Raw genomic sequence first — 56,825 nt, forward strand, 5'->3', positions numbered from 1 at the left:
ATGTCGTTAGCGTCCGATGGAGGGCGCACGGGCCAGTTCGTCCTGCGTCTGGGTCTGCGTCGAAGCTTGCCCCTGCGCACGCTCATTCAGCGCCTCGACCTTGGCGAACGAGACGCTTTCCGGGGTGCGCGTGGCCTCTTCGGTCTTCATGTGCGCGCGAAGGTGGGCGGGGTCGTCCAGCCGCCCCTGCACGACGAAGACGTTCTCGCCGGCAGCCACCTGACCGGTGCGGGTGCTGAAGACCACGTGGTCGACGCGGGTCAAGCCGGCCTCCTTCGCCAGGGTTAGCAGGCTGGCGGTGAGGCGCTCGCTGGTTTGGTCCCATTGACGGCCGTGTTGCTGGTCCTGGTCACGTACATGGCCGGCGATTTGGGTGTATAGCGCGTGGTCGCGATGGCCTGGCTCGATGGGAGAACTTGGCGCGGCACCTTGTGGCTGCCGGCGTGAGGTGGGTTCGATTCGCTCTTCCGAAACAGGGTGCTTTACCAGCATGGCGAAGTCGCGCAGGTAGGCATCGCGCTGGGTCAGCACGCCGTCGCCGCTGAGGTCGGTCAGCGGCTCGCGCCGCGTGTAAGGGAAGTTGGGTATAGGTGCCGCCAGACGCGCAATCGCCGCATCGTCGTCGATCCGTCCGGATTTCCACTCCGAGTAGATACCGGCCGGCTCCAAACCACTGCCACGCCCGTAGCCAATCGCATCCCACTTGGCGCGGAACGCCGGGTCGCTTTTTTGCAGATCGTCGAAGATCGGGTAGGCGTTGAATACCGTCTTCGCTTCAAGCCGGCTTCGGTACTCGACGTACTCGTCTGCCGTCTTGCCGCGAAACGGCTCGGTGCCGGTATGGTGCTTGTCGTGCCCGATCTCGTGAGCCAGGGTGGCGAACAACCGCAGCTCGGTGTCGATCCGATTGGGGGCATCCGGCCCGGTGAGATCGGCATAGATCTTTGCACTGATGTAAATCTTCGGCGGCTCGGTGGCGTGGTAATACGGCAGGTCGACGTGCGGCGCCGGCTCGACACGGCCGCCCTTTTCGAAGAATCCGGCGAAATCGGCGGTGGCGTGGGGCGATTGCAGAATCCAGTCGCGCGTGCGCTGCGGCAACGCCTGGAAGCCCGGCTGCTCGGCCAAGCGCGATCCTTTAGGTTCAGTCATGGTTTTTGGTCCTTCAAAAACAACGGCGGTTACTTCACCCCAGCCCGCCGCTCGGTCTTCAAGTGCAGAAAACCGATGTCCTCGACGCAACGCGGGTCGCTGCGCGACTCGGTCAAGGTCAGCTCCATGTCGTTCCGGCGCGCGCTGACACTACGGCCCGGCGAGCCGGTGTCCGATCCCGGCGGGGGAAGTTCGATTCCGGCGACGGCCGCCGCCTGGGCCATCGGATAACAAGGCTGCCCGGCCACCGTGATCGCCACGACCGGGCGATACCAGTATTGGTTATCGATCTGGACGCCGGCGATGACGAAGTGGTCGGCCAAACGGATCGGGTTGCGCGCGTATACGTTCGGCGGGTCTTGGCTGGTGGCCTGGGCCCGGTAGAGCCGCATCAGCTCGGCGAGCGCTTGGTCGTAGCCCGACGGCCCCTGCAAGGCCCAGCGCACGAAATCGTCCATTCGGGTGGCGGATGCAGGCGTGGCGTGCTCCGGGGTGCTGCGCGCCGGGGCGGTCGAGCAAGCTGCTGGCATCAACAACGCCATGGCGACAGCCAGTGTCGCCAGATCTTTACCGAACACGCCTGCGCTACTCACAGTTTCGCTCTCCTTGAACGCCCGCTCCCGATCACGGGAACCAGCTTAGAGCAGCGACCGAGCGCGGGCAAAAGCACATCGCGTCGCGCGGATCGGGTGCGACTCGTGGGCCTTGCGGTTACGCCCTATCGGATGCCGTGCTGGCCTTCACCAAGCGGGCCTTAAGGTCGGCCACGGCCTTGCGCTGCTCGGGTTTGGACAACAGGCCCAAGGCCAGGATGGCCTCGGCCATAGTGTCGGTTTCGGCGTAGAGGAAGGCGAGCGGGACGCCCAAGGCCTCGGCGATGCGGCGCGCGGTCGCGAGGTCGGCGTCATGGACCGACTTCTCGTAGCGGTTGATCCGCACGGCCGCGGTTTCTTGCGGTAGACCTATGGTCATGCCCAGCTCCTTCTGAGTTAGCCCGGCATCTTCCCTGGCTTGCTTCAAGCGCTGGGCAAAGATGGAGCGAGCGTGTACTTCGGTCTGGGCCATGTGTAGAAGGATGGCTTCAAACCCCCGGAGCGTAAATTACGTTAAACGTAATTTCATGTCTAGCCCCGCCTCGGAAGCAGGTCAGCGAAAGTAGGCTTTGCCAATTCTGGGTTCAGCGCACGTCAAATGTATTACTAACCGTCGTAAGAACTGGCGCCAACATAAACCGTCACCGTAAGATCCGGTTGGAGAAAGCCACGACTATATGGGCGCGGCGAAACATCGTGATCCAAGTAGAGCTATTGCCGTCGCTCACTATCCATGGGGGAAATACAATGGACGTATTAAAGGACGTATTAGCAGCGTTAATCGCCGCCCTGATCATTTGGGGACTCGGAATTCCAAGGATCATATACAGAACAGGCGCATCCTTCGTAAAAGAATTTCGATTAAGAAAGCGCATTGCGTCCTCTCTTCTAGATCCTCAAGCTGTGAGAAATGCCACTCGTTTCTACGTGCGACCATTTTTCTCTAGCGTAGACCCCTCAAATGATTTGGAGCCCTCGCATTCATTAATAAATGCTCGATCAGATCTATTCACAATGATAGATCGCTTCCTGTCCGTCGAGCACTCTGAACAAAAGCACATGCTGCTATTTGCTGACTCTGGCATGGGAAAAACTTCGTTTCTACTTAACTACCTAAATCACAATTACAGAATATTTAACCTTCGAAAGAAAAAAATACTTTTTATTCCACTCAGCAAGAACAGTGCCGATGACGTAATACGCGCAGTCAGCATGACCGATCGCGCGGAGACAAACCTATTTCTCGATGCGCTTGATGAAGACCCTCGCGCGCAAGGAGATGTCATCGCACGAATGGAGCACCTTCTAATACTGGCAGAAAGCTTCCGAACTGTAATCATTACTTGCCGATCACAGTTCTTTAGAAGCGATGAGCAGATACCCAAGCAGACTGGGGTAGCAAAACCTGGACCGGTGCCGTTAGGCCAGACAAAACATTACAACTTTTTACGGGCCTACTTATCACCATTTGATGAGAATCAAGTGAAAGACTACTTGACCAGTAGATTCCCTGGGCTCATGAACATTCGCCGCCGTAGTCAGGCAAAAAAATTAGTACAAAAAATACCATCGCTCAGTGTTAGGCCAATGTTGCTGGCTCACATGCCGGATTTGCTCCAGAGCAATGCGGAAATACGCAACTCAGTCGATGTTTATACTGCGATGGTTTATGCATGGATTCATCGAGAATCTAACTGGGTAGATCCCCTAGCTCTTCTGAGCCTATCTGAACTGTTGGCTATTGATTTGCATGGGCGGCGCGCTCGAGGCGCAGACGAAACAATGAGCAAAGATGAGCTTAGCGCATTGGCCAACGCCTCAGGCGTACCTATATCGTCAGATCTCGTAGCATCTCGCTCACTCTTGAATAGAACCGGAGATGGACGGTATAAATTCGCACACAGATCTATAATGGAGTACTTCATTGCGAAGCATTTGATTGAATCAAAATTTCGAATAGAAACCAACCTAACTGACCAAACTGCAACGTTCTTATTAGAATTATTAGGCTGCTGGTCTGACGAAATAAGAAACTTAACGGCCAATTGCAATATCGCACTGAAGTTTGTTGAGCCAGATAAGCGCCTAGGGCTAAGCACCAGTCACGGCCTATATGTAACAGCCGCGACTGAATTTCCCGTCGAAAAACTCCTAAAGACTCGCTGCGCAACTACACATAGTAGTGTCTCGGCGTCTAATCTCGAAGAATTGATATCTGACATGGCCGAATCAGGACTTCGGGTGAATGTATCCGAAGTGCAGGATGTCAAAATTATCATCGGCCCACCTAGTGGACAGCTTGGCCGAACTATTAAAATCACCGTTTGGATGAATAGCTATTGCGTGATAGCCGAAGCGGAGCTTATACGCGTCAGCGAAGGGGCTCTAGATCTTCATGGAATTGAGCTTGGTGCCGTAATGCTGTCTGCATCTCCGTCCAAACAGAAAGGGGCCCTCAAGAACTGCAATTGGACCGTAAGCGCAAGAACCTCAGTGCCGGGGCTCGCGGTGGGAAGTCCGTACTTAGCTAATGAAGGCGTTGCATTAAATTATTATCAAGAAGACAACAAACTCGTTATTTCCGCCCTAGATCCGCCCGTCGACGACAATCCCCTGGCAGCGTTTGGGATATTTGGAGTACCCCAAGACCGAAGACCAGTAGCAGACCGTCCGTACGGATTACTAGCCGCTCACTTACGCAACTCCTGGCGCCCTAGCGATAAGGCATCACAGCGGTGACACATTAATGTACATGACCGAAAGAACCAGGCTCATTCGAGCAATGAGCCCGCCCCGCTGATTTAGCTGACCCGAATAGATAAATAAACTATCCGCGCATTCGCATGAACACAGAAAAGCTTCCCATTTTGGAATTTAAAAATCCGACATTCAATATAGGACAAAACACTACCGTCCGCAGGGGGGACAAATGGTACTCGGTTGCACAAGCTAGAATTCGCCTTCGCAATGGAAAACTATCGATGCCGCTTCCCTTGCAAACCGAGCTAAAGAGATTTAATTCATTGACATCGAAGGATATCGAATTTGAACATGACCCCAGATGCCGGGTCATTAATGGCTTACTTAAAGAAATGCAACGAAACTATCCTGGATTTACTACAGAGGAATTCGTCACACTCTGCCATTTCCGACTCGAGCCAAAAAATTCAATTTGAATAATTGCACACTGAAACTATCCATTTTTATCGAAAAGGGCAGCACGCTTTAAGCCAGATAACAGAAAGATTGCGGGGCTACTCCATTGGTCAGCACAGCACTCAGATCAAGCGGCTGCGCGTAACGTCTGACCCTCTTAACTTTAATAGCATGACCAGTCATGCGACCACGAAAGTACTCATTAAAAAAACTCTTTGTAATTCCAGAGAACTCAGAGGTTCTTGTCCACAAGGCACTCGGCTTTTCGGAAATAAAACTATCCACATCAAACTCACCAACCACCTTGCCAACAGGCTTAGTGGCGTAGATGACCACCGTAGTAACTCCACTGACCTTCGGAATCACCTTCCTGAACTCATAGCGCTTATCTCCACCGAGAATCTTTTCGGCATACTCAGGCTTGATGGACAATAAGACTCTCATCGATGCTTCCTCTTCTGGCGATATTGGTAAATTGTTGCGCCGTTAACGGCATAAAACCCCAGTAAGCCCCTTCACTGAGACCTACTTCATCAATCATCTCTCCGCGAGTGACGCGTCGATTAAGAGCGACATTATACGTAAAGCGAATTATATGAGGATAGCGACGATGCCGCCAGAACTCCCTTAATTCAGTCTCAGTGAATACACTATAGGGCAGGCAATATTTGATAAAATCATCAATAGAAACAAAAGAAGATATTGATCTATATTCTTCAACGACGCATATAGACGTTGCGACCGAACGAAACCTGGCTGACCCTTGATTATCGGAAGTACGATAAATAAGCAAGACATCGCCGCGTCGCAGATTTTGCATCCCATCCATGGCGGCCAAATAGACCTTATGGATACTATTTGTGTGGGACACATCCTGGACAACATCAGCGCTTTCGTTCCTCAGTATTGAATCCGGTAGCAAACGCGTATGCCATTGAGGTTGCAAAGAAAGTAGATAAGCCTCTCCAGCCCCGACGGGTATCAGCGGATAGCTGGCAACCACATCAGTGAACGGCACATGCAAAACGCGGACTAGCACAAGCTCCACACCGTTTTGAGTTGTCTTCTGAGCGCGCATTTCAAACCCATATCGCGCTAAAAGCCTGACCAAGCCGTCGTGATGCTGGAAGACAGTCACATATACTTCGCCAACGCCCTCATGGAGAGCGTGGTCAAATATTTTTTTTATAAAGCGCTCACCGAGCTTTGTGCCATGGGCATTTATCTTTAATGTACCCACTTTTATTCGCCGCGCAGGTGGAAGTTGCGGACTCACGTCCAACAAAGGCCCTTCCTCTAACTTCAGATATAAAAAACCACTTATGCGTCCCGCACCATCATCCGTTAGGACATATGCGTAGTCGTCCGCCTTACGTGCGAACCATTGCGGAAACTCTGCGTAGTCATTCTTCAATTAATCAAAAAATTCGTCACTAAGATCAATATCTCGAAATTGCCTGCGAGCAAACATCGCCTACCCTCCTTGATTAGCTAGTCGAAGACACTAGAAGCCACGTGACATTACTCGGCGATCCTATACCGTTTTTTCAGCAGAAACGCACTTAAAAAAAGGGCGGCCTTAGGCCGCCCTTTTGGTCTCAATAGCCGCTCAAACCCCCAACGGATTCGGCTTCTCCACATCAATCTTGTACTGCTTGATAGCCCTCGCCACATCCTTCCCAGTCATCTTGCCTTCCGCCGCCAGGGCCGCGATGGCGGCGTGGGCGATGTAGTAGCGGTCGACTTCGAAGTGGCGGCGCAGGTTGGCGCGGGTGTCGCTGCGGCCGAAGCCGTCGGTGCCCAGCACGGTGTAGCGCATCGGCACGAAGGCGCGGACTTGTTCCGGGTACATGCGGATGTAGTCGGTCGCGGCGATCGCCGGGCCTTGGCGGCCTTCCAGCAGCTCGGTGATGTAGGGCTTGCGCGGGGCCTTGGCTTCCGGGTTGAGGCGGTTGTGGCGCTCGGCGTCGGTGGCGTCGCGGGCGAGTTCGTTGAAGCTCGGGCAGGACCAGATGTCGGCGGTGACGCCGAAGTCCTTGTCGAGCAGTTCGGCCGCGGCGATGGCTTCGCGCAGGATGGTGCCGCTGCCGAGCAGCTGCACGCGCAGTTCGCCCTTCTTCGGCTTGCCGGCGTCCTTCAGCAGGTACATGCCCTTGATGATCCCCTCGGCACTGCCCTCGGGCATGTCCGGGTGGGTGTAGTTCTCGTTCATCAGGGTGAGGTACCAGTACTCGTCGCGCTGCTCGGTCAGCATGCGCTGCATGCCGTGCTGGAGCAGGGTCACCACCTCATAGCTGAAGGTCGGGTCGTAGCTGCGGCAGTTCGGGATCAGGCCGGCCTGGACCATGCTGTGGCCGTCTTCGTGCTGCAGGCCTTCGCCGTTGAGGGTGGTGCGGCCGGCGGTGGCGCCGAGCAGGAAGCCGCGCGCGCGCATGTCCGCCGCCTGCCAGGCGCTGTCGCCGATGCGCTGGAAGCCGAACATCGAGTAATAGATGTAGAACGGCAGCATCTGCAGGTCGTTGGTGCTGTAGCTGGTGGCTGCAGCAAGCCACGACGAGAACGCGCCGGCTTCGGTGATGCCTTCTTCCAGCACCTGGCCGGTGGTGTCTTCGCGGTAGTACATCAGCTGGTCGCGGTCGACCGGCTTGTACTTCTGGCCGTGCGGGGCATAGATGCCGAGCTGGCGGAACAGGCCTTCCATGCCGAAGGTGCGGGCTTCGTCGGCCACGATGGGCACGATGCGCGGGCCGACCTGCTTGTCGCGCAGGGCGATGTTGAGCGCCTGCACGAACGACATGGTGGTGCTGATTTCGCGCTCGCCGGTGCTCTTGAGCAGGCGGTCGTAGGTTTCGAGCTTGGGCACTTCGAGCGCGGTGCTGGCCTTGCGGCGGCGCTGCGGCAGGAAGCCGCCGAGGGCCTTGCGGCGCTCGAGCATGTATTCGACTTCCGGCGACTTCTCGCCAGGGTGGAAGAACGGCACGGCGCCGTCTTTCAGCTGCTCGTCGCTGACCGGGATGTTGAAGCGGTCGCGGAACAGGCGGACGGCTTCGTCGTCCATCTTCTTGGTGCCGTGGGTCGGGTTGAGCGATTCACCCGACGCGCCCATGCCGTAGCCCTTGACCGTCTTGGCCAGGATCACGGTGGGCATGCCCTTGGTGTTCACCGCCTCGTGATAGGCGGCGTAGACCTTGTGCGGGTCGTGGCCGCCGCGGTTGAGGCGCCAGATGTCGTCGTCGGACAGGTTGGCGACCAGCGCGGCGGTTTCCGGGTATTTGCCGAAGAAGTTGTCGCGGGTGTACTTGCCGCCGAAGGCCTTGCAGTTCTGGTATTCGCCGTCGACGGTTTCCATCATCAGCTGGCGCAGCTTGCCGGTGGTGTCGCGCGCGAGCAGCGGGTCCCAGTAGCTGCCCCAGACGGTCTTGATGACGTTCCAGCCGGCACCGCGGAACTGGCCTTCCAGCTCCTGGATGATTTTGCCGTTGCCGCGCACCGGGCCGTCGAGGCGCTGCAGGTTGCAGTTGATGACGAAGACCAGGTTGTCGAGGCCTTCGCGGCCGGCCACCGAGATGGCGCCGAGCGATTCGGGCTCGTCCGTCTCGCCGTCGCCGAGGAAGGCCCAGACCTTGCGGTCGGACTTCGGCATCAGGCCGCGGCCTTCCAGGTATTTCCAGTTGCGCGCCTGGTAGATGGCGCTGATGGGGCCCAGGCCCATCGACACCGTCGGCACCTGCCAGTAGTCCGGCATCAGCCAGGGGTGCGGGTAAGAGCTGACGCCGCGGCCGTCGACTTCCATGCGGAAGTTGTCGAGGTGCGATTCGCTCAGGCGGCCTTCGAGGAAGGAGCGCGCGTAGATGCCGGGCGAGCTGTGGCCCTGGATGCCGATGAGGTCGCCGGGGTGGTCGCCTTCGGGGCCGCGCCAGAAATGGTTGAAGCCGACGTCGTACAAGGTGGCCGCCGAGGCGAAGCTGGCGATGTGGCCGCCGAGGTCGCCGGGCTTGCGGTTGGCGCGCACGACCATGGCCATGGCGTTCCAGCGGATCAGCGAGCGGATCCGCCATTCCATCGCGGCGTCGCCGGGGCTCTTGGCCTCCAGGTGCGGCGGGATGGTGTTGATGTATTCGGTGGTGGGCTGGAACGGCAGGTGCGCGCCGGCGCGGCGCGTGACTTCGACCATGCCTTCGAGCAGCTGATGCGCGCGCTCGGCACCGTCGCGGGCGATGACGGCCTGTACGGACTCGACCCACTCCTGGGTTTCGGTCGGATCGGGGTCGTTCTGGAGCAGGTCGTGCAGAGAGCTGGCAAGCGGCTGATTCATCGATCTCGCGGCCCCGTGGCCGCGCCTCAAAGGTGGGGGACGGATTAGAGCACCGAGTCTAACAAACGGTGACGGGGTTACGGCTTGCGGTTGCGGGTGTAAGGGGTGGAATAGTCCGTTTTGGCTAGGGGTGTGCTTGGGTTGGCGGGTAGGTTGGCGGGTGGCGGGGGATACGCGGGCGTGTGGTTTGGGGGTTGGGCTCTTAGGGTAGGAGCGACGCGAGCCGCGACCGCGGGGTTGCCCGTTGCGGCGATGGCTTGGGTGGCGATTGTTCTTCATCGGCTGGCCGGGCTATCGCTTATTGGCGGGTTTCGCCGGTTTATGGTGAGCCGCGACCGCGGGATGCGGGCGGCGGCGAAGGCCTGGGATGGCAACGGCTCCGACGGCCGGCACGTCGGATTTGGCGGGTTTCGTCGGCTTATGCGATGACGCGGTCGCGACTTGCGTCGCTCCTACCCTTTGCGGCTCGGGGCACGACACGGGGGCGGGACGAAACCCCACACACAGCGTGCTCGTTTCCCGATGGGCCTGCTTGCGGCGCGGGACCAACCTGCCTGCATGCTCGATCAATCTCTCGTGAAAGCCCCCGGTCACGCCGCGTTGCGGCGGGGACGGGTGTCGGAAGCACATCACGTGTATCTGGTGACGTTCACGACGGAGCAGCGTCGTGCCTTGTTCGCCGACGCGGCGCTGGCGCGGTGCGCGATCGCGGCGTTGCTGGATCGGCGTTCGTGGGAACGCTCGACCTTGTTGGCCTGGGTGTTGATGCCGGACCACTGGCATGGCCTGGTCGAGCTGGGGCCGCGGGATTCGTTGCCGGCTTTGGTTCGCCAATTGAAATGCTGCGCGTCGCGACGGGTGCGGGCGGCGATGTACGGGTTACCGGTGTTGGACGCGGTATGGGCGCGGGCGTATCACGACCATGCCTTACAGCGGGAGGAGTCGCTGATCGACGCGGCGCGGTATGTGGTGATGAATCCGGTTCGGGCAGGGTTGGTGGATGACGTGCGGCAATACCCGCATTGGGGCGCGGTGTGGGCAGGGGAATCGGTGGGTGATGCAGGGAAGGAGTCTAGGGATTTCTGGGCGGAAGGAGGTTTCTGATATCGACGCGGTTTGCCGGGGTCGTGGTTGCGTTGGTTCGGGCGCAGATTTTCTGATCGGGTCGCGGTGGTTGCGGATTCGTGGTCGCGGCTTGCGCCGCTCCTACCCAAGTAGCCGTTGTGGACTGACGGAATGCGGGCTTCTGATCGGGTCGCGGTGGTTGCGGATTCGCGGTCGCGGCTTGCGCCGCTCCTACCCTTTGCTACGTCGCTTTGGGGTAGGAGCGGCGCGAGCCGCGACCGCCATGTTTCGCCTACTGCGCAAACTTCAGCATCGACAGATCATCCAGGGCGCCTCAACCCGGCGCACTACGCAACACCACGATGCCGGCGACGATCAATGCCACGCCGCCCAAACGCAGCGGGGTGATGGATTCGCCGAACAGGATCGAGCCGATGAGCACGGTGCCGGCGGCGCCGATGCCGGTCCACACGGCGTAGGCGCTGCCGACGGGCAAGGCGGTCAGGGCGCGACCCAGCAGCCAGACGAAGGCGATCAGGGCGACGATCGAGGCCGCGGTCCAGCCCGGCTTGGTGTAGCCCTGCGACAGTTTCATCGTCAGTGCCCAGGCCACATCGATCAGGCCGGCGGCGATCAGCATGATCCAGGCGACCGAGGGCTTGATCGCCTCGCCGATCATGGCGCTTTCTCGCGGCGCAGGGCTTCGGCGACGCTGTCGCGGGCGCGTACGCGTTCGAGGTAGGCGGCCAGGGCCGGATACGGGTCGAGCGCGATCTTCAGCGGGCGCACCCAGTCGACGATGGTGAACAGATACGCATCGGCGATGCTGAAACGCTCGCCCAGTAGGTAGTCGCGATCGGCGAGGTGGCGCTCGACCACGGCCAGGCGCTTGGCCAGGCGTTCGCGCGCCACATTCGCGGCCTGCTCGCCGTACTCGGGGTGGAACAGCCAGGGGCTGAAGGTCTTGTGCAGTTCCGAGCTGACGAAGTTCAACCAGCGATGCAGTTCGTCGCGCTCGGGCGTGCCGACGGCGGGGGCGAGGCCGGCCTCGGGTTTCAGGTCGGCCAAGTGCAGCAGCATCGCCACGCCTTCGGTCAGCACGCGGCCGTCGTCGAGTTCGAGCACCGGCACGTAGCCGAGCGGGTTGATCTCGCGGAAATCGCGGTCTTCGGCGACGACCAAGGGTTCGGCGCCGAGGCGCACGCGGCGCAGTTCGGCGTCGAGGCCGAGTTCGCGGATGGCGATGTGCGGGGCGAACGAGCAGGTGCCGGGGGTGTAGTAGAGCTTCATGGCGTACTCCAGTAAGGAAGCCGATACTTTCCGCGCACCCCGATGCCGCGCCAACACGGCGAACCGACAAGGATTGCTTGCAGATGCGACACGAACGATTGAGCCTGGACGACCTGGAGCTGGTGCGCGCGATCGGCGCGCACGGCAGCCTGACCGGCGCGGCCAAGGCCTTGGCGCTGGACCATTCGAGTGCGTTCCGGCGCTTGGCCGCGGTCGAGGCGCGGGTCGGCGCGGCGCTGTTCCGGCGCAGTCGGCGCGGTTATACGCCGACCGATGCCGGCGAGCTGACCATTGCCAGCGCGCAACGCGTGCTGGTCGAGACCGAGCGCTTGCAGCGCGAGTTGGCCGGGCGCGATGCGCGCACCGAGGGGCGGATTCGTATCACGCTGCCCGACACTTTGGCGCCGGTCGCGGCGCGGATGTGCGCCGCGTTTCGTGCCGAGCAGCCGGGGCTGCGTTGCGATTTGGTCGTGGCCAATGCGTTCTTGACTCTGCAGCAGCAGGACGCCGATGTGGCGCTACGTGCGAGCGTGTTGCCGCCGGAAGGTTTGTCGTCGCGCAAGGTCGCGGCGATTTCGATCGCGGCGTATGTAGCTGCGGGGCGCGACAGCGGGCGTGGTGGTGGCCGTGGTAAGACGCTCGATGAAGCGGCCTTGGCGCAGGGCGATTGGGTTGCGCTCGACGAAAGCCTGGCGCATCTGTCGTCGGCGCAATGGTTGAGCGACCGGGTGTCGGCCGAACGCATCGCGATGCGGGTCAATACCTTGCCGGCGGCGTTGGCGGCCTGCGAGGCAGGATTGGGACGGGCCTTGTTGCCATGTTATCTGGCCGATGCGTCGCCGGGTGTGCGGCGGATTTCGGCGCCGTTGCCGCAGGTGCGCGCGGATCTGTGGTTCGCGACGCATCCGGATCTGCGGCGGTCGGCGAAGGTGAAGTTGTTGCGGGAGTTTGCGTTGAAGTGGTTGCCGGGTGAGGTGGCGTTGGAGTGAGGTGGTTTATCGGCGCTCGGCCCTCACCCGCCTCCCGTTCACGGGAGAGGGGCTTTGATTCGATGTAATCGGGTTGGGTGCGGGCGCGGGTGCTGTCGCGAGGCTACGCGGGCGTTGAATGTTGCGCCGCTAGCGTCCGGCATCGTGGTCGCGGCTTGCGCCGCTCCTACCCTTTGCTGGCGCGGCTTTGGGGTAGGAGCGGCGCAAGCCGCGACCGCGCAAATCAATCGCCGGTGCGAACGAAGCGCAGAAGCAAATCCCCCCGCCCCCCTCTCCAAAGGGGGGAACGGCATGAGGATGCGAGGGGAATTTTTTGCGCGACGGCGCGGCGTTGCGCCCTGTAGGAGCGCCGTGAGTCGCGATCACGACCTGGCAATGACGACGCAAACTGCGATGTCGCAGCGCCGGCTGCGCCATCGACGCAGCCGGCTACCGCCGTGAATCAGCGGCTCAGGTGCCGCCGACTTCGCCCAGGCCTTTGCGCTCGGATTCGCGCGAGGCGCGGATCTGGGCGTCGACGGCGGCGATCGCGGTCATGTTGACGACGCGACGCGGGGTCGAGGCCGGGGTCAGGATGTGCGCCGGCTTGTCCAGGCCCATCAGGATCGGGCCGATGGCGACGCCGTCGGTCATCACCCGCACCATGTTGTAGGTGATGTTGGCGGCGTCGAGGTTCGGCAGCACGAACAGGTTGGCGCGGCCGTGCAGGGTCGCGTTCGGGAAGATGCGCTTGCGCAGTGCATCGTCCCAGGCGGTGTCGGCCTGCATTTCGCCGTCCATCTCGAGCTTGGGCTGGCGCTGCTTGATGATCTGGCGGACCTTGCGCATCTTCGCCGCCGACGGGTTGTCGTGGCTGCCGTAGTTGGAGTGCGACAGCAACGCGACCTTGGGCTCGATGCCGAACAGCTTGAGGCGGTAGGTCGCCTGCAAGGTCGCTTCGGCGATCTGCTCGGCGGTCGGGTCGACCTGCACATGGGTGTCGAGGAAGAACCAGGCGCCCTGGTCGTTGATCACGCCGGTCATCGCCGAGGTGCCGGAAACGCCCGGGTCGAAGTCGAAGATGCTGCGCATGTAGCCGAGCTTCTTGTGGAAGCGGCCGACCAAGCCGGAGATCATCGCGTCGGCTTCGCCGCGCTCGACCATCAGCGCCGCGATCAAGGTGGGACGCGAACGCAGCAGGTTCTTCGCCGCCGCTGGGCTGACGCCGCGGCGCTCGGTCAGGGCGTGGTACTGCTGCCAGTAGTCGTTGAAGCGCGGGTCGTCGTTGATGTTGGTCAACTCGAAATCCACGCCTTCGCGCATGCGCAGGCCGAGGCGCTGGATACGGGTCTCGATGACGTCGGGGCGGCCGATCAGGATCGGGTGCGCCAGTTCTTCGTCGATCACTGTCTGCACTGCGCGAAGCACGGTCTCTTCCTCGCCTTCGGCATAGACCACGCGCTTGCGGTCGGCGCGGGCGCGGTCGTAGACCGGCTTCATCAGCAGGCCGGTGCGGTAGATGTATTGGCTGAGCCGTTCTTCGTACTCGTCCATGTCGACGATCGGACGCGCGGCCACGCCGGAGTCCATCGCCGCCTTGGCCACGGCCGGGGCCAGCATGACCAGCAGGCGCGGGTCGAACGGACGCGGGATCAGGTACTCGGCGCCGAAAGTCGGCACGTCGCCGCCGTAGGCACTGCCGAGGTCGGACGATTCCATGCGCGCCAGCTGGGCGATCGCGCGCACGCAGGCCAGCTTCATTTCTTCGTTGATGACGGTCGCGCCGACGTCGAGCGCGCCGCGGAAGATGTACGGGAAGCACAGCGCGTTGTTGACCTGGTTCGGGTAATCCGAACGGCCGGTCGCGATGATGCAGTCCGGACGCACGGCCTTGGCGTCTTCGGGCAGGATTTCCGGATACGGGTTGGCCAGCGCCAGGATGATCGGCTTGGCGGCCATGGTCGCGACCATCTCGGCCTTGAGCACGCCGCCGGCCGACAGGCCGAGGAACACGTCGGCACCGGCGACGATGTCGGCCAGGGTGCGCTTGTCGGTGTCGCGGGCGTAGCGGGCCTTGTCCGGGTCCAGATTGGGGCGGCCGGTGTAGAGCACGCCGTCGCGGTCGACCGCGAGGATGTTCTCCGGCTTCATGCCCAGGGCGACCAGCATGTCGAGGCAAGCGATGCCGGCCGCGCCGGCGCCGCTGGTGGCGAGCTTGACGTCCTCGATCTTCTTGCCGACCACTTCCAGCGCATTGAACACCGCGGCGCCGACGATGATCGCGGTGCCGTGCTGGTCGTCGTGGAACACCGGGATCTTCATGCGCTCGCGCAGCTTGCGCTCGACGATGAAGCACTCCGGGGCCTTGATGTCTTCGAGGTTGATGCCGCCGAAGGTCGGTTCCAGCGAGGCGATGATGTCGACCAGCTTGTCGGGGTCGCGCTCGTCGATTTCGATGTCGAACACGTCGATGCCGGCGAACTTCTGGAACAGCACGCCCTTGCCTTCCATGACCGGCTTGCCGGCCAGCGGGCCGATGTCGCCCAGGCCGAGCACGGCGGTGCCGTTGCTGATCACCGCGACGAGGTTGCCGCGGGCGGTGAGCTCGCTGGCGGCGTTGGGGTCTTCGACGATGGCCTCGCAGGCGTAGGCCACGCCCGGCGAGTAGGCCAGGGCGAGGTCGCGCTGGGTCACCATCGGCTTGGTCGCGGTGACCTTGATCTTGCCCGGCGGGCTGAGGCGGTGGTAGTCGAGCGCGGCGGTTTTCAGATCGTTGTCGGACATCAGGGAATGGCTGCCGTGGCAAGGGCGCGAGGAAAGGTGGACTTGCAGTCTAAAGGATCGCCGACGCGGATTCGCGCGACCGCGGTGGCGAAAGCCTTAGTACTTTGGAGTTGTACCCGCACGACGGCGCGGGCGCTTTGCCGAACCCGGCGCGGGCCGGCCGCGGCGATCGGACGCGGCAGCGAACCGACGCCGGCGTATGGGCGGGCCGGGCCGGAGCACCGCGGCTCAGGGTGCATCGGCGGCCGCCTTGGGTCCGGGCTGGACCGTGCTGCGCCAGGCATCGAGGAATTGACGCCGCTTGAGCGCGTCCAGATAGACCAGCAGGCCCGGCCCCAGCGGGATCGGGCGCAGGGCGCGCACCCGCGCGCCGTCGCGCGCATGCGGCGACAGCGGCGCGCCGTCGGCGGCGCGGATCGGCTGCAGGCCGACCTGCTGGGCCAGCATGGCCTGGCCGCGCGGCGACAGCAGGTAATCGAGGAAACGCCCGGCCTCGGTCGCGTTCGGCGCGGTGCGCGGGATCAGCGCGGTGCGCAGCAGGACCAGGGTGTAGTCCTCGGGCAGGACGATGCCGAGCGGCGCGCCGGCGTCGATGCGGGCCTGGGCGTAGGAGCCGAGCACGTTGTAGGCCAGGGCGAGTTCGCCGCTTGTCACGCGGTCGAGCAAGGCGCCGGTGCGCTCTTCCAGGCGCACGCGGTTGTCGCCGAGCGCGGCTTGCAGGGCGCCGGCCATGCTGCCGAGCTGATGGTCCTGAGTCGCGAGCAGGTAGCCGACGCTGCTGCGGGCGACGTCGTAGGTGCCGACCCGGCCGGCCAGCGGCGCGGCCGGGTCGCGCAACAGCGCCAGCAGTTGCCGGCGCGTATGCGGCACCCGCGCCGCCGGCAGCAGGCGCTTGTTGTAGACGATGACGATGGGTTCGTAGCTGATGCCGAAGGCTTCGTGGCGCCAATGCGACCACGCCGGCAGGCCGACCGTGGCCGGCGAGCGGTGGGCCAGCGCGTGGCCGTCGTTGGCCAGCTTGGTCTGCAGGTCCATGCCGCTGCTGATCAGCAGGTCGGCGACAGGCCCGCGGCCGGCGGCGATATGGCGGGTATAGATGTCCTGGGCGACGAGGTCGGAGTATTCGACTTCGGTGCCCGGATGCAGGCGCTGGTAGTCGGCGATGACCGCGGCGAAGTTCTCGATGTCGGTCGAGCCGTGGATGCGCAGTTGCGCGCTGCGCGCTTGAGGCGCCTTGAACAGGCGCACGTCGCCGGGCGCGGCGTGGGTTGGAGCGAAGAACGAGTTGAGAAGAATGAGGAACGAGTAAAGGCAAAAGCAGCGCGCGGCGCTGTAACGCTTTTTCTCGTTTCTCACTGTTCTGCACTCGTTCCTCAATTTTCCGCACTCGGTATTCAAACCGCGCTCCTCGGCAGGCTGAGGGTGACGATCAGGCCGCCGCCGACGCGGTTGGACAGATCGATACGGCCGCCGTGGCTGTCGACGATGCGTTTGACGATCGCCAGGCCGAGCCCGGCGCCGCCGGCGGCGGCATCGTGGCCACGGGCGAAGCGCTCGAATACGGTCTGCGCGTCGGCCGGGGCGATGCCGGGGCCGTGGTCGGCCACGGTCAACACTGCGGTCGAGGCGCCCTCGCCTTCGGCCACGGTCAGGGCGATCTGCAGCGGCCCGCCTTCGCTGCCGGGCCGCGGCTGGCCGTGCCTGAGCGCGTTGTCGATCAGGTTCTTGATCGCCTCGCGCAGCAACAGCGCATCGCCGCGCACCAATACCGGGCCCTGGGTCGCGGCCAGGCGCACGTCGGGGCGCGGGCCGGATTGCGGGATCGATTCGTACAGCGCCTGGTGCAGCAACTCGGCCAGGTCGACGGTCTCGAACTGCTGCAGATGCGAGCGATGGATCGCACTGGCATCGCTGAGCAACTGGTTGAGCAAACGGCTCATGTGGCTGGCGTTGCGTTCGATGGTGACCAGGCTGCGGCGCTGCTCGGCGGGGTCGTCCTCGTCGAGGGCGAGCTGGGCCTGGGCGCGCAAGGCCGCCAGCGGCGTGCGCATCTGGTGCGCGGCATCGGCCATGAACGCGCGCAGGGTCTCGTTGCTCGCCGACAGCCGCGCCATGAAGCGGTTCAAGGCGCCGACCAATTGATCGAGTTCCAGCGGCACCTCACCGGCGACCGGCTTAAGGTCCGAAGGTTCGCGCAGCGACAGGTCGCGTTCGAGTTTCTGCAAGGGCCGCAACGCGCGATGCACGCCGATCCAGACCAAGGCCAGGGCCGCGAACGACAGCACCACGATGGCGACGATGGCGCGCAGCACCACGTCGTCGGCCAGGGCTTCACGCGCGATGCGGGTCTGGCCGACCTGGACGATGGCCTGCCCCTGCGTGGCCGGCCCGGCGACCCAGCGCGAGACCGCGACGAAGCGCGTGGGTTCGCCGCGATACAGCGCATCGAACAGCCGCGGCTGGCCGTCGAGCGGCGGCGATGGCGGCGACGGCAGGTCGTCGTAGCCAGTGATGGTCGCGCCTTCGCGGCTGGCGACGCGGTAGAACACCCGGTCCTCGGGCGCCATCGCCAGCAGATCGAGCGCCGCGTACGGCAGGTCTACCTGCCATTGGCCGTCGACCAGGGCCACGCTGTCGGCGATCGACAGCGCCGAGGCGATCAGCAGGTGATCGTAGGAACGGTCGGCGGCGGCGCGGCCGTAGCTGCGCGCGGCGACGAACAGCAGCACCGCGCCGATCAGCGACAAGGCGCCGAGATAAACCAGCAGGGTGCGGCGGATCGAACCGTGCCTCGCCGGCGAACTGCGCGCAGGCTCAGCCATCGGGCAGCTCCGCAACGGCCCGCTCCGGCGTTGGCGCCGCTTCGAGCATGTAACCGACGCCGCGCACGGTGAGAATGCGCAACGGTGCGGCAGCTAAACGCTTGCGCAAACGCCCGACGTACAACTCGATCGCGTTCGGCCCGGCCTCGTCGTCGAAACCGAACAAGCCGTTGCCGATCTCGTCCTTGCTGACCACCTGGCCAAGTTTCCCGATCAGGATCTCCAGCAGGCGGAACTCGCGGTTCGGCACTTCGATGACTTCGCCGTCGAGACTGACGCGATGTGCGGCGGCGTCGAAGGCGAGCGTACCGACCTGGATCACGCCCGCGGCGCGACCCTGGTTGCGTCGCAGCAACACCCGGCAGCGGGCTTCGAACTCGCGGAAATCGAAAGGCTTGCCGAGGTAGTCGTCGGCGCCGACGTCGAGCGCCTTGACCCGGTCCTCGATGCCATCGCGCGCGGTCAGCATCAGCACCGGCGTGGTGTCGCCGCGTTCGCGCAAGCCGGCCAGCAGGCTGAGGCCGTTGAGCCGCGGCAAGCCGATGTCGAGCACGATCAGGTCGAAGGATTGATAACGAAGCACACTGGCCGCGGCGATGCCGTCGGACTGCCAGTCGACCGCGTGGCCGTCGCGACGCATCCGCCTGACGATGGCGTCGGCCAGATCCGCGTTGTCCTCGACCAACAGAATACGCATTGGATGGGAGCCCTCGCAGTTGCCGAAGTCAGGTATCGCCGGGCCGATCTCGTCGGCGATGACAGGTCCAATGACAGGTCAATGACAGCTTCGCCCGCCTAGCCTGCGCTGGAGGGGTTGCGGCTGGCCGTCCTGGCCTAAGCAACTATAAGCGCACGAACACGCGCCTGTCGTCGAAAAAACGGCAGAAAAATAGGGAAACGAGATGCCTACGATGGTGCTTTTCCGTCACGCCGCCGCGTGCGCCGCGTTGTGCCTGTTCGCCGCGCCGTGCCTGGCCGAGGAAGGCCCGGTCACCGCCGAACTCGGCGGCCGCCTGCACTGGGACTTCGCCGATTTCGACAACGATGCGCGCGGCCTGCGCAACGGCGACGACACCGAGGTGCGCCGCTTGTGGCTCGATGTCTCCGGCAAGTTCTACGGCTGGGGCTACAAGATCGAAGGCGACTTCGCCGGCCTGCAGGACGATTTTTCCAGGGACAGCATCGAAGCCAAGGACGTCTACGTCACCCGCGATTTCAAGGCCGGCAAGCTGACCCTGGGCCAGTTCAAGCAGCACTTCACCCTCGACGACCGCATCAGCTCGAACTACGGCGTGTTCATGGAGCGCAGCATGTTCGCCAGCTCGGTCGCGCCGCTGTATCGGCTCGGCGCGGCCTGGATCACCGCGGGCGACGGCTACACCGTCGCCGGCAGCGTCTACAGCCTGGAAAGCATCGACGTGTGGCAGGTCAAGGGCCGCGCCGCCGGTGCACGCGGCACCTGGACGCCGCTGCGCGACGAGCAGCGCACCCTGCATCTGGGCCTGTCGCTGGCGCGCGAGGCCTACGACCACCCTGGCCGCGACGGCGCCAACGCATTACGCATCGCTCCGCGCCCGGCCGGTCATCTTTCGGACAACAGCCGCGCGACCTTGATCAACTTCAATCGCGGGCTCGACACCGACGTCGACAAATACTCGCTGGAATTCGGCCTGTCTCACGGACCGCTGTATGTGCAGTCCGAACTCGGCAGCGCCAACTTCGACGACGGCGTGCAGCGCGGCGAACTGCGTTCGGCTTACGGCCTGGTCGGCTGGTTCCTGACCGGCGAGTCGATGCCCTACGACGCCAAGACCGGCCGTTTCGCCCGGGTCAAGCCGGCGCGCAGCAGCGGCGCCTGGCAGCTGGCGCTGCGCTACGACACGATCCGCGGCAAGCAGCACCTCGACGGCAGCGCGAACTTTAGCGACGTGTCGATGGAGCAGGCGAGCGTCGGCGTCAACTGGCACCTGCGCTCGAATCTGCGCTTCATGCTCGACTGGATCGAGAGCCGCAACCGCGACCGACTGGCCGATCGCACGCTGGATCGGACCCGGGCCTTGACCGGGCGGTTTCAGTACGACTTTTGAGGCAGGAGTGAGTAGCAAGAAATGAGGAGTGAGTAACCGCACTTCGCTCTCGCTTTCGCCTTCTCTCACTCCTCACTCTTCTCATCTCACTTCCCGCCCCCACCGGAGTCCCTCATGTTGACCGCGCTCGGCTTCGGCATGGTCCTGACCTTCATGTACCTGATCATGAGCAAGCGGATGTCGCCGCTCGTGGCTCTGATCGTGATCCCGATCCTGTTCGCCCTGGTCGGCGGTTTCAGGAGCGACATCGGCGAGATGATGATCGAGGGCATCAAGAAGATCGCGCCGACCGGCGTGATGCTGATGTTCGCGATCCTCTACTTCGGGGTGATGATCGACGCCGGCCTGTTCGACCCGGTGGTCAAGCGCATCCTCAAGCTGGTCAAGGGCGACCCGGTCAAGATCGTGGTCGGCACCGCGGTGCTGGCGATGCTGATCTCGCTCGACGGCGACGGCTCGACCACCTACATGATCACCGTCTCGGCGATGCTGCCGCTGTTCCAGCGCCTGCGCATGAACGCGCTCAACCTGACCTGCGTGACCATCCTCGCCGGTGGGGTGATGAACCTGACGCCGTGGGGCGGCCCGACCGCGCGCGCCGCGACCGCCTTGCACGTCGACCCCAGCGACGTGTTCGTGCCGCTGGTGCCGGCGATGGCGGTGTCGTTGGTCGGCATTCTGCTGCTGGCCTGGTACCTCGGCCTGCGCGAACGCAAGCGCCTCGGCATCGTCACCCTGGACGGCCACGCCGCCGACTGGAACCCCGACCTCGACACGGCCAGCGACAACCTGCCGACCCTGGCCGACAGCGAAGACACCAAGCGGCCGAAGCTGTTGTGGATCAACGCCGCGCTGACGCTCGCGCTGATGACCGCGCTGGTGCTCGGCGTGCTGCCGCTGCCGGTGTTGTTCATGATCGGATTCGCCCTGGCGCTGGTGATCAACTACCCCGACCTCGCCGAACAGCGCCGCCGCATCGGCAACCATGCCGGCAACGTGCTCGCAGTGGTGTCGCTGATCTTCGCCGCCGGCATCTTCACCGGCATTTTGTCCAACACCGGCATGGTCGAGGCGATGTCGCGCAGCTTCTTGGCGGTGATTCCGGATGCGTGGGGGCCGTACCTGGCGGTGATCACCGCGATCGCGAGCATGCCCTTCACCTTCTTCATGTCCAACGACGCCTTTTATTTCGGCGTGCTGCCGATTTTGTCGGAGGCTGCCGGCCATTACGGCATCACCCCGGTCGAGATGGCGCGCGCCTCGCTCGCCGGCCAGCCGGTGCATCTGCTGAGCCCGCTGGTGCCGTCGACCTATCTGCTGGTCGGCATGGCCAACGTCGATTTCGCCGACCACCAGCGCTTCACCCTGAAATGGGCGGTGTTGATCTCGCTGGTGTTGATGTTCGCTTCGCTGGCGCTGGCGCTGTATCCGCTGGCTTCGTAACGCATCGATCCGTTCGCATCGTCCATCACTAGGAACCGCGCCATGACACTCCGCATCGCCTACGTCACCAGCGGCATGGGCAGCCTGGGCACCGCGATCTGCCAGAAACTCGCCCACGGCGGCCACACCGTGGTCGCCGGCTGCGGGCCGAACTCGCCGCGCAAGGCCGCCTGGCTGCGCGAACAGCGCGAGCTGGGTTTCGACTTCATCGCTTCCGAAGGCAATGCCGCCGACTGGGACTCGACCGTGGCCGCATTCGCCAAGGTCAAGGCCGAGGTCGGCGAGATCGACGTGCTGGTCAACAACGCCGGCGGCACCCGCGACGTGCTGTTCCGGCAGATGACGCGCGAGGACTGGAACGCGGTGATGGCCGGCAACCTGCACAGCCTGTTCAACATCACCAAGCAGGTCATCGACGGCATGTCGGCGCGCGGCTGGGGCCGGATCATCAACATCGCCTCGGTCAGTGCGCAGAAGGGCCAGATCGGCCAGGTCAACTACGCCACCGCGAAATCGGCGATGCATGGTTTCACCCGCGCCCTGGCCCAGGAGTTCGCCGCGCGCGGCGTCACCGTCAACACGGTCTCGCCCGGCTATGTGGCCAGCGCCGCGATCAGCGCGTTTCCACCGGACGTGCTGGACCGCCTCGCCGCGTCGGTGCCGGTGCGGCGCCTGGGCAAACCGGACGAAGTCGCCAGCCTGTGCGCGTGGTTGGCCTCGGACGACGCCGCCTTCGTCACCGGCGCGGATTACGCGGTCAACGGCGGCTTGCACATGAATTGAGTTTTCCGGCTTCCGGGGGGGGCGTCACCCCTCCCCCCACGTCGCCCGGAAGCCGTTTTTGTCGCAAGAGCGCGCAGGGTAGGAGCGGCGCAAGCCGCGACCAACCGAAGAGGTGCACGCAAGCGCTTTATCCGGAGTCCGGACATCTCAACCTGCTTGTGCTCGTTTCGGCCGATTGTCTGGTCTTCGGACGAGACTCTTGCGTACGTAACTTCGGTTGTTCGCGGCTTGCGCCGCTCCTACCCCTTGAAGCAAAGCGATCAACCGATTTCGCTGAAATCGCCCTCCGCCATCTGGTCGAGGCGGATGCGGTTGGCGAACAGCGAGAACGCCAGCATCCCGGCCAGGCCGTTGGCGCGGGTGATCCACGGCGGCATCCAGCGCGCCGGCGCCAGCACGCCGCTGTCGAACAAGGGCTCGAACCGCTGCACATCGCCCAGGGTCATCTTGCCGGCGAACAACCAGCGGCACAGGTGCAGCTTCTGTTGGCGCAAGGCCCAGCGGAAGAAGGTGTGCACGCCGACCAGGCCGCGCAGATAGACCGCGTCCTTGGTGAAGGCCGAACCGCCGCTGGTGGGCACGCCGCGGAACACGCGCTGGGCCGAGGCGAAGCTGTCGGCCGGCGATTGGCCGGCGTCGATGAAATAACGGAACACCTGGATGAAGTCGGCGCCGTCCAGCGCCATCGCCACCGCGTCGATGCGCAGGCTCAGGCGCTTCATGCGGCCGATGTCGATGCTGCCGGTGATCTGTTCGGCGAAGGTCGCCAGGCCTTCCTGGGTGGCGGTGGTGCGCGGCGACGACAGCGCCAGGCTCGGCAGCACCGGCTGTTCGCGGCCGTTGAGCGCGGTCAGCGAATGCACGAAGGCTTCGTGCTGGAGCAACTGATGCCGGTCGTAGTCGCTGAACGCCGCGCTGCTGCGCAGGCGGATGCGGGTCGCGCCGGCCGCGGCCTTGGCGATCAGGTCCGGGTCGAGCACGACCTCGATCACGCGGGCGTCGAAGTAGTCGTCGAGGTCGCGCTGCAGTTGCAGGCTCAGCGCGGTGGCCGAGATCTCGACGGTTTCGGCCGGCGACATCAGCTCGCGGTCGAGCTCGTTGGCGATCGAGATGAAATGGTTGGCGGCCTCGCGCGTGCTCGGCCCCCGCCCGGGCAGCGGCGCGTCGGGTTTGCCGAACAATTGCACCGAGTAGGCGGTGACCTCGGTCGAGCCCAGCGATTCCAGCAACTGCGCGGCGACGCCCCAGGAGTGCGCCGATTCGATCAGGTACTCGCCGAGCGGATGATCCGGGTCGGCTTCGGCGGCGACCGCTTCGAGTTCGCGCCGTGTTTCGCTGAAGTCGTACTTCGGATACTCGATGACCGGCAGTTGCGCGGTGCCGCGCGCGTAATCCGCGAGAAACTGCACTTCCAGGCCGGACGGCCAGCTCGCCATGGTCAGCAACTTGATCCCGCGCGCGACCCGCACCATGCGCGCATCGAGCGCAGCGTGGTGCTGGATTTCGCTGTGCAGGCTGGGGCTGAGCAGGCTCATGCGGCGGGGCCTTGGGGGTGTTTCGCGGTGTGGAGCAAGAGCAGGAGCAAATCCCCCCTGCCCCCCTTTTGCAAAGGGGGGAGGCGTCTGGTGGGGTCGGTCGTTTGCGGGTGTCTTACGTAGTCGATACCTGTCGCGCAGCAGACAAGCGCGGCAGTCGCTGCACCACCCTTCGCATACCCCTGCCGTCCCCCCATTTGCAACAGGGGGGCAGGGGGGATTTGCTTTGGCATTTGCTCCGGCGCCCGCGCAAGCGACCCGCGCGCGCCGCGCGATACGACGAAACCCGAGCGCTCAGCGGCGCCCATGCTTGTCGTCCGGCCGCTTGCTGGGCGCCTTGCCGACCGGTTTCACGTCGGCTTTCTGCGCGCGCCGGTTGGCCAGTTTGGTCGCCGCGCCGGCGACTTCGTCGCGCAGTTTCAGGTAGCTGGCGAAACGCTGCGGGTCGAGCCGGCCGGCTTCGATGGCATCGCGCACGGCGCAGCCGGGTTCGCGGTCATGCGAGCAATCGCGGAACTTGCACTGCTCGGCCAGGGCCTCGACATCGCTGAAATTCTCGGCGACGTCTTCTTCGCCGGTCGGCTTGAGTTCGCGCATGCCCGGGGTGTCGATCAGGCAGGCGCCCGACGGCAACGGAATCAATGCGCGATGGGTGGTGGTGTGGCGGCCGCGCGCGTCGCTTTCGCGCACCGCGCCGGTCTTCATGCGCTCGATGCCGAGCAGGCTGTTGGTCAGGGTCGACTTGCCGGCGCCGGAGGAGCCCACCAGCACCACGGTGCGGCCCGGCTGCAGCCACGGCGCCATCGCCGCGACGCTGCCGTCGCGGTCGCGGGCGTTGACCGCGCGGATCGCCACGCCCTGGGCCAGTTCGATCAGCGCGCCGGTGGCATCGGCGACCGCGTTCTCGTCGGCGGCGGTGGCTTCGTCGGCCTTGGTCAGCACCACCACCGGCTCGGCGCCGCCGCGGACCAACAGCAGATAGCGCTCGATCCGGCGCGGATTGAAGTCCGCGTCCAGCCCGCAAACGATGAACACGGTGTCGATGTTGGCCGCGATCAGCTGCTGCTTGTAGTGCTCGCCGGCGGCGCCGCGCTTGATCGCGCTGTGCCGGGGCAGCAGGGCCACGACCTTAGCGCGTGCCTCATCGCCTTCGATCAGCAGCCAGTCGCCGACCCCGGGGCGCTGCTCGGGCGCGACCGAGCCTTTTTTGTAGTTCGCCGGGCGTTGCCATTCAGGCATGGATTCGACCCGATAGCCGTTGTCGGGCCCTTCGGACACGACATAGCCGCTGCGGTGCTGTTCGATGACCCGCGCCGGACGGGCCCGGGGGTGGTCGAACAGCGCCTGGCGCCAGACGGGGTCGGCCGGCAACGGCTCGTCGGCCGAGATCGGCCAACCGATCGCCTGCAAGGCAGCGAGTTCAGGAGTCAAAGGCGCGGAGAGCGATGGGGCATGGCGCGATTCTACATAGGCCGGACGCGGGTTTTGCCTTCTCCGGCGGGGCCGGGGCGGCCGGCAGGCCGGGATCGGGGCGGCCCGCCCGGCCAATCCGTGCGCGCCGGCGCAGATCGCAGGCGCCTGGAATCGCCGCCCCCGGCTGATTCGCCGGACCGATTCAGCTAGTCTGGGGGTCTCTCTTTCGACCCAGCCCTGCCCCGATGTCATTGCCGCCCCTGAAAACCCGCGAACGCCTGTCCGAAGTCCGTTACGAAATCCGCGGTGAACTGGCCCGGCGAGCCCGTGAGTTGGAGGCCCAGGGACGCAAGCAGATCAAGCTCAACATCGGCAACCCCGGCGCCTTCGGCTTCCGCGCGCCCGAACACCTGCAGCGCGCGATCGCCGACCACATCGCCAACACCGATCCCTACACTCATCAGCAAGGCCTGCCGGCCGCGCGCGAAGCCATCGCCGCGTTCCACAAGCGCCGCGGCACGCCCAATGCCTCGCCCGAACGCGTGTTCGTCGGCAACGGCGTCAGCGAGCTGATCGACCTGTCGCTGCGCGCCCTGCTCAACCCCGGCGACGAAGTGCTGCTGCCCTCGCCCGACTACCCGCTGTGGTCGGCCGCGACCATCCTCAACGACGGCCGCCCGGTGTATTACCGCTGCCAACCCGAGAACGGCTTCCTGCCCGACCCGGACGAGATCGAGCAACTGATCTCCAGCCGCACCCGCGCGATCGTGCTGATCAACCCGAACAACCCGACCGGCGCGGCCTATCCGCGCGAGCTGATCGAGCGCATCGTCGCGATCGCCGCGCGCCACAAGCTGCTGCTGATGTGCGACGAGATCTACGACTCGATCCTGTACGACGGCGCCCAGTTCACCCCGGTCGCGCCGATCGCCGGCGACCTGCCCTGCCTGAGCTTCGGCGGCCTGTCCAAGGTGCACCGCGCCTGCGGCTGGCGCGTGGGCTGGGCGGTGCTGTCGGGCGACCCGGTCGCCAGCGGCGACTTCCACCACGCCATGGACCTGCTCGGCGCGCTGCGCCTGTGCGCCAACGTGCCGGGCCAGTTCGCCATCGAGGCCGCGCTCAACGGCGAAGACACCATCACCCCGCTGTGCGAGCCGGGCGGACGCCTGTACGAAGCGCGCCGCGCGGTGATCGAGTCGGTCGAAGCCAGCCAGCATCTGGAGCTGGTCGCTCCGGCCGGCGCGCTGTACGCGTTCCCGGCCGTGGTCGGCGCCGCCGCGCAAGGGTTCGACGACCACAAGTTCGCGCTGGAACTGCTGGAAACCGAAGACGTGCTGGTGGTGCCGGGTTCGAGCTTCAACGTGCCCTATCGCAACCACTTCCGCGTGACCCTGCTGCCGCAGCCGGCCGAGGTGCGCGAGGTGTTCCAGCGCATCGAACGCGTGCTCGACCGTTACGCCGACCGCGGCGCCCAGGTCGAGGCCCAGCGCGCCGCGGTGGCTTGAAGCAACCATGACGCTGTCCTATCTCGCGCTCGGCGACAGCTACACCATCGGCGAAGCCGTGCCCGAAGCCGGGCGCTGGCCGCTGCAGATGGCCGGCGCCCTGCGCGGGCTCGGCATCGGCCTGGCCGACCCGCGCATCATCGCGACCACCGGCTGGACCACCGACGAGCTCGCGCTCGCACTGGACCTGGCCGAGCCGCTGGGGCAGTGGGATTTCGTCAGCCTGCTGATCGGCGTCAACAACCAATACCGCGGCCGCAGCGCGCCGCAGTACGCCGGCGAGTTTCGCGAATTGCTCGAACGCGCGATCCGCTATGCGCACGGCCGCGCCGATCGGGTGCTGGTGCTGTCGGTCCCCGATTGGGGCGCGACCCCGTTCGGCGCCAGCGACAAACGCGGCCCGGCCACGATCGGCGCCGAGCTCGACGTCTTCAACCGGACCGCGCGCGAGATCTGCGCGCGGCATGAGGTCGCCTTCGTCGACATCACCCCGGTCTCGCGCGCACGCGGCAGCGAAGCGGCGATGGTCGCCGAGGACGGTCTGCATCCGTCGGCAGCGATGTACGCGCAGTGGGCCGAGCTTGCCGTGCCGGTGGCGCGGCGACTGTTGCAAGCGCAGACGGGCTGAAGCGGCGCAAGCGCTGCGGCGGCCGGTTCGTGCTCGCCGCACTCGCGTCGCATGGTGTGCCTTGCGGCGACCGCCGAGCGCAGGGCGCGCCGGGATGCCAAACTGCCGCCGGCGGCACGACCGCGAACGGAGCCCGGACTCAGCAATGAACGAAGCGGCACAAGCCATGGCCCACGGACAGGCGGACCGCATCGCGCGCGCCTATCTGCCCGAGCATCCGCTCGGCAATCGCTGGGACTATTACTACAGCCGCGCCAAGCTCGGCAGCGACCCGCTCTACCCAGGGGTCAGCGCGGCCCTGCGCGGCACGCGCGCGCCGCTGCTCGACCTGGGCTGCGGGCTCGGCCTGCTCGCCCACACCTTGCAGGCCGACGGCATCCGCCTGCCCTACCGCGGCGTCGACAGCGATGCGGCCAAGATCCGCCGCGCCACCCGCGCCGCCGCACGCGTCGGTCTCGACCATGCCGTGTTCGACACCGTCGATCTCGCCCAGGTCGTGCCCGAGCATCGCGGCAGCGTGGTGATTCTCGACGTGCTGCAGTTCATCCCCTATCCGGCGCAGGCGCGTGCCATCGACGCGATGATCGCGATGCTGACCCCGGGCGCACGCCTGGTGATCCGCACCGGCCTCGACGACGGCACCGGCCGCGCGCGCATCACCCGCGCAGTCGATGTGTTCTCGCGCGCGCTGGGCTGGATGAATGCGATGCCGCGTTATTACCCCAACGGCGAGGCCTTGCGCGCGCGCTTGCGCGAAGCCGGGCTCGAGGTCGAGTTCACTCCGTTGTTCGGACGCACGCCGTTCAACAACTGGCGGATCGTGGCGGCGCGTCCGCAGTGAGGGTTGCGCGGTAGCGTGATAGATCGCGGTCGCGGCTTGCGCCGCTCTTATCCTTGGAACGGCTTTGGGGTAGGAGCGGCGCAAGCCGCGACCGCGAACCTTCCGATCTAAGCGCTTACCGATCGGCCCGCGCCACACCTCATTCGACCACCGGCACCACGCAGCGATAATCCAGCTCGCGCAAACGCCGCAACAACACCGCCATCGTCTCGACGTTGCGGCCATGGCGCGCCCCCTCGTGCATCAGCACGATCGCGCCCGGCGCGAGATCTTTTTCGATCCGCGCCACCACCGTGGCCGGATCGGCGGCGACGGCGTCGAAGCCGCGCGCACTCCAGGCCACCCGGATCAAACCGTGCGCGCTCATCGGCTGCGCAGTGAAGGGATTGGCCATGCCGACCACGGCACGGAACCAGCGCAGGCGCAGCCCCGGCACCAGCGCCTGCAAGCGCGCCTGGGCGCCGCCGATCTCGGCCGCCATCGCCGCCGGCCCGAGCATCCAGAACCGCGCCGAAGGATGACTGGCGCTGTGGTTGCCCAGGTCGTGGCCGCGGCCGACGATCTCGCGCAGCAGGTCGGCGCGCTGTTCGGCGCGTTGCGCGACCACGAAGAAGGTCGCCTTGGCCTGGTGGGCGTCGAGCAGATCGAGCAGGGCCAGGGTGTCGTCGGAGGGGCCGTCGTCGATGGTCAGCCAGACCGCGCGCTGGTCGGTCGGCAGCCGCGACAGCACCGGGCTGAACAAAGGCGAGCGCGGCCACAAGGTGCCCCAGACCATCGCCCCGTGGCTCAGCAGCAAGGCCGGCAGGCCGACGGTCCATCCGTAGCGCACCCACAGGGCGACCATCAGCAGCTGCGAGCCGAGGAACAGCCATAACCAGAGGCCAGGACGGCGCGGCGGACGGTGGGCGACGAGGATGGCGTTCATGCGCGGCGGGCGGTTCCGACGGTCGGGAGGGGCTCCGCGGCAGCCCGAGACGCCGGCGGATGCCGCATCCTACCTTGCGGCGTAGACTGCCCGCCCCCACCTTGCCTTTATTCCCGTCCGGCTGACCTCCATGTCCCTCGACCCCGCCCTGCGTTCGCGCATCGAAACCCTGCTCCAGTCCAACCGCGTCGTTCTGTTCATGAAGGGCGGTCCCACCGCGCCGCAATGCGGCTTCTCGGCCAAGGCCTCCGGTGCGCTCAACGCGCTGCTGCCGCAGGGCTATGCCCATGTCGACGTGCTGGCCGATCCGGAGATCCGCGAGGGCATCAAGCAATACGGCGAGTGGCCGACGATCCCTCAGCTGTATGTCGACGCACAACTGGTCGGCGGCAGCGACATCATCGAACAGATGGCCGGCAGCGGCGAACTGCACGAGCTGCTCGGCCTGCCGACGCCGGACCGCAGCCCGCCCAAGCTCACGATCACCCCGGCCGCCGCGCAGATGCTGCGCGACGCCGTCGCCAACGCCGGCGACAACTACGCGGTGCAGCTCGACGTCGACGCGCGCCACAACGTGCGCCTGCAGCTGGCCCCGGCCGACCCCAACGCCGTCGCGGTCGAATCCGAAGGCGTGCGCGTGCAGACCGACTGGATCAACGCCCGCCGCGCCGACGGCGTCAGCATCGACTGGGCCGACGACGAACGCGGCCGCGGCCTGGTCATCACCAACCCGAACGCCCCGCCGGCGGTGCAGCCGATCGCGCCGCAACAGGCGCTCGCCCGCGCCGGCGAAGGCACGTTGCGCCTGGTCGACGTGCGCCCCGCCGACGAACGCGCTATCGCCCGCATCGGCATCGCCTTCGATAGCTTCGACGGCGGCACCGACGCGCTCGAAGCCCTGCCGAAGGACACCCCGCTGGCGTTCCTGTGCCACCACGGCGGCCGCAGCGCCCAGGCCGCCGAGCACTTCCGCCAGCTCGGTTTCCGCGAGGTCTACAACATCGAAGGCGGCATCGACGCCTGGGCCGACCTGGATGCTTCGATTCCGAAGTACTGATCGAGCGGCGAGCTCTTGAGGAACGGCCGCGGCGCCTTGCGTCGCGGCTGTTTTGTTTTGCGGGTTCGGGTCGGTGCGTGGTCGCGACTTGCGTCGCTCCTACCCCAGGGCCGGAGCCACGGCGTCGCTTTTGGGTAGGAGCGGCGCGAGCCGCGACCGCGGGCTGGCGGATCGCGGCGCGGGTTCGGGTGGTTGCGCAGTCGCGACTTGCGTCGCTCCTACCCCAAAGCGCGGCGTCGCTGACCTTGTAGGAGCGGCGCAAGCCGCGACCGCCGGCTAACGGATCGCGGCGCCGGTTCGGGTGGTTGCGGTCGCGACTTGCGTCGCTCCTACCCTAAAAGCGCAGCGTCGCTGCCCCTGTAGGAGCGGCGCGAGCCGCGACTGCGGGCTGGCGGATCGCGGCGCGGGTTCGGGTGGTTGCGCAGTCGCGACTTGCGTCGCTCCTACCCTAAAAGCGCAGCGTCGCTGCCCCTGTAGGAGCGGCGCGAGCCGCGACCGCGGGCTGGCGGATCGCGGCGCGGGTTCGGATGGTTGCGCAGTCGCGACTCGCGTCGCTCCTACCCTAAAAGCGCAGCGTCGCTGCCCCTGTAGGAGCGGCGCGAGCCGCGACTGCGGACTGGCGGATCGCGGCGCGGGTTCGGGTGGTTGCGGTCGCGACTTGCGTCGCTCCTACCCTAAAAGCGCAGCGTCGCTATGGCTCAGCCCTTGAACCCGCCGTCATCCAGATAGGCCTGCTCTTCGGCGGTACTCTCGCGTCCCAGCGCGGCGTTGCGGTGCGGGAAGCGACCAAAGCGCTCGATGATTTCGAGATGGGTCACGGCCCACTGCGCGGCGTCGCTGCCGTCCTGGTTCGGCGGCAGGCCGCGGTGCAGTTCGACCGAGCGGCGCTGATCGTCGAGTTGTTCGGAATGCTCGAACGGCAGATAGAAGAAGGCGCGCAGCGACGGCTCGATGCTTCGGTCGTGACCGAGTGCGAGCGCACGTCGGGCGTAGTGCCGCGCAAGCGGATCGGTCGCGTAGGAATGCGCGCTGCCGCGAAACACGTTGCGCGGAATCTGGTCGAGCAGGATCAACAGGGCCAGCGCGGATTCTGCATCGCGCTCGACCCAATCGTCGTGTTCGCGCCGCGCTGCGGCGTGGTGCGCGTCGAGGAAGCCGCTGCGGCACTGATGGTCGAAACTGTCGTTGCGATCGAACCAACGGGCGGGGCCGGCATTGCGCCAGAAATCGACGACGTCTTTCGCGGTGACGGACATGCGCGTTCTCGCTGAGGATCAGGGGCGAACCCTAGCAAACCGCGCGCGAAGCTGTCGCGTTCTCCGCCGGCACCGACAAGACCGCACCGCCGCCGGGCGCCGACATCGTCGACCTATTCATCCCTGCGAGGACGACCAGTGCCGCATCGTGACCGGCACAAATGCAACGATGCCACCCGAGCGATTCACCCGATTGAATCGCAAGCAACCCGATGGCATGGGTGCGATGCCGTGCCATCGGGCGCCGTCCCGATGCGCATCAAGCCGCCTGATCCTCGCCGAGCTGCGTTTCCAGCTCGTTGATCCACGCCACGGTGATGCTTTCCATCGTCACCGCATGGATCAGCGGACGGATCGGGCCGGCCGAATACGACTGCGAGACGAAACGCGCATGGCATTCGCGAAAAGTCAGCCAAGCCTCGTGCGCCCGTTCGAACGCCGCCAGGCCGTCGCCATCGAGCTGCTTGCGCAGGTGCGCGACCAGGCCCTGCAGCCGCACTTCCTCGCGACTGAGTTCGGCGATCGCCTGCTGGCTCATGTCGGCCTCGCTGACCCGCGCGTCCTCGTTGTCGCGCGCGACCGCGGCGGCCTTGCTGAAATAACTGTCGGCGATGCGCGCCGCGGTTTCGGCCTTGCCGACCAGCCGGCTTTCGAAACGGCGCAGTTCCTCGACGCTGGTGTGAGCGCCGTCGAGCTCCTGCTTGAGCGCCAGCAATTGCTTGCCGCGCTCGATCGCGTCGACCGTGCCGCGACGTTCGGCGAAACGCTGGATGAAGTAGAACGCCCAAGTGAGCAAGGCGCCGATGATGGTGAAGATGAGCTGTTCCATGACCTGTCCTCCGGCCTCGGAATACAGTGTCGGCGCGCGAGGTCTCAGGCCATGCGATGTCGTGTGCTTGGCGTCGCAGAACCCCTATAAAAACAGGGTTATCCGCTCGTTCATCGCTAAACGGTTCAGGGCCGCACGGCGGATCTGCGATGGCGGGCACGGCGCGCTCGTGGAGCCGTTGTGGCCCTCACCCCAACCCCTCTCCCGCAGGCGGGAGAGGGGCTGCGTACGTTGGCGCTTGCAGATGATTACAGTGATGACGGCTCGCAGCACTCGAAGAGGCCACGGCGCCGCAGCCATCACTCGTCGAAGCGCAAGTGCCGCACCGACTTGCCGTGGCGGCGGATCAGTTTCAGCGCTTCGATGCCGACGCTGATGTGAGTGTCGACGAAGCTCGCGCTGACCTTGGCGTCGGAGGCTTCGGTCTTGACGCCTTCGGGGATCATCGGCTGGTCCGACACCAGCAGCAGCGCGCCGCAGGGGATGCGGTTGGCGAAGCCGGCGGCGAACACGGTCGCGGTCTCCATGTCGATGGCCATGCAGCGCATCTGGCGCAGGCGTTCCTTGAAGGCTTCGTCGTGCTCCCAGACGCGGCGGTTGGTGGTGTACACCGAGCCCGTCCAGTAATCGTGGCCGAGGTCGCGAATGGTGGTCGAGACCGCGCGCTGCAAGGCGAAGGCCGGCAGGGCCGGCACTTCCGGCAGCAGGTAATCGTTGGAGGTGCCTTCGCCGCGGATCGCCGCGATCGGCAGCACCAGGTCGCCGAGCTGGTTCTTGCGCTTGAGGCCGCCGCACTTGCCGAGGAACAACACCGCCTTGGGCATGATCGCCGACAACAGGTCCATCATGGTCGCGGCGTTCGGGCTGCCCATGCCGAAGTTGATCATGGTGATGCCGTCGAAGGTCGCGCTCGGCATCGGCCGGTCCAGGCCGACCACTTCGGCGCCGGTCAGGCGCGCGAAGGTGTGCAGATAGCCGCCGAAATTGGTCAGCAGGACGTGCTCGCCGAACTGGTCCAGGGGCACGCCGGTGTAGCGCGGCAGCCAGTTTTCGACGATTTGTTCTTTCTCTTTCATGGTCGGTGCCTGTTCTTGTTGTTGTTGTCCGGCCATTGTCGCACCGCCCATGACGATAGTCAGGGTTGGCAGAGGCGCGGGCGGCCGTTACGGTTCCGAGGTTGTCCGTCGCTCGCTCTGTCTTGGGGGAATCCATGTTTCGACCGTTACTGGCCGGCTGCGGCCTGGCGCTGCTCGCCGGCGCCGTGCAGGCCGCCACGCCCGCGCCGGCCTCGGCCTCTCGCTACACCCAGGATCCCTATCCGAGCACCTACAAGGCGATCGCTGCCGGCCCGGTATTGCTGCAGCACGCCACCGTGCTGACCGGCGCGGGCCAACGCTTGGACGACGCCGACGTGCTGCTGCGCGACGGCAAGGTGGTCGCGGTCGGCCGCGCCCTCGACGCGCCGAGCGACGCCACCCGCGTCGATGCGAGCGGCAAGTGGATCACCCCGGGCATCATCGATGTGCACTCGCACCTGGGCGTGTACCCGAGCCCCGGCGTCGGCGCGCACGCCGACGGCAACGAAATGACCGGCCCGGTCACGCCCAACGTCTGGGCCGAGCACTCGGTGTGGCCGCAGGACCCCGGCTTCGCCGCCGCGCTGGCCGGCGGCATCACCTCGCTGCAGATCCTGCCCGGCTCGGCCAACCTGATCGGCGGACGCGGGGTGACGCTCAAGAACGTCCCGGCCACCAGCTACCAGGCGATGAAGTTCCCGGCCGCGCCGTGGGGCCTGAAGATGGCCTGCGGCGAGAACCCCAAGCGCGTCTACGGCAGCCGCAACACCCCGCCGGGCACGCGCATGGGCAACGTCGCCGGCTACCGCGCCGCCTTCATCGACGCCAGCGAGTACCTGCGCAAGACCGCACCCAAGGCCGCCGCGCCGCAGAAGAAGCGCTGGTGGCAGAGCAGCGCCAAGCCCGCCAACGGCAACGGCGCCGACAGCGAGAAGGACACCGGCGGCAAGCGCGATCTCAAGCTCGACACCCTGGCCGGTGCGATCAAGGGCGACATCCTCGTCCACATCCATTGCTACCGCGCCGACGAGATGACCACCATGCTCGACCTGGCCAAAGAGTTCGGCTTCAAGGTCAGCGCCTTCCACCACGGCGTGGAGGCCTACAAGATCGCCGACCGCCTGGCCGCCGAGGGCGTCTGCGGCGCGCTGTGGGCCGACTGGTGGGGCTTCAAGATGGAAGCCTTCGACGGCATCCAGGAAAACATCGCCATCGTCGACCGCCCGGCCAACAGTTGCGCGATCGTGCATTCGGATTCGGAAGAAGGCATCCAGCGCCTCAACCAGGAAGCGGCCAAGGTGATCGCGCATGCGCGCCTGGCCGGCATCGACATCGCGCCGGAACGGGCGATCCGCTGGCTGACCCAGAATCCGGCCAAGGCGCTCGGCATCCTCGAGCGCACCGGCACCCTCGAGCCCGGCAAGATGGGCGACGTGGTGGTGTGGAACGGCAATCCTTTCAGCGTCTACGCCAAGGCCGAACAGGTCTATGTCGACGGCGCGCGCGTCTACGACCGTGCCGACCCGTCGCGGCAACCGAAGTCGGACTTCCTGCTCGGGCAACCGGCGACCCAGACCGGAGGCGTGCGATGAACCGTCGCCGGATCGAAGCTTTGTCCCGCACCGGTGCAGCGAACGCCGCAAGCCGCCGGTTGCGTCGCAGCGCCCTGCTGCTCGCCCTGGTCGGTGCCTGCGCGAGTTTCGGCGCCGCGGCGCAGAACGTCCTGATCCGCAACGCCACCGTGCACACCGCGACCGCGCAGGGTTCGCTCGAACACGCCGACGTGTTGGTCGGCAACGGCATGGTACGTGCGGTCGGCAAGGGCTTGTCGGCGCCGGCCGGCGCCCAGGTGATCGAAGCCGAAGGCCGGCCGCTGACGCCGACCCTGTTCGGCGGCATCACCGAGATCGGCCTGGAGGAAGTCTCCGGCGAAAAATCCACGGTCGACCAGACCGTGGCGCTCGGCGCCGACACCAAGGAGATGACGGTGCGGCCGGAGTTCGACGTGACCCTGGCCTACAACCCGGATTCGGTGTTGATCCCGGTCGCGCGCATCGAAGGCATCGGCTGGACCCTGCTCGGCGTCGGCACCGCCACCGGCGGCTCGATCGTCGCCGGCCAGGGCGGCGTCGAACGCCTCGACGGCGGCCCCGATCCGATCGGCCCGCGCGTGCTGTTCGTGCGCCTGGGCAAGGATGGCCTCGGCCTCAGCGGCAGTTCGCGCGCGGCGCAGTGGATGATCCTCGACCAGTTGATCGACGAAGCGCGCGGTCGCATCGCACCCGGCCACCATGCCGCGCTGCTGACGCCGGCCGGTCGCTCGACCCTGCTCAAGTACCTCGATGGCGGCGGCCGCATCGTGTTCGGCGTCGACCGCGCCGCCGACATCCGCCAGTTGCTGCGCTGGTCGGCGCGGCATCGGCTGCGCATCGCCATCGCCGGCGGCGGCGAAGCCTGGCGCCTCGCGCCGCAGCTCGCAGCCGCCAAGGTGCCGGTGTTCGTCAATCCGCTGTCCAACCTGCCGAGCGATTTCGACCAGGTCGGCGCCAGCATGGAGAACGCCGCGCGCCTGCGCGCAGCCGGGGTCGCGGTCGGTTTCAGCGAAGGCGGCGCCTCGCACAACGCGCGCAAGGTGCGCCAGCTCGCCGGCAACGCGGTCGCCGCGGGTCTGCCCTGGGCCGACGGCCTGGCCGGCCTGACCCGGGTGCCGGCCGAAGCCTTCGGCGTGGCCGGCCAGGTCGGCGCCATCGCCCCGGGCCAGCGCGCCGACCTGGTGCTGTGGAGCGGCGACCCGCTCGATGTCGCCCACGTGGCCCTGCAAGTGTGGATGGACGGCCGCGCGATCGAAATGCGCAGCCGCCAGACCGAGTTGCGCGACCGTTACCTGCACGGCGACACCGGCCTGCCGCGCGCGTATCCGGCGCCGGCGCGCTGAGGCGTCGGCCTGGCCGCTTCATCGAAGCGGCCAACGCCCTCTGCTGGAGCCCTGGGTAGGAGCGGCGCGAGCCGCGACCGCGAATGCGCAACGGCGACGCGGCTGCGAGGGCGAGGTCGCGGCTGATCGAACCTTCCGCGCTCGAGTCGGCGCTTACGACGCGGCCGCAAGAACGCGGTCGCGGCTCGCGCCGCTCCTACCCTAAGGGCGACGGGCGGCCGGGTTCGGTCGCAGCCGCCGCGGCCGATGACCCAGGCGTATCCTGTCGGTTACCGACGCACAGGAGACCCGCGCGATGACTCTGCCCACCCTCGAACTCAACTGGCTGGCGATCCTCGCGGCGACTGCCTCGTCGTTCCTGCTCGGCGGGCTGTGGTATGGGCCCTTGTTCAAGAAACGCTGGTGCCGCGAGGCCGGGGTCGATCCGGACGCCAAGCCCGGCCATCCGGGCCGCGTGTTCGCTACCGCCATCGCCTGCAGCTTTCTCGCCGCGCTGATGTTCGCCGTGTTCCTGCCGCCCGCCGCCAAAGCCGCCGACGGCTTCGGGGTCGGCTTCGTGGTCGGGCTGTTCTTCGTCTCGATGAGCTTCGGCATCAATTACGCCTTCGCCCAGCGCAGCCTGATGCTGTGGATGATCGACGCCGGCTACCACATCCTCCAGTTCGCCCTGTACGGCCTGATCCTCGGCGCCTGGAAATAAGAGACCCGACCATGAGCAAGCTGCGCTGGTACTTCGACTTCATCTCGCCGTTCTCTTACCTGCAGTGGCAGAAGCTCAAGCCGATGCTGCGCGAACGCGGGATCGAGCTGGTGCCGGTGGCGTTCGGCGCGGTGCTCGAGGCGCGCGGCCAGAAGGGCCCGGCCGAGATCGTCGGCAAACGCGAGTTCACCTATCGGCACGTGCTGTGGCAGGCGCGGCGCGAAGGCGTGACCTTGCGCTTCCCGCCGGCGCATCCGTTCAATCCGCTCGCCGCGCTGCGGTTGTGCCTGGTCGCCGGCTCCACCCCCGAGGCGGTCGATGCGATCTTCGACTGGATCTGGCGGCGCGGCGAGGCCGGCGACAGCGTCGAAGCGCTGGCACCGGTGATCGACGCGCTAGGAGTCGAAGCGCAAGCGCTCGGCGCCGACCCGATCAAGGCGGCGCTGCGCGAGAACACCGAGGCCGCGTTGGTGGCCGGTGTCTTCGGTGTCCCTACGTTGAGCATTGGAGATGAGTTGTTCTGGGGCAACGACGCCCACGACTTCGCTCTTGACGCACTGCAACATCCCGAACTGCTGGACGACCCGGAGATGCAGCGTTTGAAGCAACTGCCGGTGGGGATACGTCGCCGCGCCTGAGCGACGCAAGCCCGGGGCGCGCTCACGCGTGACTCATGTCTCAAAAAGGTATGCTGCGGTCCTATCCGATCACCACGCGCCCTACCCGGGGGGGAACATGCGCATTGGAATCGTCGTCGACTCCGCTTGCGATCTGCCGTTGGACTATCTGGAACGGCACGACATCCATCTGCTGCCGATCACCGTGCGCATCGGCCAGGCGGTATTGGCCGATCACCGCAACGAGCAGGCCACCCTGCAGTTCCTGCATACCCACCTGGCCGAGCGCGGTTTCGAGGCCGAGACCACGCCGTTCACCGTGCAACAGGTGCGCGACCTGTTCGTCAGCCAACTCGTGATCGATTACGACTACGTGTTCTGCATGACGATCACCAAGACCCGCAGCCCGGTCTACGAGAACGCCAACCAGGCCAGCTTCGCGATCCTCAACGACTACAAGCCGGTGCGTTCGGCGGCCGGCATCAACACGCCGTTCGCGTTGCGGGTGATCGACACCCTCAACCTGTTCGCCGCCCAGGGCATCACCGCGGTCGAAGCGGTGCGCCTGCGCGCCGCCGGCGAAGGCGCGCCCAAGATCCGTGCGCGCCTGGAGCACTTGGCCCTGCACACCCACGGCTATCTGATCCCGCGCGACCTCAACTACCTGCGCGCGCGCACCCGCGTGCGCGGCGACCGCAGCGTCAGCTTCCTCAGCGCCACCCTGGGCACCGCGCTCGACATCAAGCCGGTGCTGCACTGCAACCGCGGCGAGACCGGCCCGGTCGCCAAGATCAAAGGCTACGAGAACGCCGCGCAGAAGCTGTTCGAGTTCACCGCGCAAAAAGCCGAGGCCGGGCTGCTGACCCCGACCGTGTGCGTCAGCTACGGCGGCGAGCTCGCCGAGCTGCGCGCCCTGCCCGGCTTCGAACGCCTGCGCGAGGCCTGCCGCAACAGCAACGTCGAGCTGTTCGAAAGCGTCATGAGCCTGACCGGCATGGTCAACGTCGGCAAGGGCGCGGTGGTGGTCGGTTTCGCCGCCGAGCAGGCCGACTTCAAGGGCTGAGCGGGCGCGGCTGGAGCGCCGATGCGGATGCGGCGGCGCCAAGAGCAAATCTCCCCCAACCCCTCTTTTCCAAAGAGGGGAGTGGATTCGTTTTGTCGGGAAGATCGCCTCGTGTTCGGGGCTTTGGAACTTACGGACCGTTGCTATCGCTTCAAAGGCAGCAGTGCCGGCAAGAGATCCACAACTTCCACCACGAGCCGGCGTCGAAAGCGATTCCGCTCTGCCTGCCGCCAGCATCCCTTGTTCGTCGAGCGGCACAGCTCGGAGGAAATTCATCCTCCCTGAGCCGACGCAAGCGCTCCCCTCTTTGACAAAGAGGGGTTGGGGAGATTTGCTTTGCTCGCGCGACACGGCGATGTCCGCGCGCTCGCATCCTCGCCAAACCCCGCCGAGCACGACTTCTAGCCCAGGCCGAGGGGCATCGGTGCGGGTTAGGCTCGACCCATCGTCAGCCCCAGGTAACCGCTTCGATGCCCAGTCACCGTCTGCTTGTTCTTGCGCTCGCCAGCGCGCTCGCCGTTCCCGCCTACGCTCAGAACCCGCCGCAACCCGCACCGCAGGACAAGAAACAAGGCGAGAAACAAGGCGATGCGCCCGCCGCCCAGTTGGAACAGGATGCGCTGAAACCGGCCGGCACCGACCCGGCGCGCGCTTCGGCGCAGACCGCCAAGGGCGTCAGCAAGCCCGGCGACAAGGACGAGAAGAAGTGGGACGTCTCCGCGCCGCACGGCCAGACCAAGACGGTGCGCTTCGACACCGACGAAGGCACCTGGATGGACCTGGACGTGTCGCCCGACGGCCGCGAGATCGCCTTCTCGCTGCTCGGCGATCTGTACCGCCTGCCGATCGGCGGCGGCGAGGCCAAGCGCATCACCAGCGGCCCGGCCTGGGACGTGCAGCCGCGCTGGTCGCCCGACGGCCGCGAACTCGCTTTCACCTCCGACCGCGGCGGCGGCAACAACCTGTGGCGGATCAAGGCCGACGGCAGCAACGCGGTCGCGGTGACCAAGGAAGACTTCCGCCTGCTCAACAACCCGGCGTGGACGCCGGACGGCCAGTTCCTGATCGGACGCAAGCATTTCACCGGCGAGCGTTCGCTAGGCGCCGGCGAGCTGTGGATCTATCACGCCGCAGGCGGCGGTGGCGGCCTGCAGCTGACCAAGCAGAAGAACGATCAGCAGGACCTCGGCGAACCGGCGCTGTCGCCGGACGGCCGCTACGTCTATTACTCCGAAGACGTCAGCGCCGGCCCGGCCTTCCAGTACAACAAGAACGTCCATGACACCGTCTACGCGATCAAGCGCTTCGACCGCGAGACCGGCAAGAGCGAAACCGTGATCGGCACACCCGGCGGCGCGGTGCGCCCGCAGCCTTCGCCGGACGGCAAGTCGCTGGCCTTCGTCAAACGCATCCGCGACAAGTCGGTGCTGCACGTGCTCGACCTGGCCAGCGGCGAGACCCGCCCGGTCTGGGACGGGCTGTCGCACGACATGCAGGAGGCCTGGGCGATCTTCGGGCCGTACGCGAATTTCTCCTGGACCCCGGATTCCAAGTCGGTGGTGATCTGGGCGCAGGGCAAGCTGTGGCGCGTGACCATCGCCAGCGGCAAACCCGAACCGATCGCGTTCAAGGCTTCGGTCGAACAGACCGTGGCCGAGCCGCTGCGCTTCGAGCAGAAGCTCGATGAAGGCCGCTTCGCGCCGAAGATGATCCGCGACGTCGCCACCAGCGCCGACGGCAAGACCCTGATCTTCCACGCCGTCGGCCATTTGTGGCGCAAGCGCCTGCCCGACGGCAAGCCCGAACGCCTGACCGGCAACGACAACCTCTACGAATACCAGCCCAGCTTCAGCGCCGACGGCGGCAAGCTGCTGTACACGACCTGGTCGGACGAAGCGCTCAGCGCGATCTACGTCGCCAGCGCCGGCGGTGGCGGCGGCAAGCGCCTGACCCAGGACAAGGGCTTCTACTACGGCCCGCGCTTCTCGCCCGACGGCAAGCGCATCGTCTACGCCAAGGCCGGCGGCGGCGGTCTCACCGGCAGCCTGTGGTCGGCCGATCGCGGCATCTACGTGATGTCGGCCGACGGCGGCAAGCCGACCCGCGTCGCCGACAGCGGCGAAGCGCCGCAGTTCAGCGCCGACGGCAGCCGCGTGTATTACCTCACCGGCGGCGGCCTGAAGAAAAAGTTGATGTCGGTCGGCCTGCATGGCGAAGAGCCGCGCGAGGTCTACAACCTCAAGTACGTCGACTCGGTCAGTATCAGCCCGGACGGCAAGTGGGTGGCGTTCACCGAGTTGTTCAACGCCTATGTCGCGCCGCTGATGACCACCGGCAGCTCGGTCGAACTGAGCAAGGACAGCAAGGCGATGCCGGTGACGCCGGTCAGCGCCGACGTCGGCAGCTATCTGCACTGGGCCGCCAACTCGAAGTCGCTGCACTGGATGGTCGGCGACCGCTACTACTCGCGCCCGCTCAACCAGGCCTTCGCGTTCCTGCCGGGCGCGCCGGCGACGCCGGCGAAACCGTCCGCCGACGAACCCGGCGTGCGGGTCGGGCTCGACCTGCCGGTGTACGCGCCGCGCGACACCGTCGCCTTCACCCACGCACGGGTGGTGACGATGCGCAACGCAGAGACTGCGCAGGAAGTGATCGAGGACGCCACCGTGGTGGTGCGCGGCGACAAGATCGAAGCGGTCGGCGCCAGCGGCTCGGTCGCGGTGCCGGCCGGCGCCCGCGTCATCGACGCCACCGGCAAGACCATCCTGCCGGGCTACGTCGACGTGCATGCGCACGCCGCGCATTTCGGCCAAGGAGTAGTCCCGCAGCAGAACTGGGCCTACTACACCAACCTCGCGTTCGGCATCACCACCATGCACGACCCCTCGGCGACCACCGAGTTCGTGTTCTCCGAAGCCGAACTGCTCAAGGCCGGCAAGATGGTCGGCCCGCGCGTGTTCTCGACCGGCACGATCCTGTACGGCGCCGACGGCGACTTCAAGGCAGTGATCAACTCGATCGATGATGCGCGCAGCCACCTGCGCCGGATGAAGGCCAACGGCGCGTTCTCGGTCAAGAGCTACAACCAGCCGCGCCGCGAACAGCACCAGCAGATCAACCAGGCCGCGCGCGAACTCGGCATGCTGGTGGTCGAGGAAGGCGGCTCGACCTTCAACCACAATATGCCGATGATCCTCGACGGCGTTACCGGCATCGAGCACAACATCCCGGTCGCGCCGCTGTACAAGGACGTGGTCGAGCTGTGGCGGCAGACCGACGTGCGCAACACCCCGACCCTGGTGGTGAGCTACGGCGGCCTGTCCGGCGAGTACTGGTGGTATGCGCGCGACAACGTCTGGGAAGACAAGAAGCTCAACCGCTTCTTCCCGCGCGAAACCCTCGACGCACGCTCGATCCGTCGCGAGACCGCGCCGGACTGGGATTACTGGCACGTGCAGGTCGCCAAGTCGGTCAAGAAGCTGCGCGACGCCGGCGTCAAGATCCAGGTCGGCGGCCACGGCCAGTTGCAGGGGCTGTCGGCGAACTGGGAGATCTGGATGCTGCCGCAGGGCGGTTTCAGCAACTTCGAGGCGCTGCGCGCGGCCACCATCGACGGTGCCGATTATCTCGGCCTGTCCAAGCAACTCGGTTCGCTCGAAGCCGGCAAGAAGGCCGACCTGGTGGTGCTCAACAGCAATCCGCTGGAGAACATCCGCTCGACCATCGACACCCGCTACGTGATGGTCGACGGGCGCTTGTTCGACGTCGACGCCGACATGGCCGAACTCGGCAATCTGGGCGAGAAGGCGCCGAACTTCTATTGGCAGCGCCATCGCGACGGCCAGACCTTCGGTATCGAGTTCGGCCCGACCTCGGTCTGCCATTGCCCGAAGGGCCATGGCCCGCACGAAGCGCACGGCCACGACGAAGACTGAGACGGGGAAGACTGAGACGGGCTGGCGGCGACACCGCCGCCGCGCGTACTTAGTCGGGATTAGCGCGGTGGCGATGCTGCCGCGCGCACTTAGTCGGATTAGCGCGGCAGCCTTGCTGCCGCGGGCACTTAGTCGAAATCAGCGCGGCGGCGATGCCGCCGCGCACTCGGCCAGGAACAGCCATTCGCCGGGGCTCGGGTCGGGATCGTCCGGGTCGCCCGGCTCGGCCAGCGCACGCAGGCTCCAGCCGCACACTGCCAGCCATGCGCCGATCGCCTCGCGCTCGCAGCCCCAGCGGAACGGCTCGCCGCGCCGTTGCAGCCAGCCGCGCACCCACGGCCGTTCGCGCCGGAACCGCGGCCGCCCGTGCCAGAGATCCATCGCCGTGGCGATCAGGGTCGGATGCGTTAGACACTGCGCCATTGCGCGCAACAGCTGCTGCGCGCGCGCCGACGGCAAGTACATCAGCACGCCCTCGGCCACGCACACAGTCGGCAAGCCGGAGTCGAAACCGGGATCTGCCACCAGCGCGCTCAACGCATCGTCGCGCTCCAGATCGGCCTCCAGCAACCGCAAGCGCGAAGTGTCCGCCCGCAATTGCCGCAACGCCTCGCGTTTGATCGCCACGGTATCGGCACGGTCGAGTTCGAACACCCGCAATGCCGGATGCCGCTGCGCCAGGCTCCACCCCAGGCCGTCGTAGCCGGTGCCGATCAACACCGCCTGCGCCGCGCCGTTCGCGCAAGCGCGATCGGCCCAGTGCGCGATGCGCCGCTTGCGCCAGGCGTAGTGCCCGCGCAGGCCCGGCAGGGCCAGCGCTTCCAGCACGCTCAGGCCGGCGCGTCCGAGCACGTGATCGACCAGCCGCAGCAGACCGCGGCCGCCGGCACCGCAGCGCTCCAGGCAGGCGCGGGCGAGCTGCGCCTGCTGCGCCAGTTCGACTCGTCCGTAACCGTGCTGCACCGTCGCGGCGGCGACCAGCATCGCGGTGGACACGCCACTCATGTGCCGGCCCGTGCGAACAGCGCTTCGTGGTGGCGGAACCAGTCGCTGTCCCAACGCCGCTCCGGATCCAGCTCGCGCTTGCGCTGGAGGAAGGCGCGGAATTGCGGGTACGCCGCCTCGACCTGATCGCGCGTGGCATGGCGATGGTAGGTCAGGTAGTAACTGCCGCCGCAGGCCAGCGCCTCGTCGATCAAGGCGCGGAACGCGACCGCGGCGGCGACGCGTCCGACCGCATCGTGGCGCACGTGCAGATTGAACACGATGCAGGCCCAGTCCTCGCGCGCCCAGGCCAACACGCTGCTGCGCTCCGCGCGCACCAGCCGCACGGTGCCGTAGATCGGCTGTGCGCGATGGCGGCGCAGGGCGTCGGCCGCCGCGGCCATGAACTCGGCCAGGCATGCGCGCGGCACGTACAACTCGGTGATCATCTCCGAGCCGCAATGCCCCAGCTCCGCGTCGACGCCGGCGTGGTAGCCGTCGAGGTAGACGCCGGCTTGCTGGCTGTCGGAGCCATAGCGCTGACCGTCGGTGGCCAGGTAGAAGGCCGCGTACTCGGCGAAGGCACGGCCCGGTTCGGTGTGCGCCAGACGCAGTAAATGGGCGAAGTCTTCGCCGCCGAGATGGCGCGGCGCGGAGTCGGGCTCGGCGTCGGCGAGCGGCCGATAGCAGGAGGCGATGCCCAGGTCGAGGAAGTCGTCGCTGGCTGGGTCGATCGCGAACTGGAAATCGCCGTAAGTGCAGCCCTCGGCGATCGCCGCCTGCAAATGCGGCATCAACTCGCCCACCCGCAACAGCGCGACCTCGCGCCGCAGCACCGTGCGCGGCACCAGCCGCAAGGTCAGCCGCGCGACCAGGCCGAACAGGCCATACCCGCCGGCGGCGAGGGCGAACCATTCGGCGTTGCGCTCGCGGTCGGCGATGCGCGCATCGCCGCGGTGGTCGATCAGCACGATGGATTCGACGTCTTCGACGAAGGGCGCGAACGCCAGGCCGCGGCCGTGGATGTTCGACGCGAACGCGCCGCCCAGGCTGAAGCCGTCGGCGCCGGTCTGCTTCTGGCGGATGGTCCAGCCGCGGGCGTTGTGCGGATGCCGCGCCAGCCATTCCAGCAACGCCGGCCACTGCACGCCGGCTTCGACCGTGACCAAGCCGCGCTCGGGATCGAACTCGACGAGGCGGTCCAGGCCCGAGGTGTCCAACAACCAGCCGCCGGACAGGAACTGCTGGCCGCCCATGGCATGGCGCGCGCCCACGGCGATGGTCGAACGGCCCAGGCGCGCGCAGTCGCGCACCGCCGCACAGGCCTGGTCCAGGCTGCGCGGCCGCAGCAAACCGGCGACGGCGGTGCGGTTGAGGCCGGAATGGACGTCGTTAAGGTGCAGGGTCGGCGCGGACGGCGGTGCGATGGCGGTGGACATGACGGATACCGTTGACGAGGCCGTTGCACCTTCGCCGGCCGGTATCGAAACTCGCAACTCCGCTGAGTCAGGTATCGGATTATGATCCCTGGCATCCCGACTGCCCGCACCTTCCCGCCATGGCCGAACGCGAACGCCTCCTCGCTGCGCTCAAGACCGTGCTCAAGGAGCGCGGCTGGCGCTACGCCGACCTCGCCCGCGCGCTGGGTGTGTCGGAGCCCACGGTCAAACGCCTGCTGTCGAACGGGCGCATCGATCTCGAGCGGCTGGAGCGTATCTGCACCGTGCTGGACCTGGACTTCTTCGAGCTCGCGCGCCGCGCGCGCGGCGCGCGCGACGAGACCCGCCATCTGAGCCCGAAACAGGAAGCCGAACTGGCGCGGTCGCCGCGGCTGATGACCGTGTTCCACCTGCTCTGCCAAGGCTGGCGCACCGACGCGATCCGCGCCGGCTTCGGCCTGAGCGCGCCGGAACTCACCCGCCTGCTGGCGCGCCTGGACCGATTGGCGCTGGCGGAACTGCTGCCCGGCGACAAGGTGCGCCTGCGCGTACCGCGCGACTTCTCCTGGCGCGACGACGGTCCTGTGCGCGCGCGCTACCTGGGCGCAGCCAGCCGCGAGTTCCTGCTCGATGGATTCCAGTCGTCCGACGCCCTGCTCGCGTTGGACATTCGCGAACTGGGCGCGGCTTCGCTCGCGGTGTTGCGGCGCAAGCTGGAGCGCCTGCAAACGGAGTTCAAGGAAGCCGCGGAACTGGATCTCAGTCTGCCGCCGTCGAAGCGGCGCAGCGTCGGCCTGTTGCTGGCCACACGGCCTTGGGTCTATTCGCTGATCGAGACCCTGCGCAGCGAATACGCCGACGAACGCGATGCGCCGGTGCACGGACGGAGCGGACGACGGCCCGGCGGCGCGGCGCGTTGAGCGGACGCGGCCTGCCAAAACGCGCATTCACAAACCAACAATGTTCGCCGGCCTAGGCTAGCGGCAACTTCCGCACGAGACACCCCGATGGCCACCCGTTATTACATCACGCTGCCGGATGCCGAACGCGCTCGCGGCAGCGACGTCTCGCTGTCGTTCCGCGCGGTCAGCGCGGAAGGCTTCGCCGAAGAGTTGCAGACCGCTCTGCGCGACGACGGTCTGTTCGAACGTTGGCGGGCTAAGCAGCCGGAGCCGGACGAGGTCGACCCCAGCCTCGGCGCGACCGATGCCGATGCGAGCGTGCACGGCGAACAGCGCGACCTGCGCCAGGACCTGGTGGTCACCACGTCGCTGTCGGGCGCCGTCATCAAGCATCGCCTGCGCCTGCTCGCCGGCAGCGGCTGGGAACTGCGCGATGTGACCGCCGCCTGATCGCGACGGCCCCACGAGCGCCGTCGCGATACGCAACGGCGCCATCGCGGCAAGACCGGCTCAGCCGTGCAGGGCGCGCGCGTGGTGCGCGATGTGTTCGCCGATGTAGCTGGCGATGAAGTAATAGCTGTGGTCGTAGCCCGGGCGAATGCGCAGCTCGAGCGGATGCTCGGCGACTTCGCAGGCGACGCGCAGCAGCTCCGGTTTGAGCTGCGGCACCAGGAACTCGTCGGCGCCGCCCTGGTCGATCAACAGCGGCAGCTTCTCGCGTGCACCGGCCACCAGTGCGGTCGCGTCCCAGGCCTTCCAGGCTTCGCGGTCCTCGCCGAGATAGGCGCTGAACGCCTTCTCGCCCCAGGGCGAATGCGACGGCGCCGCAATCGGCGAGAACGCCGACACGCTGCGATAGCGGCCCGGGTTCTTCAGCGCGATCATCAAGGCGCCGTGCCCGCCCATCGAGTGGCCGCTGATCGCCCGCGCGCTGGTGGTCGGGAAATGCGCATCGACCAGCGCCGGCAACTCATCGACGACGTAATCGTACATGCGGAAGTTCGCCGCCCACTTCGGCCGCGTCGCATTGAGATAGAAGCCGGCGCCCTGGCCCAGGTCGTAGCCCTCGGCATCGGGTACGCCTTCGCCGCGCGGGCTGGTATCGGCCGCGACCAGGATCAGCCCGTGCTCGGCCGCGTACTGCTGCGCCCCGGCCTTGGTGATGAAGTTTTGCTCGGTGCAGGTCAGCCCCGACAGCCAGTACAGCACCGGACAGTCCTCCTGCTCGGCCTGCGGCGGCAGGTACACGCCGAAGCGCATCGGGCACCCCAGCGTGGTCGCAGTATGGCTCCAGACTTCCTGGCGTCCGCCGAAGCAGGCGTGCGATTCGATTTTTTCCATGACGCCCTCGGTGGTCTTGTTGGCCTTCATTGGCACCTGCGTACGCAGGTGCTGGCTCTGAGCGCTCCCTCTCCCGCTTGCGGGAGAGGGCTGGGGTGAGGGCCGCGACCTCATCGCCGCACCTCAACCTCAACGCAAGCGCGATCCGTTCGGATTGATTGCGCCCGCATCGGTGCGGTCGGGATAGTAAGCCTTCTTGTGCTCCAACCCATAAAACAGCAAGCCGTGCAGTCCGCTAATCTCGTGCTTGGCCACGCGCTGCTTCCAGAGCCGCTCGAATACCGCATCCAGCCTGTCCGGATCGCCTCGCGCCAACACTTCATCGATGAAAGCGACGTCCTGCCCATCGGGAAACAAGCATCGGAAATCTTCATCGTCGACCGCATATACGTCGTAGACGCAGTTATCGGCGCCGTCGATGACCTGGACGTGCTTCACCGACGCACTCAGTAGTGGATCACGGTCCGGATCGACTTGCCCTCATGCATCAGGTCGAAGGCTTCGTTGATGCGCTCCAGCGGCAGGGTGTGGGTGATGAAGGGGTCGAGATCGATCTCGCCCTTCATCGCCTGCTCGACCATGCCGGGCAGCTGGGTGCGGCCCTTGACGCCGCCGAAGGCGGAGCCGCGCCAGACCCGGCCGGTGACCAGTTGGAACGGACGCGTGCTGATCTCCTGACCGGCGCCGGCGACGCCGATGATGACCGACTCGCCCCAGCCCTTGTGGCAGCACTCCAACGCCGAACGCATCACGTTGACGTTGCCGATGCACTCGAAGCTGAAGTCGACGCCGCCATCGGTCATTTCGACCAACACGTCCTGGATCGGCCGATCGTAGTCCTTCGGATTGACGCAGTCGGTCGCGCCCATCGACTTGGCCAGCCCGAACTTGCCCGGATTGGTGTCGACGCCGATGATGCGCCCGGCCTTGGCCTGCACCGCGCCCTGGATCACCGCCAGGCCGATGCCGCCGAGGCCGAACACCGCGACCGTGTCGCCGGGCTGGACTTTGGCGGTGTTGTGGACCGCGCCGATGCCGGTGGTGACGCCGCAACCGAGCAGACAGACCTTCTCCAGCGGCGCCTCCGGGTTGACCACCGCGAGCGAGACTTCGGCGACCACCGTGTATTCGCTGAAGGTGCTGCAGCCCATGTAGTGATGGATCGGCTGGCCGTTGTAACTGAAGCGGCTGCTGCCGTCCGGCATCACCCCGCGGCCCTGGGTCGCACGCACCGCTTGGCACAGATTGGTCTTGCCCGACAGGCAGAACTTGCACTTGCGGCATTCCGCCGTGTACAGCGGGATCACGTGGTCGCCGGGCTTGACGCTGATCACGCCGTCGCCGACTTCCACCACTACGCCGCCGCCCTCGTGGCCGAGCACCGCCGGGAACAGACCTTCCGGGTCGTCGCCGCTGAGAGTAAAAGCATCGGTGTGGCAGACGCCGGTCGCGGTAATGCGCACCAGCACTTCGCCGGCGCGCGGCGGCTCGACGTCGATCTCGACGATCTGCAGGGGTTGTCCGGCGGCGAAGGCGACGGCGGCGCGGCTTTTCATGGCGTTCTCCAATGACGTCCCGGTGGCGGGAGGGGATGCGGTTCGCGGCGTCGCGATCGTGCGATGCGCCTGGATTCGATGGGAGTTCTATTTCAGGTACGAACGCACCAGCGCGGCGACTTCGTCGATGCTGGCGCTGCGGTTCTTCTGCGACGACACGGCTTGGCCGAGTTCTTCGCGGATATGGCTTTCCAGCACCTCCGACATCAGCCCGTTGATGGCGCCGCGGATCGCCGCGATCTGCTGCAGCACCGCCGCGCATTCGCTGCCCTGCTCCAGCGCGCGCTCCAGCGCCTCGGTCTGGCCCTTGATGCGGCGCACGCGGGCAAGGACGCGTTTTTTCTCGGCGGGCGAATGCGGCATGCGGCACCTCAGCGGCCACGGCTGGCCGGTTACCATACTGGGGGATAGTATCAGGGTCGATTGGATTTGGGGTTGCCGACTCGGTTGTGCAGCGGGGCTGTGGGATCGCAGGGCGGCCAGGGCAGGAGCGGCGCGAGCCGCGACCGCGTTGTCCGGTCTCGCTCTGCAGGCTTGGGGTCCCTGTAGGAGCGACGTGAGTCGCGACCGCTGGACGCGCAGAGGCAACAAGGCCGACACCAACCATCGGAGCGGCGCGCTTTCGCCGGGGGTAGGAGCGGCGCGAGCCGCGACATCGTTGTTGCGGTCTCGCTTCGGATCGACCAAGCAAGATCAGGATCAGGATCAAACGCTAAAAGCTTCCGCCACTAAAGCGGCGGGTTACTTTCTTTTGTCTAAAGCAACAAAAGAAAGGTAACCAAAGAAGTTGCTTTTCTTTGGATCACCAGCCCGCACGATCGGCGCCGACGCGGGGATTTTTCATACGGGACATCCCTGTCCCGATGAAAAACGGCCCGCATCCCTGCGCGCGCTGCGAACTCGCAGGGGAGCTTCGTCAAGGAAGGCCTTTCTTTGGTTAGCTTTCTTTTGGGCCAGCAAAAGAAAGTAACCCGGCCGCGTCAGCGGACGGAAGCTTTAGATGTTGCTTCATCGCTCTGCGGTAAGAAACGCAGCAACCGCCTGTAGCGCGGTCGCGGCTTGCGCCGCTCCTACCCTGGGAGCACGGCACTGCAGAATCCCGAATCCCGAATCCCGAATCCCGAATCCCGAGTCCCGAGTCCCGAGTCCCGAGTCCCGAGTCACCAATCACCCCGTATTCTGCACACCCGCCGCAATACCATTGACGGTAGCAACCAAAGCCTGCTGCAAGGCATCGTCAGGACGGCCGGCGGCGCGCCAGCGGGCCAGCAGGTCGACCTGCAACAGGCTGATCGGGTCGACATAAGGATTGCGCAGCCGGATCGACTGACGCAAGCGGTGGTCGCCGGTCAGCAACTCATCGCTGCCCTTGATCGCGAGTACCGCGCGCCGGGTGCGCTCGAACTCTTCGGCGATGCCGGGGTGGAAGCGCGCATGCAGGTCGCCTTCCGGCAAGTCCTGGGCCAGCATGGAATAGCGCTCGAAGATCGCCGGGTCGGACTTGGCCAACACCATTTCCAGGTCATCGATCAGGGTGCCGAAGAACATCCAGTCGCGCGACATCTCATTCAAGGCATCGCGGCCGTGACGCGCGAGAGCCTGCTCAAGCGCGGTGCCGACGCCGTACCAGGCGGTCAGCCCGGCGCGGTTCTGCGACCAGGCGAACACCCAGGGAATCGCGCGCAACGAACCGATGTCGCCGATGCCGGCGCGCTTGGCCGGGCGCGAACCGATGCGCAGCCGCTCGATCACGTCGATCGGCGTGGCGGCGCGGAAGTAGGCCGGGAACGACTCGTCCTCGTGCACCAGCGCGCGATAGTGAGCCCGCGCGTCGGCGGCGAGTTCGGCCGCCATCGCGCGCCAGCCGTCGCCGCGCGGTTCCGGCGGGCGCGGACGCAGGGTCGCGCGCAGCACCGCACCGGTGGTCTGTTCGAGGTTGCGCAAGGCGAGCGCGCGGATGCCGTACTTGCGATGGATCACTTCGCCCTGCTCGGTCAGGCGCAGATAGCCGTCGACCGAACCGCGCGGCGCGGCGATCACCGCGCGCTCGGTCTTGCCGCCGCCGCGGCTGATCGAACCGCCGCGGCCGTGGAAGAAGGCGATGCGCACACCGCTGTCGGCGGCCAGGGTGGTCAGCGCGCTCTGAGTGCGATGCAGGGCCCAGCGCGAGGCGACCATGCCGCCGTCTTTGGCGCTGTCGGAATAACCGAGCATCACCACCTGGCGGTTGCCGCGCGCGCGCAGATGGGCGCGATACATCGGATCGGCGAACAGCGCACGCAAAGTGTCGGCGGCGGCGTCGAGGTCGTCGACGGTTTCGAACAAGGGCGCGACATCGAGCGGCACGCGGCCGTCGCGGTCGAGGCAGCCGGCGGTCTTGGCCAGGGCCAACACCGCCAACGCATCCGCGGCGCTGCGGCTCATGCTGACGATGTAGGGGCCGAACGCGCGCTCGCCGTAGCGCGGGCGCAGGCGGGCGACGGCGCGGAACACATCGAGCGTGGGCTGGGCCGGAGCCGCTGCGGCGCGTGCCGGCGGTGCATCGCCGTCGAGCAAGGTATGCAAGCGCGCGGCGCGGGTCGCGACGTCGAGCGTCGCCCACTCCGGCAGGTCGAGCAAAGCCGCCAGCGCCGCATCGTGGGTGCCCGAATCCTGGCGCAGGTCGAGGCTGGCGAGATGGAAGCCGAAACACTCGGCGCGACGGCGCAGACGACGCACGGCGAAGCTGCCGGCGTGCGCGCCCTGGTTCGTCGCCAGGCTGCGTTCGATCAAGGCGATGTCGGCCAGGAAGGTCGTAGCATCCGGATAGCCGTGCACGCTTTCGTCGACCGTGGCCTGCAGACGCGCCGCCATCAGGCTGAGCAGGTTGCGATACGGCATGTCGGCGTGACGCGGCTTGAGCAGCACCGCCGCCTTCGGCAACTGGTAGCGATAGTCCTCGACCCGGGCCAGCACGGCATCGTCGATGCGCACGCGGGTAACCGACTGGCTCAGCAACTCGGCCAGGGTGCCCAGTTCGCGACGGTAGGCGTTGAGCACCAGCGCGCGCTGGCCGGCCAAGGTCGCAGCGATGGTGTCGGCGCCGACGTTGGGGTTGCCGTCCATGTCGCCGCCGACCCAGGTGCCGAAGCCGAGCACGTCCGGCAGCGGCGCGAACGGCCCATAGGTTTCGCGCAGCGCCTCCTCGAACATTTCGTAATAGACCGGCAGCACGCGATAGAGCACGTCGGACAGATAGAAACCGACGTGTTCGAACTCATCGGCGACGCTCGGCTTGGCCGCCGGCGCTTCGGCGGTCTGCCAACTCGCGGTCAGGGCGACGCGGATGCGCTCGCGGTCGGCGCGGCGTTCGGCCGGGGTGCGGCCGCGGTCGATGTCGTCGACCAGGCAACCGACGATCTGGCGTTCCTTCTCCAGCAAAGCGCGCCGCACCGCCTCGGTGGGATGTGCGGTGAACACCGGTTCGATGCGCAGACGCGGCAGCAACGCGGCGACTTCTTCGGCGCTGACGCCCTGGCGCGACAGCACGCCGAGCGCATCGCGCAAACCGCCCGGCTGCGCGCCGGCACCGCTGCGTTCATAGTCGCGGCGGCGGCGGATGCGGTGCACGCGTTCTGCCAGGTTCACCGCCTGGAAATAGGTCGCGAACGCACGCACCAGATCGCTGGCTTGCTCGATATCGGTATCGGCGAGTGCGTCGGCGAGCGCGCCGATCGGCGCTTGCGCTTCGCGGCGGCGGATGGCGGCGCGGCGCAGGCGTTCGACCTCGTCGAGGAAGCCCGGCCCGCGCTGTTCGGCGAGGATTTCGCCGACCAGGGCGCCCAACATTTTGACGTCGTCGCGCAGCAGCGCGTCGGTGGAAGCGAAGTCTACGGCGCGCAACGGTTCGTCGCTGGTATCGAGGAGGACATTCATCCGACAAGGCTACAACACCGGCGCGGCGACTGCGTTGCGGATCGGCCGGGTGTGCCGCGCGCACCTTCGACCATCGCTGCGCTCGCGCCGCCGATGCGAAACCGTCGCGACGAACGACGATGCCGCTTGCGCAAGCGGTTTTCGTGCGAACCCAGCACGTCTGCGCAGGCGCCGCCGCGACCGTCATCCCGGCTTTGGCTGCGCGCCGGTTCTAGCGATATGCGTATCGGTTCTAGCGGCAATCGATTACAAACGAAACGATTTCATCGGAAACAATTGCCGGCAAGGCAGGCCTCAGGGCGCCGAGGCTTGTTTCTCCAGCGCCTTGAGACGGTCCAGCGCCGGCTTGTTCATGCGCCGCGCGTAGGCCGGCAAGCGCTTCGCCCGCGTCTGCGCCTGCACGCACAGCTCGCGCACGCGGCCGAGTTCGCCCCAGCCGACCAGGGTTTCGGCATAGCGCACGTGCGGTTCGAAACCGCTGCTGTAACCGAGCAGAGTCTCGAACTCGTCACGGGCCTTGGCGCGGTCGCCCTGCGCGGCGATGGCACGCGCATAGATCAAATGCCCTTCCGGCGAACGGAAGTCGGGACGCCGCGCGATCAATTCGTCGAGCACGCTCTGCGCCTGCGCGGCGTCGCCGTTTTCGAGCAGCGCGTGGGCGAGCTTGACCTGGATGTCGGGGTCGTCGCGATGAATGCCGCTGAGCGAGGCGCGGTACAAGGGCACGGCATCGGCGGGACGCTGCTTACTCAACAAGGCATCGGCCAGGCGCACGCGGTTGTCGGTGGTGGCCGCAGTCTCGAAGGCGTCCTGCGCTTCGCGCAACTCGCGGTCCGGATCGAGCAGGCGACGCACGTTGCCGACCAGGGCGCGGCCATGCTGGCTGTGGCGCTGCTCCGGCAGCCAGATCGCGAAACCGTAGACCACGCTGCCGAGCAGCGGAAACATGAAGAGGATCATCAGCCAATAACGGTCCTGTCCGCTGCGCACCACGTGCACGGCGAAACACAGCGCGACGATGACGTGCAGCCCCAACCCCAGATATGGCATGACGCGGTCCTTGCGAGCGATTCGGGCGTAGTGTGGTGATTCGGCGGACGCCGCGCCAGAGGGGCGCCGCCTTCGCCAGTGTGCTTCGACCGCCGCCATTCGCCGCGGCTTCGACGCGCTAGGCCGTCGCGCGCTCGGCATCGTCATCGGCGCGCAACAAACCGGCCAGCCAATCGCGCAGATGCCCCAGGCGCGCACTGCCCTGCGCTTCCGGCAACCAGGCCAGATAGACGCGTTTGACCGGCGCCGCCTGCGGCAGCGGCAAGGGCAGCAGCTCGCCGCTGGCCAGGCGCTCGGCGATCAAGCGTGGATACATCAGGGCGATGCCCTGCCCGGCCAGCACCGCGCTGAGCGCCGGCATCGGCGAAGACAGGCGCAGATGCGGCAGGGGCCAGGTCGCGGGGTCGTCGCCGAACCAGCTCGGCCAATCCTGGCGCCAACCCTCGCTGACGACATGCAGCAGGCGCGCGCCGGGCAGCGGGTCCTGCCACCAACGTTCGCGATCGAGCCGTGCATGCAGCTCGGGCGCCGCCACCGGCAGCATGGCCTGCTCGAACAACAACTCGCCTTGCAGGCCGTCGGCCTGCGGTTCGCGGTGCAGCAAGGCGGCATGGATGCGCCCCTGCGCCAGGTCCTGCGCGGTCGCCGGGCAGAACAACTGCAGGTCCAGCCCTGCGTAGACCGGAAACTCCTCGATGCGCGGCAACAGCAGGCTCACGCCGAGGCTGGTCGGCGCACCCAGGATCAACCGCCGCCCCTCGTCGCCGCGCATGCGCAAGCGGGCGGTGGCGGCCTCGATCTGCTCGAACCCGGCGATCAAGGCCTCGCCGTACTCACGTCCCAACGGCGTCGGCCGGGCGCGGCCGCCGCTACGGTCCAGCAGGCGCAAACCGAAGGCTTCCTCCAGGTGCTGGACGTGCTGGCTCAAAGCCGCATGGCTCAGGTGCATGCGCTCGGCGGCGCGGCGCATGCCGTCGTAACGGACCACGGCGGCGAAGGCCTGCAGGGCGCGCAGGGGCGGGAGACGCCGCGACGGCGGATCGGAAGTGGTCATGTTTACTTACCGCTGCTCTTGGATTTCTCGATTCATGCAGATCGAGAGGCCCTATAGATTTACCACATGACTGCCGCCCCCTTACCGCTCGCCGCCGTACCGGCTCCGACCCGTCCCTTGGTTCCGTCCCGTCCCTTGGCCTTGCGCGCCGGCCTCATGGCCAGCGCCTCGATCTGCCTGGCCCTGCTCGCTCTGCTCAGCCGCTACACCCGCGGCCTGCCGCCGGAACTGGTGACCTGGCTGCGCTTCATGATCCCGGGCCTGTGCCTGGTGGCGTTGGCGCGCCGCGACGACTGGCGTGCGGTCTGGTCCGGCGCCGACCGGCCGGGCTGGGTGCGGGCGGTGTGCGTGGTGATCTCGCAAGGCTGCTTCGTGCTCGCGGCGATGCGCGGGGACCTGCTGCACGCGGTGCTGCTGTACAACACCGGGCCCTTGTTCATCCCACTGATCGCACGCGTCTGGCTGGGGGAACGCCTGCGCCCGGCGGCGCTGTGCGGCCTGGCGATCGGTTTCGCCGGCGTGCTGGTGGTCCTGCAGCCCGCGTTGCGCGGATTGGAGAGCACCGCCCTGATCTCGCTGTTCGGCGGCTTCGCCATGGCCGCCTCGCAGGTGCTGTTCTACCGCAGCGCCCAACACCAGCCCCCGTTCCGCAACCAGTTCAAGCTGTATATGCAGGCCTCCCTGGTCGGCCTGCCCCTGGCCGCCCTGGGCCTGAGCCGCCTGCCGCCGCAACCGCTCGCGGCCGAATCGACCACGGTGCTGATCCTGGCCTTGCTCGGCATGTCGCTGTGCAGCCTGGGCAGCCAATCCCTGCGCGACCTCGCTTACCGCGGCATGGACAACGCCTCCACCCTCGCCCCGCTGATGTACGTCGCCGTCCCGGTAAGCGCCGCCCTGGATTGGCTGCTGTTCGCCCATCCCGCACGGCCGTCGACCCTGGCTGGCGCGGGGTTGATCGTGATCGGCGCGATTGCGGCCCTGCGCAGCGGCGCGCGTGCGAAGCGGGGTTGAGGGGCGGTGCGAGATTGAGGCGATGCGGTGGCGGTTTGCGGCCAGATGCGCCGCGAGATCAAGGCGGTGCAGTCGCGGCTTATGACCGAAGGAAATCCCGTGGGACGCCACTCCTACAGAAGCCTTCGGCCCCTATCGCCGCGAAGCCGATGCGGCGCGGTCGCGGCTTGCGCCGCTCCTACCCAAAAGCGGCGACGACCGTTGCCGTTGCCGTTGCCGTTGCCGTTGCCGTTGCCGTTGCCGTTGCCGTTGCCGTTGCCGTTGCCGTTGCCGTTGCCGTTGCCGTTGCCGTTGCCGTTGCCAAGATTTTGATCTGCTTTGTCGCTTTGCCGGTCAAGTGGAGACCCGGAGGGCGCCGCACAGGACGTGCGGCGTTTTCCGATAAGACAAGGACGTCTTATCGGAAAATCCCGGCGCGGGCATCGCACTCGTGGCTTGTGCCCTTGCAAGGAGAGCCCTTTTCTTTGGTTACCTTTCTTTTGGGCTTAGCAAAAGAAAGTAACCCGGCCGCGTCAGCGGACGGAAGCTCAGCACTTGCTTATGGCTTTCATACAAACAAGATCAAACGCCAAAAGCTTCCGCCACTAAAGCGGCGGGTTACTTTCTTTTGTCTAAAGCAACAAAAGTCCCACAGGGAGTTCCTTCGGTCAAAGGTAACCAAAGAAGTTGCTTTGTTTTGAATCACAAGCCCGCACGAACGTTGCCGACGCAGGGATTTTTCATACGGGACATCCATGTCCCGATGAAAAACGGCGCGCATCCCTGCGCGCCGCCCTTCGGGTCTTCGATTGCCTTCGCGA

At 66.3% G+C, this 56,825-nt stretch carries 48 protein-coding genes (1 of these 48 running past the window's edge); 20 read left to right on the forward strand and 28 right to left on the reverse strand.

What is annotated here, in order from left to right:
- From ACTOWK_RS06175 to ACTOWK_RS06190, 4 genes are all read right to left on the reverse strand, one after another.
- On the reverse strand, window positions 1-29 hold the 5' portion of the coding sequence (locus tag ACTOWK_RS06175) for a helix-turn-helix domain-containing protein (RefSeq protein ID WP_441329306.1). It extends 214 nt beyond the left edge of the window; the window shows 29 of its 243 coding nt (coding positions 1-29); the start codon lies at window positions 27-29; the stop codon falls past the left edge of the window.
- Window positions 7-1,128, reverse strand: a complete 1,122-nt coding sequence (locus tag ACTOWK_RS06180; RefSeq protein ID WP_441329307.1) for an XVIPCD domain-containing protein — start codon at window positions 1,126-1,128, stop codon at window positions 7-9. The genes ACTOWK_RS06175 and ACTOWK_RS06180 overlap by 23 nt, the downstream gene beginning before the upstream one ends.
- A gap of 53 nt (window positions 1,129-1,181) precedes the next feature.
- Window positions 1,182-1,745 (reverse strand): hypothetical protein, encoded by a 564-nt coding sequence (locus ACTOWK_RS06185; protein WP_441329308.1) that lies wholly within the window; start codon window positions 1,743-1,745, stop codon window positions 1,182-1,184.
- A gap of 118 nt (window positions 1,746-1,863) precedes the next feature.
- Window positions 1,864-2,217, reverse strand: a complete 354-nt coding sequence (locus ACTOWK_RS06190) for a helix-turn-helix domain-containing protein (protein ID WP_441329309.1) — start codon at window positions 2,215-2,217, stop codon at window positions 1,864-1,866.
- Between the two features lie 275 nt (window positions 2,218-2,492).
- On the opposite strand from ACTOWK_RS06190, the gene ACTOWK_RS06195 reads away from it, so the two are divergent.
- Window positions 2,493-4,484 (forward strand): NACHT domain-containing protein, encoded by a 1,992-nt coding sequence (locus ACTOWK_RS06195; protein ID WP_441329310.1) that lies wholly within the window; start codon window positions 2,493-2,495, stop codon window positions 4,482-4,484.
- Between the two features lie 486 nt (window positions 4,485-4,970).
- On the opposite strand, the gene ACTOWK_RS06200 is transcribed toward ACTOWK_RS06195, so the two are convergent.
- The 3 genes from ACTOWK_RS06200 to aceE all read right to left on the reverse strand — a co-directional run bounded on the left by ACTOWK_RS06200 (window position 4,971) and on the right by aceE (window position 9,216).
- Entirely contained in the window at window positions 4,971-5,345 is a 375-nt protein-coding gene (locus ACTOWK_RS06200) for an ASCH domain-containing protein (RefSeq protein ID WP_441329311.1), read from the reverse strand.
- Window positions 5,317-6,315: an N-acetyltransferase gene (locus ACTOWK_RS06205; protein WP_441329312.1), complete on the reverse strand. Its 999-nt coding sequence runs from the start codon at window positions 6,313-6,315 to the stop codon at window positions 5,317-5,319. Before ACTOWK_RS06205 ends, ACTOWK_RS06200 begins: the two co-directional genes overlap by 29 nt.
- A gap of 195 nt (window positions 6,316-6,510) precedes the next feature.
- Complete coding sequence (gene aceE, locus ACTOWK_RS06210) at window positions 6,511-9,216, reverse strand: pyruvate dehydrogenase (acetyl-transferring), homodimeric type (protein ID WP_408951131.1); 2,706 nt, start codon at window positions 9,214-9,216, stop codon at window positions 6,511-6,513.
- 558 nt (window positions 9,217-9,774) lie between these two features.
- On the opposite strand from aceE, the gene ACTOWK_RS06215 reads away from it, so the two are divergent.
- Complete coding sequence (locus ACTOWK_RS06215; RefSeq protein ID WP_441329313.1) at window positions 9,775-10,320, forward strand: REP-associated tyrosine transposase; 546 nt, start codon at window positions 9,775-9,777, stop codon at window positions 10,318-10,320.
- Window positions 10,321-10,615: 295 nt separating this feature from the next.
- Here the strand turns inward: ACTOWK_RS06215 and ACTOWK_RS06220 are convergent, their stop codons facing one another.
- Together ACTOWK_RS06220 and ACTOWK_RS06225 are read right to left on the reverse strand one after the other, a co-directional pair.
- Entirely contained in the window at window positions 10,616-10,960 is a 345-nt protein-coding gene (locus ACTOWK_RS06220; protein WP_441329314.1) for a DMT family transporter, read from the reverse strand.
- Window positions 10,957-11,571 carry a glutathione binding-like protein gene (locus ACTOWK_RS06225; protein ID WP_441329315.1) on the reverse strand — a complete coding sequence of 205 codons (615 nt, stop codon included), beginning with the start codon at window positions 11,569-11,571 and terminating at the stop codon, window positions 10,957-10,959. The genes ACTOWK_RS06220 and ACTOWK_RS06225 overlap by 4 nt, the downstream gene beginning before the upstream one ends.
- An 83-nt stretch (window positions 11,572-11,654) precedes the next feature.
- Between ACTOWK_RS06225 and ACTOWK_RS06230 the strand changes: the two genes are divergently transcribed.
- Window positions 11,655-12,560, forward strand: a complete 906-nt coding sequence (locus tag ACTOWK_RS06230; protein WP_441329316.1) for a LysR family transcriptional regulator — start codon at window positions 11,655-11,657, stop codon at window positions 12,558-12,560.
- Window positions 12,561-13,010: 450 nt separating this feature from the next.
- Here ACTOWK_RS06230 and ACTOWK_RS06235 read toward each other — a convergent pair whose 3' ends face one another.
- The 4 genes from ACTOWK_RS06235 to ACTOWK_RS06250 form a co-directional block, all read right to left on the reverse strand.
- Window positions 13,011-15,323, reverse strand: coding sequence for an NADP-dependent malic enzyme (locus ACTOWK_RS06235; RefSeq protein WP_057919296.1), 2,313 nt, complete (start codon window positions 15,321-15,323; stop codon window positions 13,011-13,013).
- Between the two features lie 228 nt (window positions 15,324-15,551).
- Entirely contained in the window at window positions 15,552-16,619 is a 1,068-nt protein-coding gene (locus tag ACTOWK_RS06240; RefSeq protein ID WP_441329356.1) for an ABC transporter substrate-binding protein, read from the reverse strand.
- 98 nt (window positions 16,620-16,717) lie between these two features.
- Window positions 16,718-18,145: a sensor histidine kinase N-terminal domain-containing protein gene (locus ACTOWK_RS06245; protein WP_441329317.1), complete on the reverse strand. Its 1,428-nt coding sequence runs from the start codon at window positions 18,143-18,145 to the stop codon at window positions 16,718-16,720.
- A complete protein-coding gene (locus ACTOWK_RS06250) occupies window positions 18,138-18,842 on the reverse strand; it encodes a response regulator (RefSeq protein ID WP_441329318.1) in 705 nt (234 codons plus the stop codon). Before ACTOWK_RS06250 ends, ACTOWK_RS06245 begins: the two co-directional genes overlap by 8 nt.
- Window positions 18,843-19,047: 205 nt before the next feature.
- On the opposite strand from ACTOWK_RS06250, the gene ACTOWK_RS06255 reads away from it, so the two are divergent.
- From ACTOWK_RS06255 to phbB, 3 genes are all read left to right on the forward strand, one after another.
- The gene (locus ACTOWK_RS06255) at window positions 19,048-20,232 is read left to right on the forward strand and encodes an OprO/OprP family phosphate-selective porin (RefSeq protein ID WP_441329319.1); all 1,185 of its coding nucleotides are present in this window, start codon (window positions 19,048-19,050) and stop codon (window positions 20,230-20,232) included.
- A gap of 114 nt (window positions 20,233-20,346) precedes the next feature.
- Window positions 20,347-21,675, forward strand: coding sequence for a CitMHS family transporter (locus ACTOWK_RS06260; RefSeq protein WP_441329320.1), 1,329 nt, complete (start codon window positions 20,347-20,349; stop codon window positions 21,673-21,675).
- Window positions 21,676-21,717: 42 nt separating this feature from the next.
- Complete coding sequence (gene phbB, locus ACTOWK_RS06265) at window positions 21,718-22,458, forward strand: acetoacetyl-CoA reductase (RefSeq protein ID WP_223621439.1); 741 nt, start codon at window positions 21,718-21,720, stop codon at window positions 22,456-22,458.
- Window positions 22,459-22,718: 260 nt separating this feature from the next.
- Here the strand turns inward: phbB and ACTOWK_RS06270 are convergent, their stop codons facing one another.
- Window positions 22,719-23,993, reverse strand: a complete 1,275-nt coding sequence (locus ACTOWK_RS06270; protein WP_441329321.1) for a flavohemoglobin expression-modulating QEGLA motif protein — start codon at window positions 23,991-23,993, stop codon at window positions 22,719-22,721.
- A gap of 294 nt (window positions 23,994-24,287) precedes the next feature.
- Window positions 24,288-25,424: a ribosome small subunit-dependent GTPase A gene (rsgA, locus tag ACTOWK_RS06275; protein ID WP_441329322.1), complete on the reverse strand. Its 1,137-nt coding sequence runs from the start codon at window positions 25,422-25,424 to the stop codon at window positions 24,288-24,290.
- A gap of 227 nt (window positions 25,425-25,651) precedes the next feature.
- Here rsgA and ACTOWK_RS06280 point away from each other — a divergent pair, with 227 nt between their 5' ends.
- From ACTOWK_RS06280 to ACTOWK_RS06290, 3 genes are all read left to right on the forward strand, one after another.
- Window positions 25,652-26,911: a pyridoxal phosphate-dependent aminotransferase gene (locus ACTOWK_RS06280; RefSeq protein WP_441329323.1), complete on the forward strand. Its 1,260-nt coding sequence runs from the start codon at window positions 25,652-25,654 to the stop codon at window positions 26,909-26,911.
- A gap of 7 nt (window positions 26,912-26,918) precedes the next feature.
- Window positions 26,919-27,539, forward strand: a complete 621-nt coding sequence (locus ACTOWK_RS06285; protein WP_441329324.1) for an SGNH/GDSL hydrolase family protein — start codon at window positions 26,919-26,921, stop codon at window positions 27,537-27,539.
- A gap of 166 nt (window positions 27,540-27,705) precedes the next feature.
- Entirely contained in the window at window positions 27,706-28,380 is a 675-nt protein-coding gene (locus ACTOWK_RS06290) for a methyltransferase domain-containing protein (RefSeq protein WP_441329357.1), read from the forward strand.
- Between the two features lie 139 nt (window positions 28,381-28,519).
- Here ACTOWK_RS06290 and ACTOWK_RS06295 read toward each other — a convergent pair whose 3' ends face one another.
- Window positions 28,520-29,305 (reverse strand): polysaccharide deacetylase family protein, encoded by a 786-nt coding sequence (locus ACTOWK_RS06295; protein WP_441329325.1) that lies wholly within the window; start codon window positions 29,303-29,305, stop codon window positions 28,520-28,522.
- Between the two features lie 130 nt (window positions 29,306-29,435).
- Here ACTOWK_RS06295 and grxD point away from each other — a divergent pair, with 130 nt between their 5' ends.
- Window positions 29,436-30,362, forward strand: a complete 927-nt coding sequence (grxD, locus tag ACTOWK_RS06300) for a Grx4 family monothiol glutaredoxin (protein ID WP_441329326.1) — start codon at window positions 29,436-29,438, stop codon at window positions 30,360-30,362.
- Between the two features lie 698 nt (window positions 30,363-31,060).
- Here grxD and ACTOWK_RS06305 read toward each other — a convergent pair.
- The 3 genes from ACTOWK_RS06305 to ACTOWK_RS06315 all read right to left on the reverse strand — a co-directional run bounded on the left by ACTOWK_RS06305 (window position 31,061) and on the right by ACTOWK_RS06315 (window position 33,523).
- Window positions 31,061-31,618, reverse strand: a complete 558-nt coding sequence (locus ACTOWK_RS06305; protein WP_441329327.1) for a DUF924 family protein — start codon at window positions 31,616-31,618, stop codon at window positions 31,061-31,063.
- A gap of 259 nt (window positions 31,619-31,877) precedes the next feature.
- A complete protein-coding gene (locus tag ACTOWK_RS06310) occupies window positions 31,878-32,447 on the reverse strand; it encodes a lysozyme inhibitor LprI family protein (protein ID WP_057919308.1) in 570 nt (189 codons plus the stop codon).
- Between the two features lie 299 nt (window positions 32,448-32,746).
- Complete coding sequence (locus ACTOWK_RS06315; RefSeq protein ID WP_441329328.1) at window positions 32,747-33,523, reverse strand: AMP nucleosidase; 777 nt, start codon at window positions 33,521-33,523, stop codon at window positions 32,747-32,749.
- A gap of 134 nt (window positions 33,524-33,657) precedes the next feature.
- On the opposite strand from ACTOWK_RS06315, the gene ACTOWK_RS06320 reads away from it, so the two are divergent.
- The 6 genes from ACTOWK_RS06320 to ACTOWK_RS06345 all read left to right on the forward strand — a co-directional run bounded on the left by ACTOWK_RS06320 (window position 33,658) and on the right by ACTOWK_RS06345 (window position 42,773).
- Entirely contained in the window at window positions 33,658-35,115 is a 1,458-nt protein-coding gene (locus tag ACTOWK_RS06320) for an amidohydrolase (protein WP_441329329.1), read from the forward strand.
- Window positions 35,112-36,458: an amidohydrolase family protein gene (locus ACTOWK_RS06325; protein WP_441329330.1), complete on the forward strand. Its 1,347-nt coding sequence runs from the start codon at window positions 35,112-35,114 to the stop codon at window positions 36,456-36,458. The genes ACTOWK_RS06320 and ACTOWK_RS06325 overlap by 4 nt, the downstream gene beginning before the upstream one ends.
- 295 nt (window positions 36,459-36,753) lie before the next feature.
- Entirely contained in the window at window positions 36,754-37,158 is a 405-nt protein-coding gene (locus tag ACTOWK_RS06330; protein ID WP_441329331.1) for a DUF1761 domain-containing protein, read from the forward strand.
- Window positions 37,159-37,169: 11 nt separating this feature from the next.
- Window positions 37,170-37,796 (forward strand): 2-hydroxychromene-2-carboxylate isomerase, encoded by a 627-nt coding sequence (locus tag ACTOWK_RS06335; RefSeq protein WP_441329332.1) that lies wholly within the window; start codon window positions 37,170-37,172, stop codon window positions 37,794-37,796.
- A 97-nt stretch (window positions 37,797-37,893) separates the two neighbouring features.
- Window positions 37,894-38,838 (forward strand): DegV family protein, encoded by a 945-nt coding sequence (locus ACTOWK_RS06340; RefSeq protein WP_441329333.1) that lies wholly within the window; start codon window positions 37,894-37,896, stop codon window positions 38,836-38,838.
- 470 nt (window positions 38,839-39,308) lie between these two features.
- On the forward strand, window positions 39,309-42,773 hold the full coding sequence (locus ACTOWK_RS06345; RefSeq protein ID WP_441329334.1) for an amidohydrolase family protein: 3,465 nt from the start codon (window positions 39,309-39,311) through the stop codon (window positions 42,771-42,773).
- 138 nt (window positions 42,774-42,911) lie between these two features.
- Here ACTOWK_RS06345 and ACTOWK_RS06350 read toward each other — a convergent pair whose 3' ends face one another.
- Window positions 42,912-43,778 carry a class I SAM-dependent methyltransferase gene (locus tag ACTOWK_RS06350; RefSeq protein WP_441329335.1) on the reverse strand — a complete coding sequence of 289 codons (867 nt, stop codon included), beginning with the start codon at window positions 43,776-43,778 and terminating at the stop codon, window positions 42,912-42,914.
- Entirely contained in the window at window positions 43,775-45,196 is a 1,422-nt protein-coding gene (locus ACTOWK_RS06355; protein ID WP_441329336.1) for an FAD-binding oxidoreductase, read from the reverse strand. Before ACTOWK_RS06355 ends, ACTOWK_RS06350 begins: the two co-directional genes overlap by 4 nt.
- A gap of 119 nt (window positions 45,197-45,315) precedes the next feature.
- On the opposite strand from ACTOWK_RS06355, the gene ACTOWK_RS06360 reads away from it, so the two are divergent.
- On the forward strand, window positions 45,316-46,116 hold the full coding sequence (locus tag ACTOWK_RS06360) for a helix-turn-helix domain-containing protein (RefSeq protein WP_441329337.1): 801 nt from the start codon (window positions 45,316-45,318) through the stop codon (window positions 46,114-46,116).
- Between the two features lie 87 nt (window positions 46,117-46,203).
- Window positions 46,204-46,548, forward strand: coding sequence for a hypothetical protein (locus ACTOWK_RS06365; RefSeq protein WP_441329338.1), 345 nt, complete (start codon window positions 46,204-46,206; stop codon window positions 46,546-46,548).
- Between the two features lie 60 nt (window positions 46,549-46,608).
- Here the strand turns inward: ACTOWK_RS06365 and fghA are convergent, their stop codons facing one another.
- The 7 genes from fghA to ACTOWK_RS06400 all read right to left on the reverse strand — a co-directional run bounded on the left by fghA (window position 46,609) and on the right by ACTOWK_RS06400 (window position 55,014).
- Window positions 46,609-47,439 carry an S-formylglutathione hydrolase gene (gene fghA, locus ACTOWK_RS06370; protein ID WP_441329358.1) on the reverse strand — a complete coding sequence of 277 codons (831 nt, stop codon included), beginning with the start codon at window positions 47,437-47,439 and terminating at the stop codon, window positions 46,609-46,611.
- A 129-nt stretch (window positions 47,440-47,568) separates the two neighbouring features.
- Complete coding sequence (locus ACTOWK_RS06375; protein WP_441329339.1) at window positions 47,569-47,877, reverse strand: hypothetical protein; 309 nt, start codon at window positions 47,875-47,877, stop codon at window positions 47,569-47,571.
- Between the two features lie 8 nt (window positions 47,878-47,885).
- Window positions 47,886-48,995, reverse strand: a complete 1,110-nt coding sequence (locus tag ACTOWK_RS06380) for an S-(hydroxymethyl)glutathione dehydrogenase/class III alcohol dehydrogenase (RefSeq protein WP_441329340.1) — start codon at window positions 48,993-48,995, stop codon at window positions 47,886-47,888.
- A gap of 87 nt (window positions 48,996-49,082) precedes the next feature.
- A complete protein-coding gene (gene frmR / locus ACTOWK_RS06385; protein WP_057919318.1) occupies window positions 49,083-49,358 on the reverse strand; it encodes a formaldehyde-responsive transcriptional repressor FrmR in 276 nt (91 codons plus the stop codon).
- An 804-nt stretch (window positions 49,359-50,162) separates the two neighbouring features.
- The gene (gene ppc / locus ACTOWK_RS06390) at window positions 50,163-52,910 is read right to left on the reverse strand and encodes a phosphoenolpyruvate carboxylase (RefSeq protein ID WP_441329341.1); all 2,748 of its coding nucleotides are present in this window, start codon (window positions 52,908-52,910) and stop codon (window positions 50,163-50,165) included.
- Window positions 52,911-53,204: 294 nt separating this feature from the next.
- Window positions 53,205-53,960, reverse strand: a complete 756-nt coding sequence (locus ACTOWK_RS06395) for a tetratricopeptide repeat protein (RefSeq protein WP_441329342.1) — start codon at window positions 53,958-53,960, stop codon at window positions 53,205-53,207.
- 118 nt (window positions 53,961-54,078) lie between these two features.
- Window positions 54,079-55,014 (reverse strand): LysR family transcriptional regulator, encoded by a 936-nt coding sequence (locus ACTOWK_RS06400; RefSeq protein ID WP_441329343.1) that lies wholly within the window; start codon window positions 55,012-55,014, stop codon window positions 54,079-54,081.
- A 66-nt stretch (window positions 55,015-55,080) separates the two neighbouring features.
- Here ACTOWK_RS06400 and ACTOWK_RS06405 point away from each other — a divergent pair, with 66 nt between their 5' ends.
- Both ACTOWK_RS06405 and ACTOWK_RS06410 read left to right on the forward strand, forming a co-directional pair.
- The gene (locus tag ACTOWK_RS06405) at window positions 55,081-56,025 is read left to right on the forward strand and encodes a DMT family transporter (RefSeq protein ID WP_441329344.1); all 945 of its coding nucleotides are present in this window, start codon (window positions 55,081-55,083) and stop codon (window positions 56,023-56,025) included.
- Between the two features lie 167 nt (window positions 56,026-56,192).
- Window positions 56,193-56,705 (forward strand): hypothetical protein, encoded by a 513-nt coding sequence (locus tag ACTOWK_RS06410; protein ID WP_441329345.1) that lies wholly within the window; start codon window positions 56,193-56,195, stop codon window positions 56,703-56,705.
- Window positions 56,706-56,825: the final 120 nt, after the last annotated feature.

This window comes from Lysobacter sp. CA196 (assembly GCF_052078695.1).
In the GTDB taxonomy this organism is placed as follows: Bacteria; Pseudomonadota; Gammaproteobacteria; order Xanthomonadales; family Xanthomonadaceae; genus Lysobacter.

Excerpts from the sequence above, each read along its gene's own strand:
- ACTOWK_RS06190 (WP_441329309.1), bottom strand. The coding sequence starts at position 2,217 with ATGGCCCAGACCGAAGTACACGCTCGCTCCATCTTTGCCCAGCGCTTG.
- ACTOWK_RS06195 (WP_441329310.1), top strand. The coding sequence starts at position 2,493 with ATGGACGTATTAAAGGACGTATTAGCAGCGTTAATCGCCGCCCTGATC.
- ACTOWK_RS06200 (WP_441329311.1), bottom strand. The coding sequence starts at position 5,345 with ATGAGAGTCTTATTGTCCATCAAGCCTGAGTATGCCGAAAAGATTCTC.
- aceE (WP_408951131.1), bottom strand. The coding sequence starts at position 9,216 with ATGAATCAGCCGCTTGCCAGCTCTCTGCACGACCTGCTCCAGAACGAC.
- ACTOWK_RS06215 (WP_441329313.1), top strand. The coding sequence starts at position 9,775 with ATGCTCGATCAATCTCTCGTGAAAGCCCCCGGTCACGCCGCGTTGCGG.
- ACTOWK_RS06220 (WP_441329314.1), bottom strand. The coding sequence starts at position 10,960 with ATGATCGGCGAGGCGATCAAGCCCTCGGTCGCCTGGATCATGCTGATC.
- ACTOWK_RS06225 (WP_441329315.1), bottom strand. The coding sequence starts at position 11,571 with ATGAAGCTCTACTACACCCCCGGCACCTGCTCGTTCGCCCCGCACATC.
- ACTOWK_RS06230 (WP_441329316.1), top strand. The coding sequence starts at position 11,655 with ATGCGACACGAACGATTGAGCCTGGACGACCTGGAGCTGGTGCGCGCG.
- ACTOWK_RS06235 (WP_057919296.1), bottom strand. The coding sequence starts at position 15,323 with ATGTCCGACAACGATCTGAAAACCGCCGCGCTCGACTACCACCGCCTC.
- ACTOWK_RS06245 (WP_441329317.1), bottom strand. The coding sequence starts at position 18,145 with ATGGCTGAGCCTGCGCGCAGTTCGCCGGCGAGGCACGGTTCGATCCGC.
- ACTOWK_RS06250 (WP_441329318.1), bottom strand. The coding sequence starts at position 18,842 with ATGCGTATTCTGTTGGTCGAGGACAACGCGGATCTGGCCGACGCCATC.
- ACTOWK_RS06255 (WP_441329319.1), top strand. The coding sequence starts at position 19,048 with ATGCCTACGATGGTGCTTTTCCGTCACGCCGCCGCGTGCGCCGCGTTG.
- ACTOWK_RS06260 (WP_441329320.1), top strand. The coding sequence starts at position 20,347 with ATGTTGACCGCGCTCGGCTTCGGCATGGTCCTGACCTTCATGTACCTG.
- phbB (WP_223621439.1), top strand. The coding sequence starts at position 21,718 with ATGACACTCCGCATCGCCTACGTCACCAGCGGCATGGGCAGCCTGGGC.
- ACTOWK_RS06270 (WP_441329321.1), bottom strand. The coding sequence starts at position 23,993 with ATGAGCCTGCTCAGCCCCAGCCTGCACAGCGAAATCCAGCACCACGCT.
- ACTOWK_RS06280 (WP_441329323.1), top strand. The coding sequence starts at position 25,652 with ATGTCATTGCCGCCCCTGAAAACCCGCGAACGCCTGTCCGAAGTCCGT.
- ACTOWK_RS06285 (WP_441329324.1), top strand. The coding sequence starts at position 26,919 with ATGACGCTGTCCTATCTCGCGCTCGGCGACAGCTACACCATCGGCGAA.
- ACTOWK_RS06290 (WP_441329357.1), top strand. The coding sequence starts at position 27,706 with ATGGCCCACGGACAGGCGGACCGCATCGCGCGCGCCTATCTGCCCGAG.
- ACTOWK_RS06295 (WP_441329325.1), bottom strand. The coding sequence starts at position 29,305 with ATGAACGCCATCCTCGTCGCCCACCGTCCGCCGCGCCGTCCTGGCCTC.
- grxD (WP_441329326.1), top strand. The coding sequence starts at position 29,436 with ATGTCCCTCGACCCCGCCCTGCGTTCGCGCATCGAAACCCTGCTCCAG.
- ACTOWK_RS06305 (WP_441329327.1), bottom strand. The coding sequence starts at position 31,618 with ATGTCCGTCACCGCGAAAGACGTCGTCGATTTCTGGCGCAATGCCGGC.
- ACTOWK_RS06310 (WP_057919308.1), bottom strand. The coding sequence starts at position 32,447 with ATGGAACAGCTCATCTTCACCATCATCGGCGCCTTGCTCACTTGGGCG.
- ACTOWK_RS06315 (WP_441329328.1), bottom strand. The coding sequence starts at position 33,523 with ATGAAAGAGAAAGAACAAATCGTCGAAAACTGGCTGCCGCGCTACACC.
- ACTOWK_RS06320 (WP_441329329.1), top strand. The coding sequence starts at position 33,658 with ATGTTTCGACCGTTACTGGCCGGCTGCGGCCTGGCGCTGCTCGCCGGC.
- ACTOWK_RS06325 (WP_441329330.1), top strand. The coding sequence starts at position 35,112 with ATGAACCGTCGCCGGATCGAAGCTTTGTCCCGCACCGGTGCAGCGAAC.
- ACTOWK_RS06330 (WP_441329331.1), top strand. The coding sequence starts at position 36,754 with ATGACTCTGCCCACCCTCGAACTCAACTGGCTGGCGATCCTCGCGGCG.
- ACTOWK_RS06335 (WP_441329332.1), top strand. The coding sequence starts at position 37,170 with ATGAGCAAGCTGCGCTGGTACTTCGACTTCATCTCGCCGTTCTCTTAC.
- ACTOWK_RS06340 (WP_441329333.1), top strand. The coding sequence starts at position 37,894 with ATGCGCATTGGAATCGTCGTCGACTCCGCTTGCGATCTGCCGTTGGAC.
- ACTOWK_RS06345 (WP_441329334.1), top strand. The coding sequence starts at position 39,309 with ATGCCCAGTCACCGTCTGCTTGTTCTTGCGCTCGCCAGCGCGCTCGCC.
- ACTOWK_RS06350 (WP_441329335.1), bottom strand. The coding sequence starts at position 43,778 with ATGAGTGGCGTGTCCACCGCGATGCTGGTCGCCGCCGCGACGGTGCAG.
- ACTOWK_RS06355 (WP_441329336.1), bottom strand. The coding sequence starts at position 45,196 with ATGTCCACCGCCATCGCACCGCCGTCCGCGCCGACCCTGCACCTTAAC.
- ACTOWK_RS06360 (WP_441329337.1), top strand. The coding sequence starts at position 45,316 with ATGGCCGAACGCGAACGCCTCCTCGCTGCGCTCAAGACCGTGCTCAAG.
- ACTOWK_RS06365 (WP_441329338.1), top strand. The coding sequence starts at position 46,204 with ATGGCCACCCGTTATTACATCACGCTGCCGGATGCCGAACGCGCTCGC.
- fghA (WP_441329358.1), bottom strand. The coding sequence starts at position 47,439 with ATGGAAAAAATCGAATCGCACGCCTGCTTCGGCGGACGCCAGGAAGTC.
- ACTOWK_RS06380 (WP_441329340.1), bottom strand. The coding sequence starts at position 48,995 with ATGAAAAGCCGCGCCGCCGTCGCCTTCGCCGCCGGACAACCCCTGCAG.
- frmR (WP_057919318.1), bottom strand. The coding sequence starts at position 49,358 with ATGCCGCATTCGCCCGCCGAGAAAAAACGCGTCCTTGCCCGCGTGCGC.
- ppc (WP_441329341.1), bottom strand. The coding sequence starts at position 52,910 with ATGAATGTCCTCCTCGATACCAGCGACGAACCGTTGCGCGCCGTAGAC.
- ACTOWK_RS06395 (WP_441329342.1), bottom strand. The coding sequence starts at position 53,960 with ATGCCATATCTGGGGTTGGGGCTGCACGTCATCGTCGCGCTGTGTTTC.
- ACTOWK_RS06400 (WP_441329343.1), bottom strand. The coding sequence starts at position 55,014 with ATGACCACTTCCGATCCGCCGTCGCGGCGTCTCCCGCCCCTGCGCGCC.
- ACTOWK_RS06405 (WP_441329344.1), top strand. The coding sequence starts at position 55,081 with ATGACTGCCGCCCCCTTACCGCTCGCCGCCGTACCGGCTCCGACCCGT.